The sequence below is a fragment of the Candidatus Aegiribacteria sp. genome (genome assembly GCA_021108005.1).
Taxonomy (GTDB): Bacteria; Fermentibacterota; Fermentibacteria; order Fermentibacterales; family JCC-6; genus Aegiribacteria.
Genome location: JAIORS010000218.1, coordinates 1 through 57,508 on the forward strand (window position 1 = coordinate 1; position 57,508 = coordinate 57,508).

Sequence of the window (57,508 nt, forward strand, 5' to 3'; positions counted from 1 at the left end):
AGAAATAGGATATAAAAGGACAAAATGTTTAGTTGTTAGGCCCGGCACCTAAAGGTTTTCTGAAAGGATTATAAGAAGGGGGTCGAGCTGTTTGCGGTTGGTCCAGGAATCCGCGAACGGGTGCTTTGTTATTTCATTGTCTATCTCACCAACCATGCAGGGCCATGCGCCGTCAAGAAGCGCGTCTACCGCTGCCCAACCCAGTTTGGAAGCCAATACACGATCCGCAGTGGTTGGCGACCCTCCCCGCTGAACGTGTCCCAGTACCGTAACTCTGCTTTTGAGGCCTGATATATCTTCAATCTTCCGGGCTATTTCGAAGGCGTTTCCAGCCTCATCTCCTTCAGCCACTACAAGAATGTTGGAGGTTCTATCCCTGTTTATCCGATCCTTTACCTTGGCGCATATTGCATCAAGATCGGTTGGAGTTTCTGGGATGAGAACGGCCTCAGCGCCTGCTCCAACGCCAACTTCAAGGGCTATGAATCCCGCGGATCTTCCCATAACCTCAATTATGAAGAGGCGGTCGTGGGCAGCGGCGGTATCTCTTACCTTGTCGATGGCTTCAAGAGCGGTATTCACCGCGGTATCGTATCCGATTGTAAGATCGGTACCCCACAGATCGTTGTCGATTGTGGCGGGAACTCCAACTACGGGTATTCCATGCTCGACAGTGAGCGCATCAGACCCCCTGAAGCTGCCGTCTCCACCTATTACTACAAGGCCGTCAATTCGGTGATTTTTTAAATTCGACGCGGCTTTTGCTCGACCTTCCTCTGTGAAGAACCTCTCACTTCTTGCCGAATGGAGTATGGTTCCTCCGCGTTGAATGATATTACTTACATCGGACGATTTCATTTCAACAAAATCGTTGTCTATCAAACCCTCGAAACCTTTCTCGATTCCGGATATGGAAAGGCCACGGTTAAGCGCTCGTCTTACCGTGGCCCTTATACAGGCGTTCATTCCAGGGGCATCGCCCCCGCTGGTCAGAACGGCTATTTTCTTCAAGTCCTACCGTACCGCTATTTGCTGTCTGAGGATTTTTTAACCGACGAATCAACCAGCTCAAGGATACATGCTTCGGCAGCATCTCCCCTTCTCGGGCCGAGCTTGAGTATACGTGTGTATCCGCCGTTGCGGTCTACATACCTGGGGCCCAGTTCATTGAAAAGCTTCTGGACTGCTTTGCTTCCGTAAACGAATCTGGCTACATGCCTTCTGGCATGAACAGTGTCGATTCTGCCCTTTGTTATAATTCTCTCAGCTGCACTTCTTGCGGCTTTTGCCCTTGCCAGACTGGTTGTAATCCTCTCCTCAAGTATCAGAGAAGTAACAAGGCTGCGAAGCATTCTTTTTCTTGCTGCAGGCTTCCTGCCCAGCTTGGCTATTTTTTTTCTGTGACGCATATCAGTTCTCCCGATGACTTTATGTCAGTCGTCTATTGATAATTTCAACTTCTTGAGAGCATCCTCGACCGTTTCCAGTGAAGAGGGGCCGAACCCGCTGATTTCCAGTATTTCTTCGGACTTCTTCTCAAGTAGATCACTTACATTTTTAATTCCCGCTGATTTCAGAACATTGGCAATTCGTGTAGGGATATCCGTGTCTTCAATGGGAGTGGACATGATATCATTCTTGTTATCCTTCTCCTTGGTAATTATATCCGGTTTTTCCTCTGGTTCCAGTCCACCGGGTATCATCTGCAGATGCTCAGTGAGTATCTCACAGGCCTCGTTCAAAGCTTCTTTCGGGCCAATGCTTCCATCGGTCGAAATATCCATGATCAGATGATCGTAATCAGTTCTGTCACCAACTCTTGCGCTCTGCACCTCGTAGTTGACTTTCCTGACCGGACAGAACCATGAATCCAAAAGGATAGTCCCGGCCTTCTCTTCCTTTCCGTGAATGCTCCATTCATCGGCAGGTATGAAGCCTTTTCCCTTTTCAACAGCTATTTCAATGGATAGTTTTCCCGTACCGTCAAGCTGGGCTAATTCCTGATCCTTGTTAATAACCTTCAGATAACTGTCTCCCTTAAGGTCTTTTCCGGTATATGCTCCCTTTTTAGAAACATCAAGCCTGAGTGTACCTTTTTCATTTTCGCCGAGATCGATTATCAGAGATTTTATGTTAAGGACTAATTCCGGCACATCCTGAACAACACCGGAAACTGTGGAAAATTCATGCTCAACACCTTCGATTGAAATAGAGACCGGCGCAAAGCCCTCAAGTGAAGATAGGAGAACTCTTCGCAGGGCATTTCCCAGTGTCCGTCCAAATCCTCTTTCCAGAGGGATAATCTCGAGCCTGCCGAATTCATCGGAGAGAGATTCTTCCTCCCATTTGATCATATCCGGAAGATATAGACTCTTAAATACCATCTGACCCTCCTCCCAGGTTGGCAACCCGGATGTTTCTTAGCCCCACAGGGCTTTCATTTCCTGTTAGCCGCGTCGGCGACGTTTCGATGGACGACACCCGTTATGCGGTATTCTGGTTTGATCCTTTATTGCTGTTACTTCAAGATTTGTTGACTGGAGAGCCCTGACCGCAGCTTCCCGTCCCGACCCTGGTCCTCTGACCCAGATTTCTACTTTCTTTAATCCAGCTTCAATTGCCTTCTCAGCAGCTTGAACAGCTGCCTGTCCCGAGGCAAAAGCGGTTCCTTTTCTTGTACCCTTAACTCCAGTGGTTCCTCCGCTTGCCCAGGTAATTACATTACCGTTTCGGTCGGTTACTGTTATCATCGTGTTATTGAACGAAGATTTCACATGTATTATTCCATTAACATCCGTTACTTTTAAGGTCTTCTTCTTTTTTGTCGCCTTTGCGCGACTCTTTACCTTGGCTCCTTTTGGCACTACAGCCTCCTAATGAATTCTCTTACGCCCGAATTTCGGTCCCTTGCGGGTACGAGCGTTCGTTCGTGTCCTCTGGCCTCGGACCGGGAGTCCTCTGCGATGCCTGATCCCGCGATAGCACCGGATATCCATCAGCCTCTTCTTGTTCATATTCACTTCCGCCCTCAATGCACCTTCAACTTTGTAGTCCGAATCGATGACTTTTCTGAGAGCGGCGACTTCTGTTTCTGTAAGATCGTCTGTCTTTACATCGAACTTAATTCCCGCCTTCTCAAGAATAATTCTTGAAGAAGCCAGCCCTATTCCATGGATATATGGCAGCGCATAAAGAATGTGCTTGTTAGGCGGAAGATCAATTCCTGAGATTCTTGCCACTAATTACCTCCGTACTTGCCTTTAACTCGATTTATCCCTGTCTCTGTTTGTGCTTGGGATTACGCGAACAGATTACAAGAACCTTTCCGCGCCTGCGCACTATTCTGCAGTATTCGCAGATCTTTTTGACTGAGCTACGTACTTTCATTGTCCGATCCTTACTTGTACCTGTAAGTAATACGGCCGCGGTTCAGATCGTATGGAGAGATCTCAACCGTTACCCTGTCACCTACCAGTATCCGTATGTTGTTCATTCGCATCTTACCTGATATGTAACAAAGTGTTATGTGTCCATTCATTCCATCAAGCTCAACACGGCACTGATAATTTGGCAGCGTCTCAATTACGGTTCCATCCTTGGGAACATTCTTTGCCACTATTAATCCTCTCTAATTTGTAACAGAACGCATATCATTGGTAATTATCATCATGCCGTCAATATCAGCGGTTCATTACCACATACAACAATCGAGTGTTCAGCATGGGCAGAAAAGCTTCCATCAGCAGTAACGATGGTCCAGTTGTCCTGCAGTGTTCTGACTCTGTATCCGCCGATATTTATCATTGGTTCAATTGCGATAGCAAGGCCCTCTGAAAGCTTCATGCCTTTTCCGGCTCTTCCGAAGTTAGGTACCTGCGGTGGCTCGTGCAGCTTCCTTCCGATTCCATGGCCAACAAGTGCCCTGACAACACTGAAGCCCTGAGCTTCTACATGGTCCTGAATCACTGAACCAACATCACCAAGGGTATTCCCTGGTCTTGCTGTTTCGATACCCTTGTCCCGAGCTTCATATACTGTTCTCACCAGCAGCATTGCCCTTGGGTCAGCCAGTCCGACGATAACTGTGTCCGCGGCATCTCCGTGGAACCCGTTCTTGAAAGCTCCCGCGTCTATGCTGACAAGATCTCCGTCCATAACTTCTCTGTTCACGGAGGGAATGCCATGCACAACCTCATTATTTATCGAAACACAAATTGCGGCAGGATATCCGTTGTAACCCAGGAATGAGGGAATCGCCCCCTCAGCTTCGATAACTCCCCTGCCCACCGAATCGATCTCCTTTGTAGTAACCCCCGGTTCAATGAATGCTCTCATCTCGTCGAGAGCGCGTCTGACAATCCTGCCGGATTCCTTCATGAGATCCAGATCACTACCGGTGATTATTCCCATGCCAGTAAATCTTTTCTGATTCGTTCGTTAACCTGATCAATGGATCCGAGCCCATCGATCACAAGAAGCCTGTTTTCGTAATATTTCTCAAGATGCCTGGTCAGCGTGTGAAAATGATGAAGCCTGTTCTTCACAACTTCCGAGATGTCATCACTACGCTTAACGAATTTTTGACCACAAACGGGACAGATATCCCCCTCTTTACTGTGGTCGCCGGCTGTATTACTTCTTCCGTCTGAACAGTCGCATACCAGCCTTTCGCTAAGCCTTCTCATAACCTCTTCGTCGGGAACGTGAATGAAAACTGCACCCGAAAGGAGTTTACCAATCTTTTCAAGGAACTCGTCAAGGCTTCTCGCCTGTGATAAATTCCTCGGGTAGCCATCAAGAAGAAAACCCTCGAGGCTTTCTATACTTTTGAAAACCTCTTCATTCATGATCTCATCGCTTACAAGATGTCCCGATTCTACTATTTCGCGAATGCGTTTTCCCAACTCCGAGCCACTTTTGATCTCTTCTCTGCAAAGAATACCCGTTGAGATATGCTTCAGGCCGAAGTAGTCGGATATTCTATCCGCCTGCGTGCCCTTTCCGGATCCTGGTGGCCCAAAGAAGGTTATCCGCATGTTTATCTTCTTCCTCTTATCTTACCTTTACTCAGGAAGCCATCGTAGTGCCTCATAAGAAGATGTGTCTCAATCTGCCTGAGAGTCTCAAGGGCCACTCCCACCACAATAAGCAGGCTTGTTCCGCCGAACATGAAGTTAACATTGGCGTGCCTGCTCATGAGCATGGGCATCACCGCTATGGCGGCAAGGAAGATAGATCCGGGAAGTGTAACCCTGACAAGTACTTTCTCAATGTACTTCGCGGTACTTTTGCCTGGCTTTCTTCCGGGTATGAATCCACCGTACTTCTTCATGTTGTCAGCAAGATCCTGGGGATTAAAGGTTATTGCCGTATAAACATATGCGAAAAGAATAATCAGGAGGGTATATATGGTTATATATACTGCGCCTCCCGGCGCAAGATGAGTATTCACCCATGTATCTACCCCTGAATTGGGGAAAAACATCGCTATGCTGCTTGGAAACATCATAAACGCCTGGGCGAAAATAACCGGAATAACACCGGCGGTATTCAGCCTGAGGGGAATGTGAGTACTCTGGCCTCCGTAGACTTTCCGGCCCCTTACCTGTTTTGCGTAAGTCACCGGAATCCTCCGCTGAGATTCAGTCATCAGTACAACGAATGCCACAACGGCAAACATGAAAACGCCAAGGAAGATCGCTGTTATGAAACCTGTCTGCTGAAGCACAAAGACATCCTGATAAATGGACATTATCGCACCGGGAAGCCTGCCCACGATACCCGCGAATATGATAAGGCTTATCCCGTTGCCTATACCGCGCTCAGTTATCCGTTCACCAAGCCACATGACGAATATCGTACCGGTTATCATTGTAACCACTGTCTGTATTGTAAAACCTATTCCCGGATGAGGAACTATCATCATTCCCTGGCCGTTCAAGCCTATCAAATATTGAGATATTCCAAGCCCCTGGATAAAAGCCAGAACGACTGTTCCGTACCTGGTGATTTCCGTCATTTTCTGTCGCCCGGCTTCACCCTCCTTTTTGAGCCTTTCAAAATAGGGAAAGACCGAGGTGAGAAGCTGTATGATAATCGACGCTGAAATGTACGGCATTATGCCAAGAGCAAAAACGGAAGCCCGCCGGAGAGCTCCTCCTACAAACAGGTCGTACATTCCCATTAATCCGCCACCCTGGCTGAATGCCTGGTTGAGGGCATCACCGTCAATTCCAGGAACCGGTATGTGCCCCCCTACTCTGTAAACCGCAAGCAGAAGAAACGTATAGAATATTTTCTTCCGGAGCTCCGGAATCTTCAGTATGTTTTCAAAACCGCGCATTACGGAAGCACCTCCACCGTACCTCCGGTGGATTTAATCATCTCTGTGGCGGTTGAACTGAATGAATGCGCACATACAGTGAGTGTTTTCTTCAGTTCTCCTTTTCCGAGAATCTTTACCGGACGGAATCTGGATGAGATCAGTCCTGCTTCTTTCATCATGTCCGGAGTTACCACGCTGTCCGAAGCGAACCTTCCCAGTTTCTCCACATTAACTATCTGAAATCTCCTGGCGAATCGGGTGTTATTGAACCCCTTATGGCTCATACGCCTCTGTATGGGCATTTGACCACCTTCGAACCATGGCTGAATACTACTTCTGGCCCTCTGGCCCTTGTTGCCTTTACCGCTGGTTCCTCCGGTGCCGGTACCCCGTCCGCGGCCTAGCCTGGAAGAGTTTTTTGTGGCTCCTCTAGCAGGCTTCAGATGCTGTAAGCGTCTCATTATTCAACCTCCTCGACCTCTAGCAGATGCACAACTCTATTTATCATTCCGCGTATTTCCGGCCTGTCCGGATGAACGACAGTATGATTCAATTTCCTCAGCCCAAGGGCTTTCAGCGTACGCTTCTGCACTTCTTTTCGGCCGATTGCGCTTTTTACCTGAGTTATTCTGAGTTTCCTGTCAGCCATCGTTACCCCTTCTGGCGATCGCTGCCTGTCGGTATCCACCGACTCTGTCTATGAGAACAAGATCCTTCAGACCTTTCATAGTAGCTTTAACAACATTGTGAGGGTTATTGGAACCCTGGGATTTTGTAAGTACATCCTTTATCCCTGCGCATTCCATAACTGCCCTTACAGCGGCTCCTGCTATAACTCCTGTTCCCGAACTGGCAGGTCGAAGCATGACCTTGCCGGCACCGTGCCTGCCAAGTATCCTGTGTGGAATTGTCCTGTTTTCTATCAGCGGGATGCTGATCATGCTATTCCGCGCGGAATCCTGCGCCTTTCTTATAGCCTCGGGCAGTTCCGTAGCCTTGCCGAGCCCAACTCCGACTTTTCCTTTTGCGTCACCTACTGCGACAATTGCGTTGAATCCGAAGTTTCTTCCGCCCTTGGTAACCTTCGAGACTCTGTTAATAGTAATGAGCCTGTCGACGAGACCAGCTTCTTCGAGTTTTGAAACCTTCTTCTTCCGCTTCGATCTGTCTTTATTATCATTTCTTTTTTCCAATGTACAGCCTGTCCCTTCTACAACCTGAGGCCGGCTTCACGGGCATTTTCCGCGAACGCCTTGACTCTGCCGTGATAGGGATGCCCTCCACGGTCAAAGACAGCTTCATTTATACCCTTTTCTTTTGCTTTCTCAGCAAGAAGCTTGCCCAGTCTGGATGCCTGTTCGCTTTTATTTTCTTTTTTAACGGTTGAAAAACTGCCTGATTTGGTAGTCAGTGTAAGCAAAGTCTCTCCCGTCAAATCATTTATAAGACTGGCTTCCAAATGCTTCAGGGATCTTCTAACGAGCAGCCTCGGTTTATCGTCTGTTCCATACAGTCTCTTCCTGATATGGAAATGCCGACGTCGGAGGCGCTGCTTTCTGGTCAATTTAGCCATTTCTCAGTCTCCTCCTGACACTATGTTATTGTTTTGACAGCTTTACGCTTGACATGCTGGTCCGAATAGCGGAATCCGATAAGATTGTACGGTTCAACCTTTTTGATCTTGTAGAGTTCCGCGCTGAATGCGCCAACCAGATGTTTGTCAATACCACTGACTGTAAGCGTAAATTCGTTCTGCCCAGGCTTAATATTGATCGAAAGTCCACTGGGTATCTCAAACAGTACTTTATGGGAAAAACCAAGCTGCATTTCGAGTATCCGTCCCTTTACCTCTGCCTGATATCCTTTCCCGTGAACTATGAGTACCTTGTTATGCCCTTCAGAAACACCTTGAATACGGTTGGCAAGAAGAGCCCTTGCCGTACCATGAAGCTTGCTCAACTCCCTCGTGTCTTCTTTCCGCGACAGCACTATCTCGGAATCACCTATCTTAACCTTGATTCCGGAGGGAACTGTCAAATCCGTTTCGCCCTTCGGTCCCTTTACGCTGATTACGTTCTTCCTGGCGGTTACTGTTACCTTTTCAGGTAAAGGAATTGGTAATTTGCCTATTCTCGACATACTTTTACCCCTCCTTACCAGATATGGAGCAGCACTTCGCCACCCACGTGCTGTTTTCTTGCTTCAGTATCGGTTAAAATACCTCTTGGAGTTGTAAGAACGGCGATACCGCGGCCCCCCATTACCCTGGGGATATTATCGGCATCGATATACACCCTGCAGCCGGGCTTCGATATTCTCTTAAGTCCGACTATCAGAGGCTGATCGTTCCTGTATGCAAGGTATACTCTCAGCATGCCCTGCTTGTTATCCTCCATTTTTCTGAAACCCCTTATGAACCCTTTGTTATAAAGAGTTCTTGCTATCGAAGTCTTCAACTTCGAAGCGGGGATATCAACCATCTTGTGTTCTGCCCGGGAAGCATTTCGAATCCGGGTAAGCATATCAGCTATTGGATCTGTCATTGACATTATTCTGCCTCCCTACCAGCTAGCTTTGCGTACGCCGGGAACAAGGCCCCTGTTGACCATATCCCGAAAACAGATACGACAAATGCCATATTTTCTTATATATGCCCTTGGACGTCCACAGATAGAGCATCTATTGTACTTCCTGACCTGGAACCTGGGGGTTCTCTTCTGTTTTTCTACTAAAGCTTTTCTAGCCAATTTCTCATCACCCCGCTAACGCGCGGTTCCGCGGAAAGGCATGCCTATGAGCTTCAAAAGCTCAAGGCCTTCCTCATCCGTGGGTGCACTTGTTACTATTGTTATGTTCATTCCCCTGAATTTATCAATACGGTCTACACTGATCTCAGGAAATATTGCCTGTTCTTCTACACCGAAATTGTAGTTGCCATGCCCATCGAATCCTTTGGGAGAAAGGCCTCTGAAATCCCTAACCTGAGGTATGGAAAACGTAATCAGCCTATCCAGAAACTCCCACATTCTGTCATTTCTGAGAGTAACGAAGGTTCCAATTGGAGTTCCCTCTCTGAGGCGAAATCCCGCAACTGACTTCTTGGCCTTTGAAATCACCGGCAACTGACCAGTAATTGTAGCCAGCTGTTCGGTTGCGTTCTTCATGTTGTTCGCGTTGTCCATGGCTTCTTTTCCGAGACCCATGTTCAAGACAACTTTCTTGATTCGCGGAATTTTATTTACGTTCTCGTATTCAAAACGTTCTTTTATCTTATCCCGCAACTCTTCTATGTAAAGTTTCTCAAGCCTTGGCATTTTTCTCACTGGTCACCTCCTAACCGGTTGATATTGTTTCATTGCACGCTTTACAATGACGTTGAAGTCTTCCTTCTTCATCTCTCATGCGCGAAATTCCTGCCGCTTTTCCGCAACCTGGACATACCACGCTGAGATTGGATAGATGTATCGAAGCCTCCTTCTCGATTATCCCGCCCTGCTGATTACGGGAAGATGGTTTGGTATGTCTCTTTATAAGATTCAATCCCTCGACAATCGCGCGATGTTTCCCGCGGAATACCTTGAGGACCTTACCTTCCTTCCCGCTATCTTCTCCTGTCAGGACACGAACTTTATCTCCCTTTCTGATATGCATCAGATCACCTCCGGAGCAAGGGAAACAATTTTCATAAAATGCTCTCTGAGCTCGCGTCCAACAGGCCCGAAAATTCTTGTGGCGACCGGTTGGTAGTTTTCATCAAGTATAACCGCTGCATTGTCTCCGAATCGGACGGATGTTCCATCCGGCCTGTTCAACTCTTTCCTAACCCGGACAATAACTGCTCTTCGCACTTCTTTTGCCTTAACTGCTCCATCGGGCAGGGCATCTTTCACCGAAACCACTATAATGTCTCCTATGGTCGCGTACCTGCGTCTGGTGCCTCCAAGAACCTTTATGCACTGTACAGTACGGGCGCCAGAATTGTCCGCAACTTTCAGTTTTGTTTCCTGCTGAATCATCGCCAATTCCTCCTATCGAGCCCGCTGTACAATATCGAGAACACGCCAGCGTTTTGTTTTCGAAAGAGGTCGGGTTTCCGATATGGTAACCTTATCCCCCTGGTTGCACTGGTTATCTTCATCGTGTGCATAATATTTCTTTGTTGTACGGTATCGCTTCTTGTAAACCGGGTGTGCCTTGAGGGACACGACCTCCACGACAACCGTTTTGTCCATGGCGCTGGAAATCACGGTTCCCGTGAGAACCCTTCTGTTTCCTGCCTTTACTACTGCCATTCTAACTTCCTTCCCCAGCCCTGGATTCAAGCCCCAGATCAAGTTCTCTGATTACAGTAAGTGTTCTTGCGAGATCCTTCCGGGCAGTCCGCAACCGCAGGGGATTATCAAGCTGCTGTGTAGTTCTTCTGAATCTAAGGTTGAATAGCTCCTGCCTGAGTTCCCGAACATGTTCTTCAAGTTCTTCAGGGCTCATCGATCGAAGCTCATGGGTTTTCATCTACAGCTCCTCCCTGTCACGAACAATGAATCTGGTCTTAATGGGAAGCTTGTGTCCCGCCAGCCTCATAGCGGATTTTGCCATCTCAACCGGGACTCCTTCAAGCTCGAACATCACTCTTCCCGGTTTGATAACAGCAACCCAGTGATCTACTGCACCCTTGCCTTTACCCATACGGGTTTCGGCAGGAGTAGAGGTAACAGGTTTATCAGGAAATACTCTGATCCAAACCTTCCCTCCCCTTTTAACATGCCTTGTCATGGCAACTCTGGCAGACTCAATCTGAGCACTGGTAATCCATCCGGGTTCCAATGCCTGTAATCCATACTCTCCAAAGGATACGGTACCACCACCCTTGGTTTTACCCCTCATTCGACCACGATGCTGTTTTCTGTACTTCGTTCTTTTTGGCATTAACATCGTTGATCACCTGCTATCCACTGTGCCGGATATCGGTGGTTCATGTATCTCACCATGGTATATCCAAACCTTGACGCCGATGGCTCCGTAGGTGGTTAATGCCGTTTCACGACAGAAATCGATATCGGCCCTCAGTGTATGGAGTGGAACTCTGCCTTCATGATAGGTATTAACCCGGGACATCTCCGCACCGCCAAGTCTACCGGCACATGACACCTTGATTCCCTCGGCACCATCTGTTATCGCGTCTCTGATTGCCATCCTCATTGCTCTTCTGACTGAAACTCTACCTTCAATCTGGCGGGCAATTTTGTCCGCCACAAGCGTAGCGTCACATCTGTCTTTTCTTATTTCCTGAACCTTGGTTCTGACTGTTTTACCGCCGACCAGGACTTTCAGCTCATTGGTAATCCTGTCAATGTTGGAACCTTTACTTCCGATTACCTGGCCTGGTCGTGCGCTCCAAATCACTACTTCTACTTCCTGTGGCTTCCTTAGAATTTCAATCTTTGAAACCCTGGCTTTTTCCAGCCTTGAACCCAGGTATCGGCGGATGTCGGCATCTTCTTTCAGATACTCGGCATACTTCCTGCCCCTGGCAAACCATGTGGAATCCCAGCCACGGCTGATACCAAGACGGAGGCCAACAGGATTGGTTTTCTGACCCATACTATTCCTCTCGTCCCTGTTCGGCTGCCTGATCAGTATTGACAACCGTAACTGCTATATGACTTGTTCTATGTCTAATTTTGGTCGCTCTGCCCCGAGCCCTGGGTCTCCATCTCATTGTGGTCGGGCCTTCGTCGACAATAACGTTCTGTATAACCAGCTCATCAACATCAAGCCGTTCCCCCTGCGCCTTCTGAATGGCGTTGGCCACTGCAGAATCCAGAGTTTTCTCGATTATTCTCGATGAGTTCCTCGGAACAGTCATGAGAATAGACAAAGCCTGGTTAACAGTTTTTCCACGGATAAGATCCGCAATGTACCTGGCCTTGCGGGGAGGAACCTTAACGAATCTTGCTCTGGCAATTGCCTTCATGCTTTCCCTCCCTAAACCTTAGCCTGTTTCTGTTTTCCTGAGGAACCGGATTCCCGGTGTCCGCGGAATGTCCTTGTGGGAGCGAATTCTCCCAGCTTATGACCAACCATATTCTCCACCACGTAAACCGGTAAGAATTTTCTTCCGTTGTAAACGGCAAAAGTATGTCCCACAAATTCAGGAGGGATGGTAGATCTTCTGGACCATGTTCGTATTATTTTCTTCTCTCCAGAAGCTTCCATCTTTGTGACCTTTAAGGCCAGCTTCTCTTGGATATAGGGACCCTTCTTCAGTGAACGGGCCATAGCCTACTTCCTCCTTTTTCCAGTGGGTCTCCGCCTGGTAATAAGTTTATCAGACGCTTTATTTTTTCGTGTTCTCAAGCCCTTGGCAAGCTGTCCCCATGGAGAGCATGGGTGACGTCCACCGCTGGATTTGCCCTCACCGCCACCCATCGGGTGATCGACCGGGTTCATCGCGACTCCTCTTACATGAGGTCTGCGGCCCTTCCACCGGCTGCTTCCGGCTTTACCCGGCACAACGAGAAAATGCTCAGCATTTCCAACTGTTCCGATTGTAGCCATGCAGTTTACCGGAACCATGCGGGTTTCTCTTGAAGGCATCTTAAGTGTTGCGTACCTTCCATCGCGGGCCATAAGCTGTATTGATGCTCCAGCGCTGCGGGCTATCTGTCCGCCTTTGCCGGGTTTCATCTCAACATTGTGTATTGTTGATCCGAGGGGAATTCTTGTCAGTGGAAGGTGATTGCCGTTCTCCGGCGGGGAATCGGGACCTGATACAACCGTGAGTCCAACCTTCAGTCCTTCGGGAGCAATGATATAGCGTTTTTCACCATCGATGTAATGAACCAGCGCGATTCTTGACGAGCGGTTTGGATCGTATTCTATCGATACGATTTTTCCCGGTACACCGAATTTGTCGCGCTTAAAATCGATTCTTCTGTACCGTCTCTTATGACCGCCACCTCTGTGTCTTGCGGTGACACGTCCTTTGCTGTTTCTGCCGGCTTTGCTTTTCATGGGTGCCATGAGAGATTTTTCACCGTGATCTCTCGTGATTTCGTCGAATCCCGGGGAAACTTTAAATCGAGTCCCGGGAGTGCACGGTTTCCAGCGCTTCATAGTCATTTAATTACACCCCCTCAAAGAAATCGACCGTATCGCCTTCAGCGAGGGTAACGATGGCTTTCTTCCATGATGGTTTTCGACCAAGATTCCGGCCCAGTCGCTTTTTCTTTCCCTGCATTCTCATTGTCCGAACGTCCATGACATTCACTTCGAACAACTCCTCAATGGCAGCCGCGATCTGTCTTTTACTTGCGCGGGGGACCACACGGAATGCGTACTGATTCGATTCTTCTCTTAAAACCGTAGTTTTCTCTGTGATAATTGGTCGGATAACTATCTGTCTTGCGTCCTTCATATCAGTCTCTCCTTAAGCAGATCGATAGCTTCTTCAGAAAGGAGAACCACTTCAGAATTGACCAGATCGTGAATGGAAACGTTCGCAGCGTTCATCACCTTAAGACCTGAAATATTCCTGGAAGCTCGTATCACAAGATCGTTTCCATCTGAAACAAGGATAACCGTATTTCTGCCTTCGCAGTCATGATTTGACAACATTTCAGCCATTTCACGAGTCTTACCGCTGGACGTGAGATCCTTGACTACTCTCAGATTTCCCTCTGCAAGTCTTTCACTTAGAATACCGGCAAGGGCTTTTCTTCTTACTTTCCGGTTCAGCCGGATATTCCATTTTCTCGGTTTGGGCCCGAATGTGACCCCGCCGCCTCGCCATATGGGAGAGGTAACCGTTCCAGCTCTTGCGTTACCGGTACCTTTCTGGCGCCATGGTCTTCTGCCGGACGCCTTCACCTCGCTTCTTCCAAGTGTGGATACGGTTCCCTGGCGGGAATTCAGTGATTCTGCTCTAACAACTTCCCAGAGGACGTGAGTGGAAACATTCATACCGAACATCTCCTCGGGAAGATCGGTCTTGCCGACCTCTTCACCATTCATGGTATATACTCTTACGTCAGCCATACTAATTTCCTCCCGAATTCTGTTTCTTGATCAGGAGGTATCCGTTTCTGGATCCTGGAACCGCACCCTTTAATACCAGAAGGTTTTTCTCCGAGTCTACCTGAACAACTTCCAGGTTGCGGACCGTTATCTTTTTTCCACCATCTCTTCCGGGCATTTTTTTATTCTTCCAAACCCTTGACGGGGTAGCACACTGGCCTATTGACCCGGGAACTCTGTGAGATTTATTTCCGTGTGTACTGTCACCGCCGGAAAAACCGTGCCGTTTAACAACACCCTGAAAACCTTTACCCTTGGTCAACCCGGTAACGTTAACCTTCTCGCCGGGAATGAACATGGATACATCCAGGAAATCCCCCGCCTTTGTGCTTTCGTCCGTCACCGATACTTCGCAGAACCTTGATACCGGTGGAGCCCCGCTCTTATCAAGATGTCCAAGTGTAGGTTTGTTCAGACGTTGCTTCTTCTGAGTTTTATAACCAATCTGCAGGGCATCATACCCGTCCGTCTCCATGGTTTTAACCTGGGTAACCGGATTCGGCTGAGCTTCAAGTACTGTAACAGGAACAGCTTTCCCGTCATCTTTAAAGATGCGGGTCATTCCTATCTTACGAGCCATTATTCCGCTCATAGATCACTTCCCATCGCTGAAGTCCCTTTGGAGGCGGAGGGACGAGCGTTTTTTTTCTTCGCTCACCGGGCAACCGCCATTGTCCGGTAATGCGGTATTTCTCTTAATCCGGACCTGCCGGATCAGTTAGAAAGAAACCAGTTTACTAGATTTCGTTCATCTCCACATCCACTCCTGCAGGCACATCCTGTGACCTGAGAGCGGCTGCGGTCTCTTCATTCGGGTCCCCGATATCAATCAGTCGCGAATGTACTTTCATCTCGAATTGCTCCCGCGATTTCTTGTTCACATGCGGACTTCTCAATACCGTTACGATTGACCTCTTTGTAGGGAGAGGAATCGGCCCGGAAACACTGGCTCCGGTTTTTACCACGCTTCTGACAATTGCGGAAGCGGAGCGATCAAGAAGCCTGTGATCGTAAGCTCTGAGCTTTATCCTCAGCCTGTTCGATTTCAATACTATCTCCTGTTCAATTTGTCATGGGTTTCCTGGCGAAACCAACAATTCCCATTTGCTCCAACAGACCCCGTGTGATATTCTCCGCAATTCGGGCATAATCACTGAACTGCATTGAAAACCCCGCACGACCCTGCGTTAGAGAACGTAGGGCGCTACTATAACCAAATAGTTCCGCAAGAGGAACCCTTGCTTTTATCGACTGTACCTCACCTCTGGGTTCCAAGCTCAGAACATTACCTCTGCGCGAGTTCACATCACCTATTACTTCGCCTACATAATCTGAGGGACATATTATATCCAGTCGCATAACCGGTTCTCTTAAAACAGGTTTGCCCTTTCTCATACATTCTCTGAAAGCCATTGCGCCCGCATAGGCATATCCTATATCAGATGAATCCGTTTCGTGGAGTTCAGCATCAAGAAGTTCAATTCTGATTCCATCAACCGAATAACCGGCAAGAGGACCTGCTCCCACTGAACCCATAACGCCCCTTTTTATAGCTTCGGTAAAATGCCCCGGAAATGCCTTTTCCTTCAACAGGTTTACAAATTCTATACCCGAATCAGCCGGTTCCACCCTGATTATAGCATTTCCGAAATGACCTCTGCCCTGGATTGACTTTCTGAATTCGCCTCTACCCTCCACTCTGCAGGAAATACTTTCCCTGTACGAAACCTGAGGCTTCCCGGTTCTTACCGCAACACCTTTTTCCCTTTTAATTCTGCCAGCGATTACCTCCAGATGGAGTTCTCCCATTCCCTTGATGAGTGTCTGTCCTGATTCCTCGTCAATGCCAACCCTGAAACTCGGATCTTCACTTGCCAGTGAAGCCAGTGCTTCATCCAATGTTTTTTCATCGGAAGTACTCATGGGTTCTATTGCCATCTGCATCACAGGCTCTGGAAATTCTATGGATTCCAGTGTCAGCGGCGCTCCGGGTAATGTCAGCGTATCTCCCGTTGCTACATCTTTCAGTCCGGCAGCCGCAATATCTCCCGCCATCACAAAATCAAGATGAGTTCGTTTATTGGCATGCATCCTCACAAGCCTGGTGAGTCTGTCTTTGTTACCGGTTCTATTGTTGAATACATGCTGGCCATCCTTTACCTTTCCCGAATAAACTCTTATGAAAGCCAGTCTGCCAAGATGCGGGTCGCATTGAACCTTGAAAACCAGGGCTGAAAACGGCTCCTCAACACTGCGCTTGACTTCAACGGTTGAACCGTCGTTCGATTTTGCGATTACAGACGGGAGCTCAGATGGCGAGGGCAGCCAGTCTACTATTGCATCCATAAGCTGCTGAATTCCTATGTTTTTCAGTGCGGCTCCGCACAGAACCGGAACGAAATTACCCTCCATTGTTCCTTTTCGAATAAGCTTCCTGACTCGCTCGGGGGAAAGACTGCCGCTGAAGTATTCCTCCATGGCAGACTCATCAAGTATAGCCGCTGATTCCCAAAGCGCATCTTTTATGGTACTGTACTCATCCATGTACTTCTCGGGGATTTCCTCGAGTGTAAACTCAGAACCGTAGGAGGTTTCATCGAAGTAGACCGCATGCCCTCCGATAACATCAATTATCCCCTGGAAATTGTTTCCACTCCCTATGGGAAACATAACGGGCAGGGGCTTGGCTCCAAGCATATCACGCATCATATCCAAGACCCTTGAGTAATCCGCTCCCTGGCGGTCCATCTTATTCACGAAAGCAATTCTGGGAACGCTGTACTTGTCGGCCTGATGCCATACAGTCTCGGATTGCGGTTCTACTCCGCCCACAGCGCAGAATATCGCTACAGCTCCATCTAGAACCCTCAGGCTTCTTTCCACCTCAGCGGTAAAATCAACATGACCAGGAGTATCTATTATGTTAATCTGACATGATTTCCACATACAGGTCGTGGCAGCTGACTGAATTGTAATGCCCCTTTCCCTTTCCTGGGGCATCCAATCCATTGCTGCTGTGCCATGATCAACATCGCCAAGACGGTGTACACTCCCGGAATAGTAGAGTATCCGCTCTGTCGCAGTTGTTTTTCCGGCGTCAATATGCGCCATAATGCCAATATTTCGAATATTGTCTACTCGGGAAGTGCCCATGATACGCGATTTCCTCCAGTTGTACAATCAAGTTATTTCGGTCGCTGGAGGATTGTTAAGGAAAGTAGTTAGCCTACCAGCGATAATGAGCGAAGGCTTTGTTAGCTTCCGCCATTTTATGTGTATCTTCTTTCTTCTTCACGCTTCCGGCGTTTTCACCCTTGGCCGCATCCATTATCTCGGCTGCCAGCCTGTCAGACATCCCCCTGCCGCTGCGAGCATTTGCGTACTGAATTATCCAGCGCATTGCAAGAGAATCCTTTTCCTGGGGTTTTACTTCAATAGGAATCTGGTAGGTGGATCCACCCACCCGCCGTGCTTTCACCTTGAGCTGCGGGCGAACATTCCCCATTGCTCTGTTGAAAACGGTTACAGCATCCTGTCCGGTCTTTTCGGTAATCGTATCCATCGCATCGTAAAAAATCTTTTCAGCTGTAGATTTTTTTCCCTGATGCATGATTTTATTGATGAATTTCGCCATAAGCAGATTGCCGTACTTTCTATCCGGCACAGCTTCCCGCTTCTTTGGCCTTGAACGTCTAGCCATTCGTCCTCCCCGTCTGCACCACTGGTGCAGAGCGCATTGTTCTATGTTTTTCTTGTGCCGTACTTTGAACGGCTCTGTTTTCTTCCTTCAACACCGGATGTATCTTCAACACCGCGGATAATATGATACCTTACTCCTGGCAGATCCTTCACTCTTCCGCCTCTTATGAACACAACCGAGTGTTCGTTAAGATTGTGATCGATCCCCGGGATGTAAGCCGTTACTTCAAAACCGTTCCGCAAACGGACTCTTGCTACTTTACGCAGAGCCGAATTCGGTTTTTTTGGTGTTGAAGTATAAACCCTTGTACAAATACCCCTTTTTTGCGGACATCCGGTCAGGGCAGGTGCCTTGGTTTTTACTTTCTTCTTCTTGCGCCCGTTACGCACAAGCTGGTTAATTGTGGGCAAACCATCTCCTTTCAAGGTTCATTTCATGCAATCCTTGATGATACAAGGGCATTAAGTCTATACATCAAAATCGGTTTCGTCAATATCACGTTCTTCCATATCGTCCGGGAATGCCGGTTCTGGCAAACCTTCCCCGTCCGGTAGAGTGAGCCTGATATTCTGGTATTTCTTCACGCCTGTTCCCGCCGGAATAAGATGTCCGACAATAACATTTTCCTTAAGGCCGTGAAGATAATCAACCTTGCCGGCAGTGGCGGCATCGGCAAGCACCCTGTTGGTTTCCTGGAAAGACGCTGCCGACAGAAAACTGTCGGTAGCAAGGGATGCCTTGGTTACTCCAAGAAGAAGAACAGCGGAAGTCGCCGGCTTTTTGCCTTCCATCATCATGTCTTTGTTATCTCTCTGGAGAACAAGCCTGTCTATCTGGGATCCCTCCAGGAACTGCGTATCTCCCGGATCGTCTATCTTTGCCTTGGAAAGCATCTGGCGAACAACGATACTTATATGCTTGTCGTTGATATTGACGCCCTGAAGACGGTAGACCTCCTGGATCTCGTTGAGAAGGTACTTTTCCGCAGCTTCAGTTCCCATTATTCTGAGAATATCGTGCGGAGACAGTGGGCCTTCGGTCAAACGATCTCCCGCTTTCACCCTGTCCCCCTCACGCACACGGATATGTTTGGAAGCCTGAATCTTGACAGCAGATTCCTGGCCATGATCTCCCCGAATGGTAACCGTTCTTATTCCGGCTTTGATAGGACTAAGAGCTACAATACCATCGATTTCGGCAATGCTTGCGGCGTCTTTTGGAATTCTGGCTTCGAATAGTTCATCAACCCTCGGAAGTCCTCCGGTAATGTCCCTTTGCTGACCGAGCTTACGCTCTATTCTGGCAATATGGACGCCCGACTTGATAAGGCTTCCATCGTTAACCCTGAGGTGCGCTCCGCTGGGAATTGGATACTTGCCCCTGACAGAATCAGCTATGAACTCTTCAACCGGGTCACTTGCAATTTTCTTTCTTCCCCGCTGCTCGATATGACTTCGCGCGCCTCTCGTAGTGAAGTCGGAAATTACCATCATTGCGCTTTCAGTCACTATATCCTGAACACACATCACAAGGTTTTTTGTCCCCTGATGCCCTCTGTCCAAGGATTCTATAACGACAATGAAGGAACCCTTCAGGCTAAGGTCAGCCAGTGCACTTGCGAACTTCTCTTCAAGCTCTGTATTCTTGCGCTTGCTGGTGTTCTCAAGATCATCGATAGCGCTTTCAAGCGCAGCGACCTCTTTTTTCGCCTTTTTACCGAAAGCCTTGATTATCTCCCTCGAAGCTATAATCAGAGCTGCGTAACTTCCAGTTCCCGCCTTCCTGCAGTTGACGGAGACAACAGGAATCTTCTGATCTTTCATCCTCTCGATGAAATCTTCAGCGATGGTCTCAGTCCTGTAGGTACTGACCTCCTGGTACGTATAAATAATACGACCGTGTCCCTCGATCATTTCCTTTTCCAGCTCTCCGAGAGTATAAAGCTCCTCTTCCCTTCGCCGGGGGTGTCCGCCGAGGACAACCATTTGTTCGGGAAGTATAAAAATGTGCGGATGAAGGGTTTTACTTCTGTCCTCTACAATGACCATCTGCTTACGCTGCTCGCTGTCGATTTCTTCCTTCAGCGTAGTGTCTTCCTCAATATCGACATAGTGCACACTTCCTTCCTGTTCCGCTACTATTGGGATTATGAAGGGATCGCTTTTGCAGATTACATCATTTTTCTTGATCTTCTTGCCATCTTCAGTCTTCATCTGCGACCCGACCACAATGTCGTAGGTGGACAGGATTTCTCCCGAATCATCAAGAATGTCCAGCTGTGTGTTTCTGGTGCTGATCATCATCTTACTATTATTCTGATTGGTACTCTTCACGATACAGGGAATACGCAAGCTTACGTAACCGGAATGCTTCGCGGTAACTTCCGATTCCCTCGTCTCTCTGCCCGCGACTCCACCTGTATGGAAAGTACGGAGGGTCAGCTGTGTTCCAGGTTCTCCGATACTCTGCGCTGCGATAACGCCGACAGCTTCTCCAACTGTGACCATTCTATTCCTTGAAAGGTCCCAGCCGTAACATTTTGCGCACAGACCTCTCTTGGCCTCGCACGCCAGAACACTCCTTATCCGAACGGATTCAACTCCGATTCTGTCTATTTCGGTAGCAAACTCCGCCGTTATTTCCTGGCCTGCTTCGCATACTACATCATCGGTCCCGGGTTTGTAGATGGTTTCTGCTGTAACCCGACCGAGAATACGGTCACGGAGGGGTTCAATTACTTCTTCACCCTCCTTAAGAGCGGTAATTACTCTTCCTCTTATGGTTCCGCAGTCTTCCCCGATGATTATGACATCCTGGCAAACATCAACAAGCCTCCTGGTAAGGTAGCCCGCATCTGCTGTTTTAAGAGCGGTGTCAGCGAGTCCCTTCCTGGATCCGTGGGTTGAAATCGAGTATTCGATTACCGAAAGGCCTTCTTTCAAAGAAGAGATTATAGGGGTTTCAATTGTCTCTCCAAGTTCACCGGTAAGTTTTTTCCTGGGTTTGGCCATGAGGCCACGCATGCCGGAAAGCTGCTTCATCTGATCAACGCTTCCCCTTGCGCCTGAATTGGCCATCATATAGACGGGGTTGAAACCGTGATTATCATGTCTCAGCCCTTCCATCATGGCGTTTTTCACTTCCTCTGTCGTTTTTGCCCAGTTATCTATTACCCTGTTGTAGCGCTCCGCCTCGGTAAGTTCTCCGCGTCTAGAACTCTTTTCAATAAGCTCTATCTCGTGAACAGTTTTTTCAATGATATCCTTTTTGCTTGCCGGGATCAGCATATCGCATATTCCGACAGTTAAACCGGCTACGGTTGAGTAATGGAAACCCAGTTCCTTGAGGTTATCAAGGAAAACCGCAGTCCTTACGGAACCCTGTTCATTGAAGCATCTTCCTACTAACTGGTTAAGCCCTTTCTTGCTGAAGATCTTTTCGTGCGGGATTCTGGCATTGGACATAATGTAACCAAGTTCTTCAGGTACTATCTCGTTGAAAATCACTTGACCAACCGTCGTGTAGTCCTTCCAGAAAGGAGGTGTGATGCGCACTTTATCCCCGTTCTCCTCAACGATCTTGTTGACACCTTTTATTTTGATCTTCGCGTGAAGATCAATTTTCCCGGCATCATAAGCACCCCTTACCTCTTCCGTTGACGCGAAGATCATTCCTTCCCCCTTTGCTCCGGGGAGAGGTTTTGTAAGGTAATAAATACCTATGACCATATCGTGACTGGGAGTCGCAACGGGTTCCCCACTCGCGGGTCTCAGTATATTCTTGCTGCCAAGCATCAGCATACGTGCTTCAACCTGAGCCTCAGCGGAGATGGGAACGTGGACTGCCATCTGGTCTCCGTCGAAATCAGCATTGAACGCCGAACATGCCAGGGGATGCAGCTGGATAGCTTTTCCCTCAACAAGAACGGGCTCGAACGCCTGTATTCCGAGTCGATGAAGAGTGGGAGCCCTGTTAAGAAGTACAGGATGATTCTGAATAACTTCCTCAAGAACCGGCCATACTATCTCATCAGCTTCTTCCCATCTCTTGGTTGCCTTTTTCACGCTTTCATCAAGCAGCTCGCAAATCCTGGCAACTACGAAGGGTTTGAAAAGCTCAAGTGCCATGGTCTTGGGCAGGCCGCACTGATGCATCTTCAGGTCAGGGCCTACAACGATCACGCTTCTTCCTGAATAATCAACTCTTTTTCCGAGAAGGTTCTGTCTGAACCTTCCCCTTTTACCCTTTAAAAGGTCCGAAAGGGATCGAAGCGGCCTCATTCCGGCGCCCTTCACAGGCTTACGTCTTGAACTGTTATCGAGTACAGCGTCAACCGCTTCCTGCAGCATCCTTTTTTCGTTCCGAAGTATTACATCCGGAGCTTGAAGGTCAAGAAGCCTCTTCAGCCTGTTGTTCCTGTTTATTACCCGGCGATAAAGATCGTTCAGATCACTGGAGGCAAATCTTCCACCGTCCAGGGGAACCAGGGGTCTCAGGTCCGGAGGCAGCACCGGCAATATCTGAAGGATCATCCATTCCGGTCTATTGTCTTCAGATGATAATCTGAACGCCTCTACTTCCTTCAGCCTCTTGATATTCTTCTTCCTGCGGGAATAGGTCGTTTCGTTGGCAATACTGGTTCGCAGTTCGGTTGCCATTTCCTCGAGGTCGAGATCAGCAAGCATAACGCGTATGGCTTCCGCTCCCATACCCACCTTAAAGACATCACCGTACTCTTTCTTAGCCTCTCTGTATTCCTCATCGGTTAGTATTAAACCGATTTCAAGGTCAGGATGATCAGATTTGATGACGATATAGGATTCGTAATAGATCACCCGTTCCAGCTTAAGATTCGTGATGTTGAGAAGCTTGGATATTTTTCGTGATTTAAAGTACCAGATGTGCAGTACAGGTACTGCAAGGTCTATATGACCCATGCGTTCTCTGCGTACTCTGGAATGTGTAACTTCAACACCGCATCTGTCACATACTATTCCCTTATTACGTATCCTTTTGTACTTTCCACAACTACATTCCCAATCCCGGATGGGACCAAAAATACGTTCGCAGAAAAGCCCTTCTGATTCCGGTTTGTAACTTCTGTAGTTAATGGTTTCGGCCTGATTAACCTCTCCGTGAGACCATTTTCTGATGGTTTCGGGGGAAGCAAGACTTATTTTCATGCCCCCAAAATCGGAGAGCAATACCCTGGCATCACGTCGGGAAATGTTTTCTAACATCTTTACTCCTCCCCTTCTTCGGGCAGCAATTCAACATCCAGAGCAAGGCTCCTCATCTCATTCTGAAGCACATTGAACGATTCGGGAGTCAGGGAATGCGGGATGTTTTCTCCGTTCACCATAGCGCTGTAGGCTCGAGCTCTTCCATCCACATCATCCGATTTTATTGTGAGCATTTCTTTAAGGCAGTATGCCGCTCCGTACGCTTCAAGAGCCCAAACTTCCATTTCTCCAAGCCTCTGTCCACCATTCTGAGCTTTTCCTCCGAGTGGCTGCTGAGTAACCATGGCGTATGGTCCGGTAGCTCTTGCGTGAAGTTTGTCTTCTACCTGATGTGCCAGTTTCATCATATACATACATCCCACCGTAACCCTCTGGTCGAATGGTTCACCTGTTCTTCCATCGTAGAGAATCGTTTTCCCGTCTCTGTCCAGGCCGGCTTCTACGAGTGCATCCCCAATCTCCGCATTGGTCGCGGAGTCGAACACCGGAGTAATTACATCGTAACCCTTTTTCTTCGCAGCCCAGCCTATATTCGTTTCCATCAGCTGGCCTACGTTCATCCTGCTTGGTACTCCAAGGGGGTTAAGGCAGATATCAACGGGAGTTCCATCGGGCAGATAGGGCATATCTTCCTGCGGGACTATTATGCTGACAACACCTTTGTTTCCATGTCTTCCGGCCATTTTATCACCAACCTGCAGCTTGCGTCGCTTGGCCATATAGACTTTTACGGTTTTAATAACTCCGGGGGGAAGATCGTCTCCTCGCATGAGCTTTTCCTCAGCGGTTTCCAGCTCATTCTCCAGCCTTCTATGTTCTTTGTAGGCATTCTGAAGTATCTGACGGGTTTCGTCATCATCCTTTAGATCCTCAACAAGCTGCTGACCGGAATCAATATCGGAAAAATTCACTTTGTTCAGGAAAGACGCTAGAAGCTTCCTGCCGGAGGGAACCAGAATCTCACCGGTAAGCCGGTCAACAATACTGACAGCCTTTTTCCCTTTGAGGATCTCCTTGAGAAGAGCATCTCTTTCAGCGAAAAGCCGATTCTCGTTCTCCTCGAATTCCTCTCGTAATCTGTCCCGCTTTTCATCTATTTCACGGCGCGTTCTCTCAGTCTTATCCTTCCTGGAGAAGACTTTAACATCAATGACCACGCCGTCCATCCCTGTTGGAGCCCTGAGTGACGCATCCTTCACATCTCCAGCCTTCTGACCGAATATAGCTCTGATCAGCCTTTCGGATGGTGAAAGATCCTGTTCTCCCTTGGGCGTAATCTTGCCCACAAGGATGTCCCTTTCCCTGACTCTTGAACCGACCTTGATAATACCGTCTTCATCAAGGTTGGCTATCTCCTCGAGATTGTCAACACTCGGAAGCTCTCTTGTCAGCTCTTCCGGACCAAGTTTTGTCTCTCTGAACTGTGTTTCCATTTCAACTACATGAACGGAAATAAATACATCGTTTCGGATAAGCCTTTCGCTGACCACGATTGCGTCCTCAAAATTGTATCCATTCCAGGGTACAAATGCCACCGTTGTATTAACACCAAGAGCGAGTTTACCGTTATCCGAAGCCATTCCGTCTGCCAGCATCTGACCTTTTTCAACTCTATCACCAGTATGCACGCGGGGTCTCTGATTCAAGCAGGTGTCCTGGTTCGTTCTCTTGAATTTCTGCAGCTGATAAGTATCGAACTTATGGAAGTCATATACCTCACAGTCAGCCTTTACGATTATAGTATTTGCATCAACTTCCTCAACCGTTCCCGCTCTTATTGCCGTAACGAGGGTTCCTGAATCAAGAGCAGCTCTTCCTTCCATTCCGGTTCCCACTATTGGTGCCTGAGGATGCAGCAGGGGTACGGCCTGACGCTGCATATTCGAGCCCATAAGCGCTCTGTTCGCGTCATCATGTTCAAGAAAAGGTATAAGGGCAGCGGATACACCTATAAGCTGTCTCGGACTGACATCGATGAATTCAACTTCGTCTGGCTCCACCATAGGAAACGTTCCCGCTCGGCGGGTTCTTACAAGGTTTCCTGTGAGATTTCCGTTTTTATCAATTGGAGCATCGGCCTCAGCAATTGTTGTACGGTCTTCCCGATCGGCGGAAAGGTATACGACTTCGTCAGTTACCCTTCCATCGATTACGCGGCGGTAAGGTGTTTCCAGAAAACCGAACCGGTTAATGGAGGCAAAAACAGCCAGAGTTGTAATAAGCCCGATATTGGGACCTTCGGGGGTTTCTACAGGACACATTCGTCCGTAATGGGTATGATGAACATCCCTGACATCGAAACCTGCCCTTTCTCTTGTCAGTCCACCCTGACCAAGAGCGCTTGTCCTTCTCTTATGAGTCAATTCGGCAAGGGGGTTCGTCTGCTCCATGAACTGTGAAAGCTGACTGGAACCAAAAAAGGTGTTGATCACACTTGAAAGGGTTCTCGAATTCACCAGATCATGAGGTGTAAGCTTTTCACGGTCCTGATGTCCCATCCTGTCACGGATGGTTCTCGCCATTCTGCTCAAACCTTTGGAGAATTCCTGTCCGAGAAGCTCCCCAACTGTCCTGACCCTTCTGTTACCGAGATGATCAATATCGTCCGAGGTGTTTCTGCCTTCACGAAGCTTTATAAGATTCTCTACAATGGCCACCATATCAGGTACGGTAAGGGTGAGTTTCTCCATTGAAGTGGAAATGTTAAGCCTTTCGTTCAGCTTGTACCTTCCAACCTCGCTGAGGCTGTAGCGCTTCGAATCAAAGAACATCGATCTGAGGTAACTTCTGGCGTGATCAAGATTCGGCGCTTCCGTACCTCTAAGCGCCTCGTAGATCCACATTGTGGCTGAATCTTCGTTCTTCTCAATTCCCGCTCCCAGACTTGTTGCTTCCTTGGCAAGTGTTTTTCTGATTCCGTCAAAGTCGTTGGTATCAATACGGGGAGCCAGAAAATCGGCCTTCTTTATACCATGCTCAACCAGCTTCTCTATTTTTTCAATACCCTCTACAGGTTCATCACAACGAACAAGAAGTTCCCCGGTTTCAGGATCAACGATATCCTCAGCGAATGATTTGAGAACAAGTTCGATAGCCTTTGAACGGCTCTTGAGAGCTGATTCAAGGTCTCTTGTGACTCTTGGGTAGAAACTCGAAAGTATATCCGAGTCCGAACCCAATCCCAGAGCGCGAAGCAGCATTGTTACGGGTATTCTCTTGGGACGTCTGTCAATGTTAACGTAAATAATGTCGTTGTGATCAAGTTTCAGGTCCAGCCATGATCCCCTCAGGGGAATTACCCTGGCTTTGTAAATCCTATTGCCCCGCTGCATTGTCGTTTCCTCGAAGAAAACTCCGGGACTTCTATGCAGCTGGTTGACTATTACCCTTTCGGCTCCGTTTATTACAAAGGAACCTGTGCTCGTCATCAGGGGAAGTTCGCCCAGGAAAACCGACTGGTCGATTATTCTGGATACTTTCCAGGAATCCGGGGAAGGTTTGCCGTTCTTCGTATCTATTATGTTTCTGAATACGAGCCTCAACATGGCAGTCAGCGGTACCGAGTAGCTGAGTCCCTTGTCCATGGCCTCCTGTACCGTGTACTTAGGTATACCAAGTTCGTAAGAAACGTACTCCAGCGAAAATTCACGGTTGCCGCTCTCAATGGGAAAAGTATCCTGGAAAATCTTGTGCAGTCCCTGGGGAAGACGTTCATCCGGGGGAACATCGTCCTGCAAAAATCTGCTGAAAGATTCTCTCTGTATCTTCAGAAGATCCGGAATATTAATAACCGGCTCTACTTCGGAATAATTCTTTACAGGTTTGTTAACCTTCACCTGATCACTCCTCACGCCTGTTAGGAAGTGAAATAACGTAAACGATTTAAATCAATACGGGGCAAACGGCGAGAAATGCTTCTGCAATCTCCCGCCGCGCGTACAATTAGATGTTACTGAAGTTTGACAGTTGCTCCAGCTTCCTCAAGCTGCTTCTTGAAAGCTTCAGCTTCCTCTTTGTCCATTTCCTCGCGGAGTTTCGAGGGAACGTTGTCAACAAGTTCCTTGGCTTCCTTCAGGTTCAGTTCAAGAACATCCTTGACTATCTTGATAACAGGGATCTTCTTAGCGCCGAAGTCCTCGAGAATCAAATCAAACTCGGTTTTCTCTTCAGCCTGGCCGCCCGCCGCAACGGGGGCTGCTGTGGCTGCTGCTGCCGGTGCTGCTGCGGATACTCCAAACTTCTCTTCCATTTCTTCAACGAGCTCTGCAAGCTCCAGAACTGTCATGCTTGAAATAGCCTCTATAATATCAGCCTTTTTGAGATCACTCATTTTCTTCCTCCATTTGCTGCGGTACCCTCCGGGGATTCCGCCACTTTATTTAGTTCTCCCTGCTCTCCTTTATTGCATTAACTGCATAGAAGAATTTTCTGATTATTCCACTGCTGACTGAAACGAATCCCTGTAAAGGTGATTTGGCTGAGCCCAGAAGCTTTGCCAGAAGTACATCTTTCGAGGGGATATCGGCAAGCTTCATGAGTTTACCGGTTTCGTAAGTCACGCCGGATACAAATCCTCCCTTTACCTGCGGAAGTCCTTTGTGATCCTCTGCGAATTTCTTGATTATCTTTATGGGAAGTACCTCATCGGCTGCATATGCCAGCGCGGTGGGACCTTCCATCATTGCATAGATACCCTCATCTTTTTCAACTTCAATCTCTTTGAAGATTCTTCGAAGAAGGGTGTTCTTGACAACGGTGAAGCCAACATTGTTCTCTCGCATCTGGACCCTGAGATCTGTTATATCCTCAACATTGACCCCGGTGAAATCAGCCAGAACTATCGATCCTGCTTCGCCCAGATCTTCTATAAGGGTGGCTACAACATTCTCCTTCTGCTTTCTTGAAACAGCCATCTGTTTATCACCACCTATCGAATACGGGCCCGAAGATCGTTAAGATCGATCTTTATTCCGGGTCCCATCGTGGACGAAACTGATATATTTTTCATGTATTGGCCTTTAACGGCTGACGGCCTGAGATGCAGCACCTTCTCAAAAAAGGTTATAACATTCTCGGCCAGGGCAGCCTGTTCAAAACTCGCTCTGCCTACAGGAACATGAAGGTTGCCGGTTTTATCAACCCTGAAGGTTATCTTGCCTGCTTTTGCTTCCTTCACAGCCTCCGCGACTTCATCAGTAACGGTTCCAGTCTTCGGATTGGGCATCAGACCCCTCGGTCCGAGAACTCGTCCGAGTTTACCTACCGTTCTCATCATATCTGGACTGGCAATGGCTACATCGAACTCAAGCCATCCGTCCTGGATTTTAGTTGCGAGGTCTTCATCTCCTACAAAATCGGCTCCGGCTTCCTTAGCCTGATCCGCCTTCTCCCCCGAAGCGAAAACTACTACCCTTGCGATCTTCCCTGTACCGTTGGGCAGAATACATGTTCCCCTGACCATCTGGTCCGCGTGCTTGGGATTGACGTTAAGTGAAATGGCTATTTCAACCGTTTCATCAAAACCGGCGGTTGCATGTTCCTTGACGAGCTCACAGCTTTCATCAAGTGTATATTTCTTATCCTTATTGACACTCTCCCGGGCCTGGCGGAATCTTTTGCTCATTTTTGCCATTAATCCACCACTTCCAGACCCATGCTCCTGGCAGTACCCGCAATCATTGAAACAGCAGTCTCCATCGACGCGGCATTGAGATCCTTCTCCTTCAGTTTCACGATCTCGCGGCACTGCTCTCTGGTTACCGTACCAACTTTTTCACGGTTGGATTCCGGAGATCCCTTAGCAAGCCCGGCAGCCCGTTTCAACAGAACTGCGGCGGGAGGGGATTTCAGTATAAAAGTAAAGCTTCTGTCTTTATAGATAGTTATGACCGCAGGAATAATAAGTCCTTCGCTCCCCCGGGTTCGGGCATTGAATTCCTTACAGAAACCGGCCAGGTTTATCCCGTACTGTCCCAGAGCGGGACCTACGGGAGGAGCCGGCGTCGCCTGCCCTGCGGGCAGCTGAAGCTTTACCACACCCAAAACCTTCTTGGCCATGGTAAGTACTCCTTTCCTTCTGCAGCAACCTCCCCTTATTGGTTACGGCAGCTTACTGAAAATGAGACGGACTTATCCGCCTCAGGTTATATTCGGTCTGTTGTCAGACCGGTCGAACCTGTGAAAAATCGATCTCCACAGGCGCTTTGCGGCCGAATATGGTGAAAATAACTCTCACTCTGCCGCGTTCAGGGTTGATAGATTCCACAACCCCTGTAAAATTGTTAAATGGCCCTTCCGTAACTCTGACAGTCTGTCCTACCGAGTATGGAACTCTTACGATTTTTACCTTGTCCGAACCTTCAGCCTGTCCCTTCAGCCGACCTATTTCAGCATCGGTTAAAGGTTCCGGAGAGCCCTGATTCATGGGTGGAAAGCCACTCACGTTGCTCATGGCTCGAACGTCCATGATTATTTCCGGGTTCAGATCAAGCTGAACGAAAACGTAGCCGGGATACAGTTTTTTCTTCCTTGATGTCTTTTTTCCCCTGACATTCGAAGTTACTTCCTGCGTAGGGATAAGAACCTCTCCCACCTTTTCGGGATATTTCCTTTTGAGCTGACCCTCCAGGAATATCTTTACCCGCTTCTCGTAACCGGAGAATGAATTGACAACGTACCATGAAAACCTGTTGTTGTCTTCTTCTACTGTTTCTTCTTCAACTGCCCCTTGTTCGCTGGTCTCTTCTTCTACCATAATCCTGTCCTTATTGGAACTGAAGCTGTCAGCTTTTAGTGAATCAGCCTGATGAGCCCATTAATTAGAATGGCGGAGAACTGGTCAGCGGCAAATATCCATACTGACGTTATTGCTACCGCGAAAATAACGACCCACGTTGAAGAAATCACTTCTTCCTTTGTCGGCCAGGCAACTTTTATCAGTTCTGCCTTCACTTCTCCTAAAAACCTGATGGCAGTCTTTATACCCCTTACAATGAAGTTGCCGTCCTGAGTATTCCTACTACGAGCCATAATCCTTCCTCTTCCTCTGATCCGTATTGCACTCATAGATTATGGCAGGGCCGGAAGGACTTGAACCCTCAACCCCCGGATTTGGAGTCCGGTGCACTACCAATTGTGCTACGACCCTGCGCAAATTCTTAAGAATAACTACTTCGTTTCCCTGTGAAGGGTGTGCTTATTACAGAATCTGCAATACTTCTTCATTTCCATTCTGTCAGTGTTCGTCCGGCGGTTTTTCGTGGTGCTGTAATTGCGCCGTCTGCATTCCTGGCAGGCAAGTGTGATTATTACCCTCACTTTGTATCCTGTCTATTGTTCGATTCTATCAACAACTCCATGACCCACGGTGCGTCCTCCTTCGCGAATGGCGAAACGGAGTCCTTCCTCGAGGGCTATGGGTGTGATAAGTGTTATTTTTACACCATCAATATTGTCACCCGGAAGGGCCATTTCGCGCCCTTCAGGAAGTTCAATCGCGCCGGTCACATCGGTTGTACGGAAATAGAACTGTGGGCGATATCCCGAAATGAAGTGCTTCTTCCTTCCACCCTCTTTTTCCCTGAGTATGATTATGTTGGCGTAGAATTCGGTATGTGGAGTAACGGAACCAGGCTTCGCGAGAACCATTCCTCTTTCAAGCTCGTCCTTCTTCATTCCTCTCAGAAGGAGACCTACGTTGTCTCCCGCCTGACCTTCATCGAGAATCTTCCGGAACATTTCAACACCGGTACATGTGGTTTGAACAGTTTCATGGATTCCGATACGCTCAAGTTTATCACCGGTATGGACTATTCCCCTTTCGATCCTTCCGGTACCAACAGTACCACGTCCCTCTATTGAGAAAACGTCTTCTACCGGCATCAGGAAGGGCTTTTCTATATCGCGTTCAGGTGTGGGGATCCATTCATCAACGGCTTCCATCAGTTCGTAGATACATTTTGCGTCCTCATCATCCGGATCTCCATTGGAGCTGAGAGCCTTAAGAGCGCTTCCCCTGATAATCGGGGATTCCGGATCGAATCCGTACTTATCGAGAAGTTCGCCAACTTCCATTTCAACAAGCTCAAGAAGCTCATCATCATCAACCATATCGACCTTGTTAAGGAAAACGACCATTCGGGGAACGTTAACCTGGCGGGCAAGAAGCACATGCTCTTTTGTCTGCTCCATTACACCATCATTGGCAGCGATAACAACGATAGCGCCGTCCATCTGTGCGGCACCGGTTATCATGTTCTTGATGTAGTCCGCATGACCAGGACAGTCTACGTGGGCGTAGTGCCTGTTCGCCGTTTCATACTCCTGGTGAGAAGTGGCAATTGTAATGCCGCGCTTCTTTTCTTCAGGTGCGTTGTCGATCATATCGAACTCAACGTAACTGACATTATTGAACTGTGTTGCCAGGCACTTTGTAATGGCAGCCGTTAAGGTGGTTTTGCCGTGATCAATATGACCTATTGTACCCACATTAACGTGAGGCTTGGTCCTTTCAAACTTCTCCTTAGCCATGATTTCTCCTTTTCTTTTTATCTCTCATGAGACGCCGATCTTATTCAGTATCCTGCTTATTTTCAATTCACCCGTATGCATATATGGAGCCCACGAGCGGGATTGAACCGCTGACCTCGTCCTTACCAAGGACGCGCTCTACCGACTGAGCTACGTGGGCTCCGGCAGTAAATCTCGCAGACATAATCTACGATCCAAGCGGTTATCCTACCGCGTTCCAAATATTTACAATGCTCCCGGCTGGAGCGGGAGACGGGGGTCGAACCCGCGACCCTCAGCTTGGAAGGCTGATGCTCTGCCAACTGAGCTACTCCCGCACACCGGTGACGACAAAAATCCGCCACATTCACAAGGATGGTGGCGAGGGGTGGATTCGGACCACCGAAGGCAATTGCCAACAGATTTACAGTCTGCCCCCTTTGACCGCTCGGGAACCTCGCCAGCTCCTGTCATTTATCTAATCAGCACTTATCCCTCATGGAGCTGGCGAAGGGACTTGAACCCATAACCTGCTGATTACAAATCAGCTGCTCTCCCAATTGAGCTACGCCAGCAAAAAGCGAACCTGAAGCATATAGAAACCCCTCTGTACTGTCAAGATTCCTGTTACGCTCCCAACGGATTAGTAACAGAGAACATTGACGAAGACAAAAGGTTATCTGTAGCTTTAGCGGAGACGTGAAGTTACATTCAAACTGGGAGCATGTCAATGAACAGGATTATCGTATTGTTATCAGGTGTATTTCTGTTTCTATCTGCATTTATTACAGGCTGCGGCGAGGAAGTATCCATTCAGTATGAGCTTGAAATGGTTCCGGGTCTATGTTTTCTTCACGTTCACATTGGTGACGAAATGAATATTGGTCTTATACCGGATGAAATAAACGAGTTTGTTCCAATGTGGCTGTGTGATTCTCTTCATACTCGCGGAAGCTTCGGTGTAAGCCTTCTTGGAATAAATCTTACTGATTTTTCCCCACAGCTGCTTTTCCTCTCAAGGGAAATAACAACAGACGAAATGCTGCAACTGGGAACGAGTGGTTTTAATTGCAGGTTCGAGGAAAACCCCGAGGCCTGCAACCTGATCGATGACAGGGGCAGTATGATTGGTTCTATTGCCTGCAGGGATGGATGGACATGTCTTGTAACGGGAAGCGGCGCTGACAGAACGGCCGGACGATGGCTTGAGCTTGAATTGGAGGAATCCCTCGCGTCGGATATTGATCTTGTTTCCATATCCGAATCCGATGCCGATCTCACCGTTTTAATTTCTCACAACTCTATAGCCTTCGTATCCGTAATTCCCACAGGGATGCTTTCAAGAGCAGAAATCAGTATGCTCAGCAACGTGAAAAGCCTTATTCAAACCATTGACCCCCGTGCCCTGCGAATCAGCCTTGATATCAGCAGCGAAGATCCTCAGGTAACTCATCTTGAATTACAGCTTGTACGAGACAAAGATAACGTTACCACTTTTTCAGCAGACTTCAGCGATACGGAACTGACCCCTGAAGATCTCCTTCAAATAATCAGGGACGGAGGCATTTTATACTAAGAACACAAATAATACGACCATATCACCCGTATCATGCGCAGATTAATCGCGAAATAAATTTAAAATGCCTCCGTCCCTATTTATTTACGAGAATGTATTTCAGACTATATTAGTACTGTGGCTCCAAACTGGAAAGAGAGTATTCATGAATATCCGGATACCCGGAAAGTATTTTGTTACGCTGGCACTTCTTCTGCTCATCTCGCTTTCCTATGCCGATCCTCCTCCAGGATATTACGATGACGCCGCCGGCCTAACGGGCCCTGCGCTGCAGCAGGCCCTTCATGATATTATTGATAGCCATACCAATATCAGCTATGCCGCTATCTGGCTCGCATTTTTCACGACGGATGACAGGTATGGAGACAAGGTCTGGGACATGTACTCCGACACTCCGGGTGAAACTCCTCCATACGAATACACATTGGGCGATGACCAAAACCAGGGAGGTTCTGCGGGAGGAGAAGGCGAATCCTACAACCGGGAACACTCCTGGCCCAAGAGCTGGTTCAATGATGCCTCGCCCATGAACACCGATCTGTTTCATATTGTTCCAACGGATACCTACGTGAACAGCCAAAGGGACAGCTACCCCTACGGTGAGGTCAGCAACCCGACCTGGATATCAGAAAACGGCAGCCGCCTTGGGCCCTGCTCCTATTCGGGATATTCGGGAATCGTCTTCGAACCTATCGATGATTACAAAGGGGATTTCGCTCGGAATTACTTCTACATGGCCACACGATATCTGAACGAGGACAGCGGGTGGCCGGGCAGTGACATGGTCAACGGCGCGGTACTGAAGCCATGGGCGGAAGCGATGCTTATCGAGTGGCATTCAAATGATCAGGTGAGTGCAAAGGAACTCGATCGTAACGAAGCTGTATACGTTATTCAACATAACCGGAATCCATTCATAGACCACCCTGAATTCGTTTTTCTAATCTACGATCCCACTTCGGTGGAAAGCGGGGGATTCCAGGCAGCTTCAGCTGCCCTGTACCAGAACATTCCCAATCCGTTCTCCGTTTCAACAGCAATCGGATTCATGCTGCCTGAAACAGCTGTGGTCAGTATTACAGTGTACGATATTTCCGGAAAAGTGGTAAACAGCATATTTGAAAACAGCCAGCTTCCCAGGGGATATCATGAGGTTGTATGGAATGGCGAAACGAGTTCGGGCTATCCTGCAGCGTCTGGAATCTACTTCTGCAGGCTCAGCACTCCCGAAGGAGTCACAACTATACGAATGATGATGATTGGCGGCTGAATGAGCATCATCGAAGCCAGGGATATAAAGCGCAGTTTCGATGACATGAAGGTGTTATCAGGCCTGGATATTGATGTGGAAAAGGGCGAATTTCTGGCGATAACAGGAAAAAGCGGAGTTGGTAAAAGCACTCTGCTCGCAATTCTTGGTACACATGATCTCAATCACGGCGGAGAACTCAGGATAGCCGATAAGGATACAGGAAAACTCACTTCATCGGAACTGGCAGCTCTCCGAAGAGAATATCTGGGTTTTGTCTTTCAGGATTTTCATCTGCTGCCCTCGCTGACAGCGATGGAAAACGTGATACTACCGGTTGTGTTTTCCGGTGGCAATCTTGAATATGCGCGCAATCAGGCAGGAGAAGTTCTTGCAAAGCTGTCGGTAAGAACCGATGATACTCCAACATCACTACTTTCAAGGGGTGAAAGGCAGAGGGTCGCGGTGGCCAGGGGGCTTGTGAACAAACCCTCTGTTCTACTGGCGGATGAACCCAGCGCAAGCCTTGACGAGGAGAGCGAACAAACCCTTTTCGATCTTCTGGATAACCTCCGTAGACAGCAGAATTTCGCTCTGATAGCTGTAGTTCATTCGACCGCTGTTCTCCATCGTGCCGACAGAATTCTCGAACTGAAGGATGGTATTCTTCATGAAACCGTCTGAAGTTAAGCTGGCCCTTCACCTGTGGAATCGCGGTCACTGGAAGGATTACATTTTCAGCCAGGGAATGCTCTTCACCGCATCTCTGTTACTTGTTTTTTTCATAACAATCGGCCTTGGCGTACAGAACCTTCTTGACAGGTTCCTTTCCAACGATCTGCCGGCGGAACAGGTGCGTGTCACTCCTTCGGGAATGCAGGCGGGGTTCTTTCAGACCGAAACGGGCGGGATGGAGATTACCGAAGAAATCAAAAATGAACTGGAGAGTTCTCCCCTTGTCGAGCGCGTTGACCCTCAGATATATGCCCATGTTCCAGCCCTTCTTCGAGGGCAGCTGGGAGGACAGCCCTACTACACGGACATCACTCTGGAGGGGGTAACGGGGGAATTCCTTGGGGATTCGCTTCTGCGGGATATCGACTGGGCATACACGATTGAGGATTCCTCCAGCCGTTTTCTTCCGATAATCCTCAGCGAGAATCTCCTGCTTCTGTACAATGCCGGCTTCGCTGAATCCAACGATCTTCTCGGCCTGACTCCCGATGGTGTACTCGGAACGGAATGCGTCATTACACTGGGAAGAAGTTCAATAGCGAACCTAGACCATCCCCCTGTTACAGTGAGGGCGAGAATTGAAGCAACTTCCCGCAACATGAACCTCTTCGCCATAGGCGTTCCATTCGAATTCGTGGACGAGATGAACTCCATGTTCCTACCTGACGATACAAGAAGGTACAGCGCTCTTGTATTAACGGCGAAGACTGCGGAAGATGTACCGGAAATCGTAAGGACTGTCGAGGCAACCGGCCTGCGGGCCGAAACCAGAAGGGGCATAGCTCAGAAAGCCGAGATACTTGTGGGAGCGGTAACAGCAGCGCTCGCCGCTCTTGCCGCGGCAATACTTCTGTCCGCTTTATCCAGCGCCATTCATACACTGGTTGCAGATCTGAAGAACAGGCGCTTCGCTCTGGGAGTATTGATGGCTCTTGGCACTCCCCACAACAGGCTTGCCATGATCTTCGCTTTTCAGATATTTTTCATGTCGTTCGTAACAATGGTCCTCGGAGCCGCTCTGGGGTGCCTTCTCTCATGGGCGGCAAGCAGCGCGCTTCTTTCGCTGAGCCCGGTACTGAGAGCGGCAGTTGACAGCCTTGCTGTATTCCCCGCGGTATGGCTTTCAGCCGGGATAGGCGTTATGCTGGCCACTTCAACCGGCGCGGCGTACATTTTCTTCGGCCGCATACTGAAAACCCCGGTAACAAGACTGCTCCGCCCCTGACTTCACCGCTGTAAGTATCCATCTCAAATGCTCTGAGATAGTGATTCTCTTTAGAAGATGCCGGGATTTGGCTTACCGTGTTCATCAACCCTTCAAAGTATTGACAGGGCAACAGTATCCTCGGTATGCTTTTGTAGTGTTGACAATACTAAACGAAAATAGGCCTTGGATATGCTGTATGTTGTTATTTCAATGCTGATTGGCGTTCCCATGTCTCTGGATATGCCGGATTACGATTACAAGTTCGATATCGACATTCCGCACTTCGAGACGAGAGGGCCACACTCCTTCGATGTTCTTAACTACGATATCGCATTCGAGCTGTTCGAGGCTGATTCTTCAATTCAGGGAATTACAGCCATTCACTTCGAAGCTGTTGAAGCAAGTCTCGACCAGATACAACTTGATCTCATTGCGCTGGAAGTGGATTCCGTCTGGGACGGGTCAGGGGTTCTCGCATGGGTTCAGGCTGGTGATTCGGTGGTGATAGATCTGAGCAGCCCGCTCGAATCAGGAGATACCTTAACCGTTTTCGTTGCCTATGGAGGTTTCCCTACAAATTATTTTTTCGCAGGCTTTTACGCAAACTCGGAACTGCCGCCCCATGTTACGTTCTTCTCTATTGGGATGGGACCCAAATCAGGAAGGTACATCTACCCCTGCTGGGACGATATCTACGACAAGGCTTCCTTTGAATTCCACGCAACTGTAAACGACTCCCTCTACGCAGTATCATGTGGTGAACTCACAGGTATCGACTATTCAGGGGGGAAAGCAACATTCAACTGGAGCAATCCCGAGGACATGTCAACATATATCTGGGCTTTTGCCATATCCGACTATATCGTTGTCAAGGATACAACCTATCCCTGGATTGAGTATTACACATTTCCCGACTATTTGTATTGTATAGAGCAAATATTCGGCAATGTCGATCAGATGATCGACTGCTTTGAAGATCTGTTTTGCCCCTACCCCTGGAGTACAAAACTGGGCTTCCCATTTGTCCGTGCGTCCAACATCTATTGCGAACACAATACCATTCCGTACACACTTGCCCCCGAAACAATTGTCGCCCACGAAATATCACACATGTGGTGGGGAAACATGGTCACCGAGGAAGACTGGCCTGAGATATGGCTGGCCGAGGGCTTCGCAACCTACTGCCAATGTCTTTGGGAAGGTTACAGCGTTGGTTCCGAAGCCTATGACGAGATGATACTGAGCACTATGAACAGTTACCTGAACAGCGGAGAACTTTTTCCAATTGTACCGGCTGACGACTACTGGTGCTTTACAACCTATAATAAGGGTGCCAGCGTATTACATATGCTCAGATTTGTCATAGGCGATACGATTTTCTTCGATGCCCTTAAACTCTACCTCTCAGACAATGCTTACGGCTCTACAACTACAGAGGATCTCATAGCCAGTTTTGAAACAGTATACGGGTCCGACTTGAACTGGTTCTTCGATACCTGGGTCTACGACTGGGCATACCCCGACTACAACTACTCCTGGAACACATTCCAGACAGGTTCCAACTGGGATATTACAATTTATCTCGACCAGGAACAGGTGGTTGGACCAGTATTCGTAATGCCGGTGGATTTCCTGATTTCCGGCAGCGACACTGACACACTGGTGACAATGTGGAACGAACTGCAGAACGATTCCGAGACCTTCACGCTACCTTTCCAACCCACCGGGGTTATCCTGGATCCCTTAAACCACATTCTTCATGCGGATCTTCCGGGAGTCGGCATTGAGGAGGAACCGGAAAACACTATCACCGGGATGAGAATCATCCCCAATCCCGCTGTTTCCCTGATCGGTTTCGAATGTGCAACTGAAGCTGGTTCTACAGCAAGTGTATACGATCTCAGTGGCCGTTGCGTACTCCGTATGCAGTTACAGGAAAACCAGAATATGCTCAATGTGGCTGATCTGCCATCGGGCAGCTACACCCTGAGGATTGAATCTGATGGAATTATCAACACAGGATCCTTCGTTATTCTAATGGACTGATACGCAACAACCTTGCGGTATTCCCCGAACAACAGGTATCTTAATTTCAAGCCGATCCGGGAATTTTCCCGAAACAGCATCTTCGTTCTAATAAACTTCCAGTTCCTGCCTGAAGAAGTGTGCTCTGATTGTGACCGGCAGCTTCAGGATGGATACTTTCCTGCAGGCAGGAGAGTCCCTTGTGGACGCTACCTTCAGGGCATACAGTGGCCTCTTTCGGTTGCAGAGCTGAAAAACACATTTTAACCACAGAAGACGTTCAGATTTCTGTAAATAGCTACAGGTAATGGAACATGCAACGGTGTGAAATCCAGTTTCCTTAATAGATATTTGGAATTCAGCAGTGAAACCGCTACATTATCAGCATTAAACTAAAACAATCTGAAAAGGGAGTGAATGTATGAAAAAACCGGATTCCGGGATGCTTGTGATTACGATTTGCCTGTTATTACTTCCATTCCAGGTGTTTGCGCAGATTACTTTCGAGCGCTGGTATGGCGGCAGCCAGCGTGAAGAAGGGCAATCTGTCTCACAGACTTCGGATGGTGGTTATGTAATGTGTGGGTATACAAAATCGTTTGGAGATCCTGATGGTGATGTTTACATGGTGAGAACCGACGAATACGGTGACACATTATGGACAAGAACGTTTGGCGGGTCATCCTATGAACAGAGCTTCCGTATTGAACAGACAAATGATGATGGATTTATAATCGCAGGATTAACACATTCTTTCGGTGATTTAAGTCAGATGTACCTTGTTAAAACCGATAGCTCCGGAAATCTGGACTGGCAGGGAACGTACGGTGGTGGATATGTTGAATACGGCTATTCTGCACAGCAGACATCGGATAACGGATATATAATTTGCGGATCGACCAATACATATGGTGCCGGTAGTTATGATATGTACCTGGTTAAGACTGACTCACTTGGTGTTATGAACTGGCAAAATGCCTTCGGTGGAACCGGTAACGACAGAGGACATACAGTGGAACAGACCGATGATGGTGGTTATATCCTTGCCGGATATACACACTCATTTGGCGCGGGCGGAGCGGACGTGTACCTTGTTCGAACAGATGAAAACGGCGATACACTCTGGACAGGAACCTACGGAGGGTCCGATGATGATCTCCCTCATTACGGCAGATGTGTAAGACAAACTTATGATGGCGGATTTGTTGTTGCCGGCTACACGAAATCTTATGGTGCCGGGTTGTATGACATGTATCTTCTAAAAACAGATTCTCTGGGAAACATGGAATGGGAGGAAACCTACGGCGGTTCCGACATGGATATCGGTCGATCGGTTGAGCAACTGGCCGATGGTGGATTCATAATTGCCGGATCAACGAAGAACTTCGGTGCAGTTCTTTATGATGTATATCTGGTTAGGACCGACGCTGATGGAGGTGTTATCTGGACTGATACCTTCGGTGGTTCGGATTATGATTATGGCGAATCCGTGCAGCGAACTATCGACGGTGGCTTCATCATCGGAGGATATACGAAGTCATACGGTTCGGGAGAGTTCGACTTCTACCTTGTTAAAACCGAACCCGACATAACCGGCATAGAAGAAACCGGTTCTCAGGAAATAATCACATTTTTCGGGAATGAACCTAACCCATTCGACAACTTCACTACAGTAGAGTACAATCTGGCTCAGAGCTGCATTGTGAATATTTCTGTTTATGATGTCAACGGAAGACTGATCAGAGAGCTGGAAACACAGAACAGGGAAGCAGGAGTTCATAACGCAACCTGGGACGGAATGGATAATTCCGGTATGGAAGTCACCAGCGGAATTTATTTTTGCCTGTTCAGAACGAACGGTGTTTTCACAGCCAGAAAAATGTGCCTGATCAGATGACCGGAACAATACCGCAAGTTTCGGATAGACTCGAATCGGATTTAGTTTGTATAAATTAGAAGAGGTAATACAAGCTGGAATGTTGTTGATTTGTGAAATTACCGGTCATATCATTCTATGTAATTGAATCAGAGTTGCAGTTTGTCCTATCCTAGATGTTGTTTTACAGGGAAAATATATTCCTGAAGCTAAAAGAAATATTATCGAAGCACTTAGTCTATTCTTCATGATCAGCAGAACTCTGGCTTTGCGGTTAATGCATGCATGAGAAAATAACTGTTATCTGCTTGAAACTGAAAGATACTGCCAAAACATCTGTATGTTTATCATGAACCGGCCAGAGCTCTCCTGATCATGAATATGACGTTTTCTGCAGTATTCCTGTGAATGATCGCTATTCCCGGGTATTTCCCTTGCCAGGCACTTCGATGTTTCTGAAATAGAGGTTGGGTAACAATTCACAGCTCCGACTTCACGGGAAACGTACATTCTGATACCGAGTATCCAGCGTATATTTACTGACAACGATGTTTAACTGCGGGTATTTCATATCGTATGGTCAGTTTCAGGCAGGGAAATGGTGACATCTGCAAACGGATGAGCTGTTTTGGGGGTAGCTAATAAGATTGCGGAAAATCCACTTTCCTACTATTTATTATTATTCTGATATGAGATTTTTTCTACTATTGCACTCCAGCTGAATGAATTCGCCACCTTCGTCGTTGTCTTCAGCCGCTGAAATTCTCGTTCGACAGGAGAGATCATTAAAAGAATCATGCATCTTGTTTTGCTTATAAATGTGTGCATTGCCATGGGCAGCACAAACGATACAATATCTTTAGCAAATCGAATGCAAGATTCTCTACCTGACGGCTGGGAATGCACAATAGTTGATCAGGATGGTCATAAGGGGCACCCCCAAGGCCTTGACGAACCACTGTTCAGGGTTGATTTCATTAACCCCGATGTTTTGTTCGATGCTGATAGAAGAATAGGATTGAATCCTACCATTCAATTGTATTTCTATGATATCAACTCAAAGCCTGATGTTATGAAAGTTATTGGAGAGCAGTCGCTTTATTCGTGGGACATCCCAATCTACTTTGGTGAAACTGAAGAATATATTGTTGTCACATCCCCCGCGTATGTAAACCATGGTGTGTTTACGGAAGAGGCGAAGAATACAATTCGTCCTATTTGGAATGCCTTACGAATACATATCGAATGTAAGGAAGATGAGTTAATCGAACAATTGGTTCAACCGGTCAACGAATAACCATGCCTGATTTGATACACTATGGTGATCGCGCACGAACATAATCATATCCTGGAGGATAACGTGATTCGTATTGTTGAGATGGAGAACTTACGCTTCAATCAGTATCTGTCAGCGGTGGGTGTTGTCGGCGTGTTTTCAAGGTGGGTCGTTGCACATCGACCCCACGCAAAGTCACTCTGTGTATTATCGGGATCCCAGATTGTTGCAGTTGCGATTCTCGGTCCCAGTATAGGACTTCCTCAGGCGGCGAGCTGCTGGGTATTCAGTGACTCTACTGAGGCGTTTGCCTGTCTTCTTGAACAGTTACGCCAAATGAGAGTTGGTCCTCTGAGCTTCCCGCTTCGTTTTCTGGATTATGTAGCAAGAGGTAGTGACGTTTCTGTAGATCATTTCTATGTGATGCTGCAATCAAGAGCTGGAAAAAGAATCGGCGTCTCGGGGGTCGAGTATCTATCGCGCGAGAGGTTCGCGAACCTTACCATTCCCGACGAAATGACCCGTCTTCTCGGCACCATCGAAAGCATTCCTGAGGGATTCCCGTACTACGGAGTGGTCAGGAGTAACACGCTGGTTGCTCTTGCAGAGTCATGTGTTAGAGATTCCGAATTGGCTGCGATCCAGCAGGTGTTTACGATATCCTCGGCTCGGGGTCAAGGTTTTGGGCATGCAGTGGTGGAGTATGCAGCTCTGGATCTTCTCAAAGATGGAATTATACCCACCTACTTCACCGATGAAAGCAACCGAGAATCTGTCTTTCTGGCTGAGTCAGTTGGATTTGAACTCGACTCCAGGTGGGGATACACTGATCTTGATTAGGTGCACTGGTTAATGCCTGCATGATGCCCTACCTCCTGGCTATGTGTGTAAAAGAGAATGAAGATAAGAGGTTTACTTGAAAGCAGCCCGATTATACGATCAACTTGAAAAGGATTTCATTACTCCGGAAATGAGTGACGAATGGGCACAGTACATGGATTCTGTCGCTGATTTTCTTAGTGATAACTTTAAGAAGAGATCAATGGGTTTAGTTTGTGATTTTACCACAGAAATAAGTAAAGTTTATACAGCTGTTTTCCCATCAGGAAACATTATGCAAAGAATTCTAGATGATGGAACTGAAGATGCGATGCTTTTTGTTCATCATCCATCGATTTGGGATATCAGAAAAGCACCGGATGTGTTTCAGCAGATTGACAGAGAATTGTTACAGCAATTCGAAAATAGAAAAATCTCAATTTACAATCTTCATGTACCTCTGGATAATTTTGGTGAATACTCAACAAGTGTAACTTTAGCAAAAGCATTAGGTATAAAACCTGAAAAAGCCTTTGCAGCATATTTTGGTGCAATGGCAGGAGTATTTGGAAAAACCGACTGTGCAACAGTTCAAGACCTGAAAAACAAATTTCAGGAAACAGTCAACCATGAAGTCAGTCTGTATAAGTATGGAGATGATGAAATCAAAGACGCAACTGTCGCTGTTATAGCAGGTGGCGGGAATGATATTGATATACTACAGGAAGTTTTCAAAGCTGGAGTCAATACTTTTGTAACAGGTATTGCTGTTATAAATAAACATTCCAGCAAGGCACATGAATATGCTGAAAAACAAGGAATAAATATACTGGGTGGCACCCATTATTCTACTGAAAAATTTGCTTGTATATCGATGGTTGACTATTTTACTGAAACTGGATTGCCCTCCGAATTTATTGAAGATGAACCTGTTATGGAGGACATGTAAAAAAAGCCCTGTGCGGCATTTCTGTAATCGTTTGAACCATGCTTCAAATCGCAGGAGTAAAAGAAGTAATCTTCTCCAGAGCCTCTGGAAATGGTGTGTGATCCCAACGTGGATTACGTTCCATGGCAAGACGATGTTCCTGAAATATAGGTTGGGTAAGTTGTCAGTGATCCGGCTTCAGGGGGAACGTACATTCTGATACCGAGTATCCAGCGTATATTTACTGACAACGATGTTTGACTGCGGGTATTTCATATCGTATGGTCAGTTTCAGGCAGGGAAATGGTGACATCTGCAAACGGATGAGCTGTTTTGGGGGTAGCTAATAAGATTGCGGAAAATCCACTTTCCTATTGTTCGCCATCCTCAATATCCTTTTCTGTCAGACGAGAACCAAGGTTGATTATCCCCTCGATTCCACACATTCGAAACCTCCGCTGATGAAGATGTTTCCGAAGGTAATCAATCTTTGCTATGTTATCCACCCCAGGAGAGCTGCCTGCTGACATCAAAACGTCTGGACAGCGTTTGAAGCCCTCTGTATTATCATCTGATTGCAGCTGTTAATCGTGAAGGAGTAGAATAAGTGCTTTCCATAATAGCCGCGAATTACAACAAGGAAGACGTACTTATCGATTATTTCGATTCCATCTATTCAAATGGATTTGACGATTTCGAACTTATCTTCGTCGATGACTGCTCCACGGATTCATCGGTAAGTATTGCGGAGAGGTTTCCATGCGAGATTATCCGCAACGACAGTAATCTCGGGCCGGCGGTCAGCAGGAACCTTGCAGCGGAACGGGCAAACGGGGATGTACTTGTCTTCACTGATACGGATATTACCATTGATCCAGGTGGACTCGAACTCATAAACCGCAGGTTTACGCGGGACGGAATTAAGGTGATGTTCGGAAAACTCGCGTTTCCTCCTCTGCGCAACACTGGAATCGGAAGGTACTGGCTTTACGAGGAAGAAGAAGCGTGTCGTTACGGTGGAGTGAGAACTGGAATGGTCAACTGCTGGAGTTCCACTCTTGGCGCAATAGAAAGGGTACTTTTCCAGAGCATCGGCGGTTTTAACGAATCTTTCAAAGGTGCTGATATCGAGGATCATGAACTTGCCGCGAAAATACTGCAGTATCATCAAGTGTTCTACGATGAGGAACTTACATTTCATCACTACTATCCAGGCACATGGCTTGTTCTGAAAAAAATGTTCATTCGATCAAAAATGTTTGCCAGGTCAACAAGCATAAAAGTGTACAAAGAACATTCCTGGGTGAGCAGACACAGAAACTCCGGTTACCTGTTTTCCGCGCTGATAACAGTTCTATTGGCAGCTTTACCTTTGAGTATTCTATTCTTTTCTTCCGCTGCCGGGTGGATTTCATGTTCCCTCCTGATATTACTCCTTATTAAAGTAACGCATCACAGATTGCTGCTTAAGGCGGCATTTCAAAAAGACTCACCGTTTTTCAGCATATATTGTTTTCTGTTGCTTTACCTGACATCTTTGTTTGCCATGACTGGATTCGCAGTCGGTTTATTAAAAGGGAAGGATACTGCCAATGAGTAACCTGACGGGAATGGCAGGCAGGTTCTGGCGTAAGAACTTTAACTATCTGGTATTCCAGATAACCAGCAGGTGCAACGCGGCATGCGAGCATTGCTTCAACTGGCGGAATGTACGGAATGCTGCGGGGCAGAAGAACATTGAATTATCACTGGATGAGATTGAGGAACTTACTGAGAAACTTCCGCCCATGCTCCTTGTGAACCTTTGCGGAGGAGAGCCGACAATGAGAAGCGACCTGCCGGAAATTGTATCTCTCTTCAGCCGGAACACCGGAGCCAGATACATAACAATTCCAACCAACGGATTTCTTCCCGACAGCACGGAAGAGGTATTCGGTAGAATTTTCAGCGAAAATCCTGATACATTCTTCAGGCTGGGAATTTCACTGGATGGCTGGGAAGAGGAGCACGACAGGATTCGCAGGCATCCAAGTGGTTTTCAGAAAGTACTGAAGACAGCAGGAACACTCCAGGAAATGAAAAGCCGATACTCCAACTATTTTGTGGAAGCAAACATAGTTTTCAGCAAGAATACACAGGACAGTATAGATGATCTTGTTACCCGTATTCATTCTACAAAACTCTTCGATTCCATTGCGGTGCTATATATCCGCGGGAACCCTGAAGATCCTGAGCTGCTTAAGCCGGACCTTGAGAAATACAGAAAAATCAATCGCAGGATAATCGAAACATTCAGAGTAAAGCGTCATCCTTCCGCTCGGATACTTGAAGCGCTTACAGACATGGTGGTGGAAACGGTCATTAAAGCTGAGAAAACCAGTAAGAACTGTTTCAGGTGTTTTGCGGCAGATCGTTTTGCTGTACTGAACTCAAAGGGGGATCTTTATCCCTGCGAAATTATGGAGGACCGTCTCATTGGAAATGTCAGGAACTGGAAATACGATATTCCGGCCATGCTGGAATCCCCGGTCGCTAAGGAAATTCGCGAGTTTGCTAAAACGTGCGTTTGCACATGGGAGTGTGCCATTAACATGTCTTTCATCTATCAGCCACTCCAGTCGCTCCGTGTAGCTGCGCGAGCACTCTCCAGTATCATTCACCAAAGGTAGCACATCTCTGGTCTTTCCAAATATAGCGCTTCATATTAAACGCTGTGACTGGAGGACTATGCAGACGAAAACAGAGCTCTGAAAGCTGGATTGATGTCCGTAAGCATTAATAAAATATTGCTTATTGTGTTTTTGCTGGCTTTTCTGCCAAGAATTGGCGCTGTACTTCTGGCTCCTCACCCTCCTTCCGCGCACTGGGATGTAGCTCACGATGTTATCATTGCGAGAAACCTTGCCGGGGGGCATGGTTTTGCAAATGAACCAGACACACGACTGCTTACAGATACCCGCTCATACCCTTTATTCTCTCTCTGTTTTTCCGTGTTTTCGGGGAGAGATATATTCCCTTCCTTCTTTTTCAGTCTTTCTTTGGGGCGCTGGTAGCGTCGATCATGGCCTGGATCGGATACAAGATAGGCGGTAGATCTTTAGCTCTTCTCACGGGAATACTTATTGCCGTTAACACCGAACTGATATCGTATTCCCGTATGATGCTTCCGAAAACGATTTTCTCTTTTTTGTTGAGCCTGATCGCCCTTGCAAGCATGTATCTTATTTCCCACAGGAACAATATTCAGTTCTTTCTTACAGGTGTTCTTCTGGGGCTTGCTGCCCTTTGCAGACCGGTTGCGATCAGCTGGGGAATACTTCTTGCTGCAATACTGCTTGTACAGAAGAAGTATCGATTAAGAGTAAGACTGAACGTAGTTCTGGCTCTGTCAATCGGCTATCTGCTTACTATGGCGCCGTGGCTGATCAGAAATTAGATCGTTATGGGTTCACCTGCTTTAACTACTTCGAGCGGAATCACATTCTGGCTCTTTGGCCATAATGACGCTCAGCATTCCGATGAAACAAAAAACATTCCCGAAGAGTACGAAAGAGTCAACAGAGAGGTAAATCCCAAAGAGTATTTTACTGTATCCGGTGGTGATCCCGCCCGAATGATTCCAATCTACAATATGGAACCAAGATATCAGGCATACTCATTCGAGCAGTCCGTTGTTGACAGAGTAGCCGGGCTGGATGAGTGGAAGCTAATCGGGAATTAAATAGAATGGCTCTGGAGTATTCACATGTTTACAATGCCTTCAGACCTTAATAAGCATGCTTACATAGAGAATCTGCAGCCAAAAGGAGCCGGATTTGAGTGAATAGTACAACTGAAATCCCCACTGACATGTACTGAGGACCCGTTTCCAAGCTCACTTCCAATTGTGGCATTGATTGTAAAGGAAACTCTGATCGGCGGACCACAGTCAAATGTAGTAATGGTGATGTTTCCTGACGAGGCAGTTGTGTTACTTGAGAGCTCATTTGAATTACTGATATCTATAAGGAACATTTTGAAAGGAGATTCATTGGTAGGGAATGAATAGGTGGTATCAACAAAAATGTTTTCTACTATAAAAAACAGTTTCCAGAATGATGCTTGACTGGAAAGATCATAGAAGAATATCTTCAGCGAATATTCATCAATATAACCGGGTTCCCAAATATCACTGCATATTGCATAGTCAGTTCCCATCTGTATTTCATGACCGTTCTCATTCATGAATATCAGATTATTACTGATTCTGTTACTCTCCGTTTGTGTTGATGACTTCTCACTGATAGATACACCTTGAGATGCCAAGAGGACAGAGAGAAGCGGTATAAGTACGCCTAAGTACATAACATACCCCCATTTATGACCATTAAGAGTAAACCAGCGCTAGGAAAGGAATAAAGCAGCTGGCGATATTGGCCACTGACAGATACTTGTCACAACTCTGGATGATCCAGGTCCGTTCCTCGGCAGCCCTGACCTGCTCAACGACTGATCATTACCACCCTTGTCTGTGCGGTATCACCTGACGAGTCGGTAATGCCTACAATATAGATACTCGACGGGAGAGGAACCCCGAATGCGTCGGTTCCCGCCCACAGGTAACTTGATGTCTCACCGGCCTGCACGTATTCGATTCCAGTGTAAATGGTTCTACCGGAGATATCGCGTGCACTGATGGTAACGATCCCGGTCACGGGGCTCGTGAAGACAAGGTTCACTGCTCCGCAAATCGGATTGACGGCAGGTCTGATAGTCAGCGGGGCTTCAGGGTCTGATCCACCCTCTATCCCGGTCTCCTGCCAATCGTAGAATGCAATGAGGAACTCGTCCCAGCCTGTGTTACTCGCAAAATCCAGGTCCATAGACACATAAGACTCGATCTGCGAACCATACTCGAGTTCCGGAAAGTTGATGGAAAGACCGTTGGTGCGCGGTTCAGACGATCCATGGCACTCGTTGATAATGACAAACTCGTAAAGGTCCATGACCTCCTGTAGCTTTGCCGTGACGAATGGATCGTCCTCGAGAGCGAGATAGGTTACCAGGAAATCGTAGAAGTCGATCTCGTCCATGTTGTAGGTTCCTCCCATACCCATCTCCCAGACCTGGTTCCTTGCATCCTGAACCGTAGGTGCTATGTCATCGATGTTCGTGGTCATGTAGACGCAGAGCTCATCAAAAACGTCTATCATGGCCTGGAGTTGTGACTGCTCCACCGCGCACATGGTAGCCCATTGGCCGTAAGGGGGTTCAAGGTTCGACTCGATGAGATCGATTACCATGTTTCCTATCTCGGTGTTCGAAAGCGCGGCGGAGTCGTCCAGAATGGCTGCGATATCATCCATGATACCCCTCCAGAAGATGTACCCGCTGAGATCCTCGCTGCCCATATAAACACCCACACAGCTCCTGAGCTCGTAAGCCGATTCCAGGGCACCCATCAGGCACGGAGCGGTGAAGGCAAGCATGTCTACTCCGTTCACAGCCTGGATGGCAATCTGGATCTCGTTCATATAAAGCATGTCATCTGACGTTTCGTCGACGCAGGCACCCCACCAGCCGGCGCCATGGTCGTACATGGTCAGGAAGTACCTGTCAGCCGGGAAATTAGTCTTTCCATAGGAGAGGAAGTCCTGAAGGGTCTCCCAATCTCCCATATTTACTTCCCCCAGCTCCTCCAGCAGTGAGAGACTGCCGTCAGGACGAACGTAGTAGATAAATGCAGGATATGCCATGTCGTCCTGCAGAACGATTACATTTACGTTGGCGGAAGATCTGCACTCGTTCGCGAAATCGAAGAGGGGATCGTAACCAGAGAACTCGGCGTCGTCATAGAAGAGGAAGGTCCAGGCTACGCTGTCTGCAAGGCCAGGCAAATTGCCAGGGGTCATATACTCGACCACTGCCTGAGTGCCGCAATGTCCATCGGGCGGGCTGAACCCTTCCCCGGCGATTACCGGATGTCCTGGAATCAGACCCTCTTCATCTGATCTATCGATTGAGTCGAATCCTACGCTGACAGACGCTAGAAAAACTAAGAACAATGCAACTGTTATGCCGGCCATGCTGGCCACCTTCCTGATTTGAAGCCCAAGATACTGTAAGTAAGGAATGGCGCTGTCATGGTAACGTATCCCCCGGAACAGCTCATCCGTTAGATAATGCTCCCCCTTTTCTATCTTAAATCAATAATAAGTACTATTAGTTTCCCAGTCAATGAAGTAATCGCCAAATAATCGAAGGTTATTTTATAAAAGAGATTGACTTTATCTCACCACCGCACTTAAGGTACTTCAATACATCAATATCCCAGACATTTTTCAGAAGCACAGCCCACAGCTGTCTTCCCCATCTGGAATATGATGAACAGTCTCTAATGGAAGAGGCGGAATCGATGGAAACATCACACCAGAATTTGCTGGAAAGATAAAACGGATCATGACCGGACGTAAAGTTTTCCGCATCCGATTCCTCAACTGCACTCGTAATTTATCCTGCGGAAACTCTCATCCCGTGCGATCACCGGCAATTATCAAAGATGGTATAGAGACTTTTAATATCAGGATGAGAGTGGTTGTATCTGCTGTAGAGTTCATACAGTCTTTTTCGGATTACTGTGAACTCATCCTTTTCATGGGTTTCTTCAAAGAAAGACATCAGTGTGAAATCCGCAAGCATACCGTAGTGTATCCAGTATGAGACATACTGATCATTGCACCAGATGGCATGTGTAAGAACCTCCGGTTTTTCAAAAAATGCTATCAGGTGCTGAATGCCGTCCATATCCATTACTATCCAGTGACCCGGCCATGGGCCGTTCTTTCCTGGTGTCAGTTTGAGGAACTCGCAACCCTCCAGTTTAATGTCTTCGTATCCTAGAATAAGAACTCTTATATCTCTCTCTGCTGCTTCCTCCAGACGCGGCTGCAAGTGTTTAATGAAACAATGATCTGCAGTTAGAAGAACAGTTGACTGTGCTTGCTCTAAAAGAGTTTCGATCTTATTGAAAAGCTGTTCCTGGTTGTCGATTCTGTAAATGCTGGTTTCTACCGCAGGAGCTTCAAGTTCCTTCAGCTCTCTTTCCAGTTTGGCTGTTTTTTTCTCCAGATCAGATTTGAATCGGGAGATAATCTCCTTTACAGGTACAGGCGAGTACCGTCTGTCTTTCCCCTCGCAGTGGAGTATGACCATGCCCTTCATTGTAAGTGACTCCAGAGCCTGATATACATTGGATACAGCTTTGCCTATGTTCTTTCCCACCCTGTATCCTGTTATGCCCGGTTCCTTCAGAAGAGCAAGATATACATTTGCCTCCAGGTTATTCAACCCAAAGTCTGTCAATGCTTTAATACTATTCTCACTGAAATTCACAGCTGCCCCCAATCGAACCAGAAGCATACGAATTTGCCAAATCAAAGTCATTAGTATATGTTTATACTAATGTATTGAATCCAAAAAAGAAAGGAGCTGTTATGAAATCAATAATGTTCATGTTTGCCTGCTGTGCTGTCATATCAGCCGGAGAGGCTGTTCAGACAGACTGGTCCGGTGGTGTCAGTCTTGAATCGGTGGTGACAGAATGGGGAAATGTATTTTCTGAATCCCAGGGGATATCCAGTACTGCCGTACCGGGTATAATATGCCTGACTTCAACTCCGTTCTCCTCTCCCATTGAGAGTGTAGTGAATGGTGCAATGCCTCTGTCGGGAATGGATGCAGGAGATCTGGACGGAGACGGATTCGTTGATCTGGTCGGAGCATCTCTGGTTACTGATCATGTAACATGGTTCAAAAACTTGAATGGAAGCAGCTGGTTATCCGTTCCACTGGCCGGTTCCTTTGACGGTGCTCTGGGCTGCAGTATCAGCGATGTTGACGGGGACGGTCATCCTGATGTACTTGGCGGGATGGACGGGCCGGACATGGTTGTGCTGTGGAAGAACACCGATGGTTCAGGCCCTGCCGGTGAACCTCTGGTGATTGATCCGCTGTTTCCCGGAGTACACTGTGTAATCGGATGTTACGTTGATGATGACGGAATGATGGATATCATGGGCGCGGCTAATCAGTGTGATCAGATCGCAGTGTGGTATAACCTGGGAAATGATACCTGGGAGAAAGTTGTGATCGATTCAACCTTTACAGGAACTCAATCAGTATCACCCGGTGATTTTGATGGAGATGGTGATCTTGATGCGGTGGGTGCTGCCCTGGGCCTTGATGAATTCGCATGGTGGGAGAATCCCGGTAACAGGACAGATCCGTGGGAAAAACATCTGGTGGCTGATGGCATGACATATGCTCACCATGTAACCGCCGTGGACATGAATGAAGATGGGCTGATGGATGTGCTGGGAGCAGTCTACGGAGCGGCGAAAATAATATGGTGGGAGAACGACGGATCGACTCCTATTGCCTGGGAGGCTCATACTATAGCTCCCAATCTTACTGGCACTCTTACAGCGATACCTGCTGATTTTGACGGTGATGGAGATCTGGATGTTGCCGGTACCAGCTGGTTACTGGACAGGGTGATGTGGTATGAGAATATCGATGGTTCAGGTGAGAACTGGCAAAATAGAATTGTTGAATATTCATTCAACGGTGCCTGGCCGCTTGCCTGTGGAGACTTCACTAACAACGGCAGATTACAGCTTGCAGCAGGAGCGGATGTGCTTACCAGTCCCGGCACTTCCCACGGTGTGAGCGTGTTTGACCTGTGTGGTTTCAACTGTCAGGGTACTCTTATCAGTGCAATTCTTGACACTGAAGAAACCCCCCATTGGGCCAGTTTTCAGTTCCAGAATGAGGTGCCGTCCGGTACACTCATGCAGTTCTACTGGAGAAGTTCCAATGATTACGAAAACATGGGTGACTGGATAGGACCGTACACCGACTGCGCAAACCTCAGTGGAGAGTTGTTCCGATATGCTCAGTACAAGATAAAGATAAGCGCCACCGGAGCCCTGTACTCACCAATCCTGTATGATATAAGCCTGTACTGGGACCCGACCGGCCTGACGGAGAATTCCGGTGATTCAGAAAACCTTGTGCTTTTAACTCATAATCCTTCCTGCTCAGGGAGTGTGCAGCTTGTGACAGCAGAAGGTTGCGGCCAGGTTCTGATCACACTAATGGATCTATCAGGCAGATTAATTGATTCCCGACATGTCTATGAAACCGGAAAATCCATCTCTTTCGGACCGGTGCCCGCAGGTACATATCTGGTGCGAGCTGCCTCCGGAAACAGAGAATCAGCGTTCAAGGTACTGGTTCTGAATTAGTCTTTATCCGGGCGGGATTCCATATCCCGCCCCGCCCAGCCCCGAAGTAACAAAGTTCCCGGAATTCATCAAGCTCTTTGTCGAAGCAGGATTGTTTCAATATTGTCGTTTCGGAAAAAATAAATATTTGCTCTTTCCTATGCCTGGAAAATCTGTAGGACTTTTGAAGGAACACAAGAATGCAATCGACACTCTTACGGAATTGGGTCTTACTAACCTTGAAGCCAGGATTTACATTCTTTCTTCCTGTTACGGAAAGAACCTCTGTTGACTATCCCTCCGCATTAAGATGGATTGATGTTGTTGAAAGCTTGCGAAGTTGTTACACCACAAAGAAAAAGTATATAATTTCCGAGTATGCAGTACAGTTAAGATATTTCGCAGAATACGGAGGTTTCGATTATGAGAAGAAGTACAGCAGCTTTTGTTTTACTTGCTGTTATCATCCCGATAATGGCCTGCGCAGAGCAGAGCAGTTTGATGTCGGAGATGCCTGATGGTTACGATATCTATATAACATACAATCCGAAGAACGCGAATCTCAAGGAAACTCTTGCTGCGGTTGAGGATATTCTTCCAGATGAGACGATGGATGACATAAGTTCGTCCGGTCTGCGCTTTAACCCGCTTAACTGGGATGCCTGGGAAGATGAGCTGGGCCTGGATTATTCAAGTGATATCGGTGTAGTAACCAATTTACCCGGGGATGAGAGGCTTACAGCCTTTTATCTTCCAACTGATAATATTCAGGCAATTGAACGTTTACTCGATGAGCTTGACGCCGACGATCATAAGCTCATTGACCATGGCTCCTACACGGTAGCTCTCACGGGTGAAGAGGATGCAATGGATAGCTTTGAACGGAGCCTCGATAATCGTTCGATTTCCGAATTGAACGATTATGAACAACTTGCCGGAGCTGTTAACGTTCGTGAGCCGGGCTTCAGTATTTATATGCGGATAGAGCAGGAGGTTTCATTATCATATCTTCTGGAAATCGGGAATGACGGGAATCAATCGGTCACCGAAATTGCAGTTATGCTGCGCGATGAGTTGAGCATACCTGTCATATTCGAGTGCTTTTCCAATGGTATTGCGTATGAGAACATCCTTGTACCAGAGAATACTATCGGAGCCGCTCGATTCGGTTTTGATCATGATCACCTTGCTGACAGCTGGCGGAGTATCGAACGCAGATTCGATCTTGAGGATAATTGGGAGTACCAGAATTTTAATCAGGGATTGGTTGCTTTAGGGCTGCCTTCACTTACGGATCTGATGGGGATTCTGGGAGGAGATATCTTCTTTGCCCTTGCCGACATTGAATTCGATGATCATGGCTGCCTGAAGAATCTTGAAGGAGTAATAGCGATATCTCTTGCAGACGTTGAAGGCATGAAGGACATACTGAGGTCTATTGCCACGTTGGCCGATTTCAAGAGTGACCTTATTGATCAGACAGAACTGTACTCCTTTGAAGATCGTCACAATGAGTATTCCTTGTTCATTTGTAATAACGCGTTGTACATAGCCGTAAACACAAGCCCGGGAAGCATTACGGGTGGCATTCCCATGGAAGATGTACTTATGGGAAACGTTGCTGGCATAGCCGTAGAGGGATTTCTGGGGGCTTCTATGGACCCGGAGATTCTATTGAGGAAGCTCGACGTACCATCCGAAATTATGGATGCTTTAGACGAAATCTTCCGCCAGCCTGTCGAGATTTCCATTGCTTACGATAACGGCGTGTTCCATGGAACATTAAGGAGCGGAAAATTCCTCGGCGGGGTTGGAGCAGAAGCGCTGATATTCGCTATGACTGTGCCGAAGTACTCCTCCGCTGGGCAGGATCATCAGATGGAAGAGGTTACCTGCCGGTGTAATATGCGTAGCCTGGCCTCCGGTGAGAGCATGTTCTATGGAATGGAAAACAGATACGGCACATTGGAAGAAATTGCGGTTTCTGATGTCATGGAAAACGCGCCAGAGTTGATCTACCCGACATGCGGAGAAAATTACATAGTTACTCTCAAGCATGAAAGTTACAGGATAGACTGTCCCTGCGGCCTTCATGGATATGTTGAAGATGGTCTTGTCAGCTGGCAATAGAAATATTCCACTGCTTCGTTTGTCCCTGGAATTGGTCAGACGATCTGCGGGCTAGAGAAGGTCGAAGTTGATCGAGGTTGTGAAGCTTGTGTTGAACTTTTTCCAGGTGGAGATTTCCGGTGTTCTGGTGTAGTCCACAATGTAACCGATACTGACATACAATGGGCTCCATGTTCTGAAGGCAAGTGATACGCTTCCCTCGGAGATAAAATTCGAAGGATTATCCGGCGGGAAGTATACGTTCCCCGATATCTCAGCCTCTCTGATGAACGTATGCGGTTTTCTGTACCGCAAACCGGCGGCGGCGTAAACCGAAAGATCATTTGTATACGCTTCCCCCGCTCCTGAGGTCCACCTCGAGTTAACTGATCCAAGCCCTATCTTCGGCGAGAACCAGAACCAGGACAGCATCCATTTTTGCCATCCAACCGCGGCGTACGAACTTATCTGCCATGGACGTTCGGTATACATCTGTCTGTCCCAGTTCGAAGCGGCTTCAACGTAATAACTGTCACTGAACCAGTAATCAATCCCAATACTGGCCCACCCCCTGTTAGTATTGAGTGTGTCTTTCTTTAAACCGCAGGTTTCCTCCCATGTGACAGATCTTCCGCCGAAGAAAGCGTTAACCGAAGTTCCCCTGCTGTCGAATCGGTAGGAAATACTGGCACTGCCGCCCCACTCAAGTAAAGCGCGGTTTCCCCTTTCGATGGAAAAGTCCGCCGCGGTAAACACGCTGAAACCTTCCAGGGACTCCGCATTGGACTCCGGATTGTAGGAATCCCCTGCGATTACTCTCAACCGGCTTCTTGCCTCTTCGTTGTTAGTATCCAGTTCAAGTGCACTGAGATAGTAGTTTACAGCCTCCTCAGTCCTGACCTCCTGTTCAGCGATATCACCAAGGTACACAAGCGCAGGGATAGACATGGGGTCAATTTCAAGGAGGATAAGAAATACTTCCTTCGCTTCGTTGATTTCATGATTTCCGAAATAAGCGGCACCAAGTATTTCCTGAGCTTCCACACTGTCAGCTGTTGCAGACTCAAGAAGGTTCCGCGAAGTAACGATGGCCCTCCGGTACTCTTTCAGTTCAAGGAAAAGCCTCGATATCTCAAGCTGTGCCGGTAGAAATTCCGGGTCCAGGGATACAACCTCGCTGAAGCAGTTCAGTGCAGCGGCTGCAGAGTCATCTTCCATCTTCAGAATACCCATGAAGTACCAGGCCATTACATTCTCCGGTTCAAGCCAGATGGATTTCGACAGCTGGTTTTCAGCATTCTCCAGAAGTGTATCGGTACCCGATATCAGAAGAGCCCCCAGTGCTGTTCTGGAAAGGGATGACAGGGAATCAGACACAGAGGATTCCTCCATTATATAATCAGTGCCGGTATTGAGATCGTTCTCCAGAACCGATGCTATTACAATGGCTGCCAGGGCTTCGGTATCAGTTGAATCAGAGGCGAAAATTTCCTCCGCCCTCTCCACCGCAGTTGCCCAGTCACCTTCCGAGCAGCTGGAATACCAGGACTGAAGGTTCTCGGGAATAAAGGCAAACAGTGTCAGCAGCATTACTGCATACATCAGAAAAGCCTCAGATTCAGCCTGGAATAGAATTCTGTATCGTATTTATCCCAGTAATCGTAAGCGGGAGTTCTTTCGTACCCTACGCTGTATCCAAGTGTAAGTGAAAAAGGATCCCAGAGTTCAGAACTGAGTTCAGCAAAAGCGTTCATAAGAGTATTTTCGGACTGTTCGGGAGGAATGTAGAAGTTTCCCCAGAGCCATAGTGACGGCCAGAGAGAATCTTCCTTCGTAAGCCATACTGATACGGAACCGTATAGAGTGGTTCTATCGGTCCTTTCGTTCTCAAGACCGGAAGCCCAGTGTGTGTTTACCTGTCCGATACCAGCGGAAGGGGATACCCAGAGCCAGCCGTTCAGCCATTTTGTATATGCAAAGGATAAGTATGAACTGATTTGCCAAGGCCTTACGGTTCCCGGCTGCCTGTCCCATGAACTGCTTGTACTTACTGTGAAATAGTCCGACAGAACACGCTCAAAGCTAAGAGAAACCGAAGTCCAGGTGTAATCGTTCTTGTAATCCTTCGAAGTTTCAATGAATCTGTAATCGGTTTCAAGGGATATTTCGCTTCCTCTTGCGTCGTACTCGAAGGAAACTTCCAGTCCTCCCGAGTAATTCCTTTCCCTTACGTTTCCGTTATCAACTCTGGTGTCAATGTACACGGTAGCGTTGAAGCGTCTGACCTGTCTCCTATTCCATTCAGGATCGAATCCGGTGTCGGTTATACCTCTTATTCTTGTTTCCGCATAATCGTAACCGGGCTGAATACTCAGAGACTGAAAATAGTAATCCATAGCCCTGTCCGAGTCACCCATCTGCTCGTATGTTAGTCCTATGTAGGCATATACCCATGGAGAACCGGGGTCCAGCTCAATAGATTTTTCAAGAGCGGCAAGAGCCTGATCGTACCGATCGGAGAACAGAAGGGCTTCTCCCAGAGCACTCCACGCACTGAAAGACAGGCTATCAATTTCAATGGCCTGTCTGTACT

The 57,508-nt window shown here is 47.6% G+C and carries 65 protein-coding genes and 5 tRNA genes (1 of these 70 cut by a window edge); 16 read left to right on the top strand and 54 right to left on the bottom strand.

Annotated features, from left to right (window positions below; genetic code table 11):
• Window positions 1-48 precede the first annotated feature (48 nt).
• The 49 genes from pfkA to K8S15_13760 form a co-directional block, all read right to left on the bottom strand.
• Window positions 49-1,011 carry a 6-phosphofructokinase gene (gene pfkA, locus K8S15_13520; GenBank protein ID MCD4777055.1) on the bottom strand — a complete coding sequence of 321 codons (963 nt, stop codon included), beginning with the start codon at window positions 1,009-1,011 and terminating at the stop codon, window positions 49-51.
• Window positions 1,012-1,025: 14 nt separating this feature from the next.
• On the bottom strand, window positions 1,026-1,409 hold the full coding sequence (gene rplQ, locus K8S15_13525) for a 50S ribosomal protein L17 (protein ID MCD4777056.1): 384 nt from the start codon (window positions 1,407-1,409) through the stop codon (window positions 1,026-1,028).
• Window positions 1,410-1,433: 24 nt separating this feature from the next.
• Entirely contained in the window at window positions 1,434-2,384 is a 951-nt protein-coding gene (locus K8S15_13530) for a DNA-directed RNA polymerase subunit alpha (protein MCD4777057.1), read from the bottom strand.
• Window positions 2,385-2,447: 63 nt separating this feature from the next.
• A complete protein-coding gene (rpsK, locus tag K8S15_13535) occupies window positions 2,448-2,864 on the bottom strand; it encodes a 30S ribosomal protein S11 (protein ID MCD4777058.1) in 417 nt (138 codons plus the stop codon).
• A 9-nt stretch (window positions 2,865-2,873) separates the two neighbouring features.
• A complete protein-coding gene (rpsM, locus tag K8S15_13540) occupies window positions 2,874-3,239 on the bottom strand; it encodes a 30S ribosomal protein S13 (GenBank protein MCD4777059.1) in 366 nt (121 codons plus the stop codon).
• A gap of 31 nt (window positions 3,240-3,270) precedes the next feature.
• Window positions 3,271-3,387 carry a 50S ribosomal protein L36 gene (gene rpmJ, locus K8S15_13545; GenBank protein ID MCD4777060.1) on the bottom strand — a complete coding sequence of 39 codons (117 nt, stop codon included), beginning with the start codon at window positions 3,385-3,387 and terminating at the stop codon, window positions 3,271-3,273.
• A 10-nt stretch (window positions 3,388-3,397) separates the two neighbouring features.
• Window positions 3,398-3,616 (bottom strand): translation initiation factor IF-1, encoded by a 219-nt coding sequence (infA, locus tag K8S15_13550; GenBank protein ID MCD4777061.1) that lies wholly within the window; start codon window positions 3,614-3,616, stop codon window positions 3,398-3,400.
• 50 nt (window positions 3,617-3,666) lie between these two features.
• Window positions 3,667-4,410, bottom strand: a complete 744-nt coding sequence (gene map / locus K8S15_13555; protein ID MCD4777062.1) for a type I methionyl aminopeptidase — start codon at window positions 4,408-4,410, stop codon at window positions 3,667-3,669.
• Window positions 4,401-5,036, bottom strand: coding sequence for a nucleoside monophosphate kinase (locus tag K8S15_13560; GenBank protein ID MCD4777063.1), 636 nt, complete (start codon window positions 5,034-5,036; stop codon window positions 4,401-4,403). Before K8S15_13560 ends, map begins: the two co-directional genes overlap by 10 nt.
• Window positions 5,037-5,038: 2 nt before the next feature.
• Window positions 5,039-6,343 carry a preprotein translocase subunit SecY gene (secY, locus tag K8S15_13565; protein ID MCD4777064.1) on the bottom strand — a complete coding sequence of 435 codons (1,305 nt, stop codon included), beginning with the start codon at window positions 6,341-6,343 and terminating at the stop codon, window positions 5,039-5,041.
• Entirely contained in the window at window positions 6,343-6,786 is a 444-nt protein-coding gene (rplO, locus tag K8S15_13570) for a 50S ribosomal protein L15 (protein ID MCD4777065.1), read from the bottom strand. The genes secY and rplO overlap by 1 nt, the downstream gene beginning before the upstream one ends.
• Entirely contained in the window at window positions 6,786-6,974 is a 189-nt protein-coding gene (rpmD, locus tag K8S15_13575) for a 50S ribosomal protein L30 (GenBank protein ID MCD4777066.1), read from the bottom strand. The genes rplO and rpmD overlap by 1 nt, the downstream gene beginning before the upstream one ends.
• Window positions 6,967-7,518, bottom strand: a complete 552-nt coding sequence (gene rpsE / locus K8S15_13580; protein ID MCD4777067.1) for a 30S ribosomal protein S5 — start codon at window positions 7,516-7,518, stop codon at window positions 6,967-6,969. Before rpsE ends, rpmD begins: the two co-directional genes overlap by 8 nt.
• Before the next feature lie 17 nt (window positions 7,519-7,535).
• Window positions 7,536-7,898 (bottom strand): 50S ribosomal protein L18, encoded by a 363-nt coding sequence (gene rplR, locus K8S15_13585; protein ID MCD4777068.1) that lies wholly within the window; start codon window positions 7,896-7,898, stop codon window positions 7,536-7,538.
• 20 nt (window positions 7,899-7,918) lie between these two features.
• Window positions 7,919-8,464 carry a 50S ribosomal protein L6 gene (gene rplF / locus K8S15_13590; GenBank protein MCD4777069.1) on the bottom strand — a complete coding sequence of 182 codons (546 nt, stop codon included), beginning with the start codon at window positions 8,462-8,464 and terminating at the stop codon, window positions 7,919-7,921.
• 14 nt (window positions 8,465-8,478) lie between these two features.
• Window positions 8,479-8,874 carry a 30S ribosomal protein S8 gene (gene rpsH / locus K8S15_13595; GenBank protein ID MCD4777070.1) on the bottom strand — a complete coding sequence of 132 codons (396 nt, stop codon included), beginning with the start codon at window positions 8,872-8,874 and terminating at the stop codon, window positions 8,479-8,481.
• A 12-nt stretch (window positions 8,875-8,886) separates the two neighbouring features.
• Complete coding sequence (locus K8S15_13600) at window positions 8,887-9,072, bottom strand: type Z 30S ribosomal protein S14 (GenBank protein ID MCD4777071.1); 186 nt, start codon at window positions 9,070-9,072, stop codon at window positions 8,887-8,889.
• 15 nt (window positions 9,073-9,087) lie between these two features.
• Window positions 9,088-9,639, bottom strand: a complete 552-nt coding sequence (rplE, locus tag K8S15_13605; GenBank protein ID MCD4777072.1) for a 50S ribosomal protein L5 — start codon at window positions 9,637-9,639, stop codon at window positions 9,088-9,090.
• 19 nt (window positions 9,640-9,658) lie between these two features.
• Window positions 9,659-9,976 carry a 50S ribosomal protein L24 gene (gene rplX / locus K8S15_13610; GenBank protein MCD4777073.1) on the bottom strand — a complete coding sequence of 106 codons (318 nt, stop codon included), beginning with the start codon at window positions 9,974-9,976 and terminating at the stop codon, window positions 9,659-9,661.
• Window positions 9,976-10,341 carry a 50S ribosomal protein L14 gene (gene rplN / locus K8S15_13615; GenBank protein ID MCD4777074.1) on the bottom strand — a complete coding sequence of 122 codons (366 nt, stop codon included), beginning with the start codon at window positions 10,339-10,341 and terminating at the stop codon, window positions 9,976-9,978. The genes rplX and rplN overlap by 1 nt, the downstream gene beginning before the upstream one ends.
• 12 nt (window positions 10,342-10,353) lie before the next feature.
• Window positions 10,354-10,617, bottom strand: coding sequence for a 30S ribosomal protein S17 (gene rpsQ, locus K8S15_13620; GenBank protein MCD4777075.1), 264 nt, complete (start codon window positions 10,615-10,617; stop codon window positions 10,354-10,356).
• A 1-nt stretch (window position 10,618) separates the two neighbouring features.
• Window positions 10,619-10,837: a 50S ribosomal protein L29 gene (gene rpmC / locus K8S15_13625; GenBank protein ID MCD4777076.1), complete on the bottom strand. Its 219-nt coding sequence runs from the start codon at window positions 10,835-10,837 to the stop codon at window positions 10,619-10,621.
• On the bottom strand, window positions 10,838-11,257 hold the full coding sequence (gene rplP / locus K8S15_13630; GenBank protein ID MCD4777077.1) for a 50S ribosomal protein L16: 420 nt from the start codon (window positions 11,255-11,257) through the stop codon (window positions 10,838-10,840).
• A 6-nt stretch (window positions 11,258-11,263) separates the two neighbouring features.
• Window positions 11,264-11,926, bottom strand: a complete 663-nt coding sequence (gene rpsC, locus K8S15_13635; GenBank protein MCD4777078.1) for a 30S ribosomal protein S3 — start codon at window positions 11,924-11,926, stop codon at window positions 11,264-11,266.
• A 1-nt stretch (window position 11,927) separates the two neighbouring features.
• Window positions 11,928-12,299 (bottom strand): 50S ribosomal protein L22, encoded by a 372-nt coding sequence (gene rplV / locus K8S15_13640; GenBank protein ID MCD4777079.1) that lies wholly within the window; start codon window positions 12,297-12,299, stop codon window positions 11,928-11,930.
• A gap of 11 nt (window positions 12,300-12,310) precedes the next feature.
• Window positions 12,311-12,604 (bottom strand): 30S ribosomal protein S19, encoded by a 294-nt coding sequence (gene rpsS / locus K8S15_13645; protein ID MCD4777080.1) that lies wholly within the window; start codon window positions 12,602-12,604, stop codon window positions 12,311-12,313.
• Window positions 12,605-12,607: 3 nt separating this feature from the next.
• Window positions 12,608-13,447 carry a 50S ribosomal protein L2 gene (gene rplB, locus K8S15_13650; protein MCD4777081.1) on the bottom strand — a complete coding sequence of 280 codons (840 nt, stop codon included), beginning with the start codon at window positions 13,445-13,447 and terminating at the stop codon, window positions 12,608-12,610.
• Window positions 13,448-13,451: 4 nt separating this feature from the next.
• Entirely contained in the window at window positions 13,452-13,742 is a 291-nt protein-coding gene (gene rplW / locus K8S15_13655; protein MCD4777082.1) for a 50S ribosomal protein L23, read from the bottom strand.
• On the bottom strand, window positions 13,739-14,362 hold the full coding sequence (gene rplD, locus K8S15_13660; GenBank protein MCD4777083.1) for a 50S ribosomal protein L4: 624 nt from the start codon (window positions 14,360-14,362) through the stop codon (window positions 13,739-13,741). Before rplD ends, rplW begins: the two co-directional genes overlap by 4 nt.
• A 1-nt stretch (window position 14,363) precedes the next feature.
• Complete coding sequence (gene rplC / locus K8S15_13665) at window positions 14,364-14,993, bottom strand: 50S ribosomal protein L3 (GenBank protein ID MCD4777084.1); 630 nt, start codon at window positions 14,991-14,993, stop codon at window positions 14,364-14,366.
• 145 nt (window positions 14,994-15,138) lie between these two features.
• Window positions 15,139-15,450, bottom strand: a complete 312-nt coding sequence (gene rpsJ, locus K8S15_13670; GenBank protein ID MCD4777085.1) for a 30S ribosomal protein S10 — start codon at window positions 15,448-15,450, stop codon at window positions 15,139-15,141.
• A 13-nt stretch (window positions 15,451-15,463) separates the two neighbouring features.
• Window positions 15,464-17,554 (bottom strand): elongation factor G, encoded by a 2,091-nt coding sequence (gene fusA / locus K8S15_13675; protein ID MCD4777086.1) that lies wholly within the window; start codon window positions 17,552-17,554, stop codon window positions 15,464-15,466.
• A gap of 73 nt (window positions 17,555-17,627) precedes the next feature.
• Window positions 17,628-18,101, bottom strand: a complete 474-nt coding sequence (gene rpsG / locus K8S15_13680) for a 30S ribosomal protein S7 (GenBank protein ID MCD4777087.1) — start codon at window positions 18,099-18,101, stop codon at window positions 17,628-17,630.
• 41 nt (window positions 18,102-18,142) lie between these two features.
• Window positions 18,143-18,511, bottom strand: a complete 369-nt coding sequence (gene rpsL, locus K8S15_13685; GenBank protein MCD4777088.1) for a 30S ribosomal protein S12 — start codon at window positions 18,509-18,511, stop codon at window positions 18,143-18,145.
• A 57-nt stretch (window positions 18,512-18,568) separates the two neighbouring features.
• Window positions 18,569-23,341, bottom strand: a complete 4,773-nt coding sequence (rpoC, locus tag K8S15_13690) for a DNA-directed RNA polymerase subunit beta' (GenBank protein ID MCD4777089.1) — start codon at window positions 23,339-23,341, stop codon at window positions 18,569-18,571.
• A 2-nt stretch (window positions 23,342-23,343) separates the two neighbouring features.
• Complete coding sequence (rpoB, locus tag K8S15_13695) at window positions 23,344-27,180, bottom strand: DNA-directed RNA polymerase subunit beta (protein ID MCD4777090.1); 3,837 nt, start codon at window positions 27,178-27,180, stop codon at window positions 23,344-23,346.
• Between the two features lie 113 nt (window positions 27,181-27,293).
• Window positions 27,294-27,674 carry a 50S ribosomal protein L7/L12 gene (gene rplL / locus K8S15_13700; GenBank protein ID MCD4777091.1) on the bottom strand — a complete coding sequence of 127 codons (381 nt, stop codon included), beginning with the start codon at window positions 27,672-27,674 and terminating at the stop codon, window positions 27,294-27,296.
• A 49-nt stretch (window positions 27,675-27,723) separates the two neighbouring features.
• Window positions 27,724-28,257: a 50S ribosomal protein L10 gene (rplJ, locus tag K8S15_13705; protein MCD4777092.1), complete on the bottom strand. Its 534-nt coding sequence runs from the start codon at window positions 28,255-28,257 to the stop codon at window positions 27,724-27,726.
• A gap of 14 nt (window positions 28,258-28,271) precedes the next feature.
• A complete protein-coding gene (rplA, locus tag K8S15_13710; protein MCD4777093.1) occupies window positions 28,272-28,976 on the bottom strand; it encodes a 50S ribosomal protein L1 in 705 nt (234 codons plus the stop codon).
• Window positions 28,976-29,401, bottom strand: a complete 426-nt coding sequence (gene rplK / locus K8S15_13715; GenBank protein MCD4777094.1) for a 50S ribosomal protein L11 — start codon at window positions 29,399-29,401, stop codon at window positions 28,976-28,978. Before rplK ends, rplA begins: the two co-directional genes overlap by 1 nt.
• 103 nt (window positions 29,402-29,504) lie before the next feature.
• The gene (gene nusG / locus K8S15_13720; protein MCD4777095.1) at window positions 29,505-30,098 is read right to left on the bottom strand and encodes a transcription termination/antitermination protein NusG; all 594 of its coding nucleotides are present in this window, start codon (window positions 30,096-30,098) and stop codon (window positions 29,505-29,507) included.
• A gap of 35 nt (window positions 30,099-30,133) precedes the next feature.
• On the bottom strand, window positions 30,134-30,373 hold the full coding sequence (secE, locus tag K8S15_13725) for a preprotein translocase subunit SecE (protein MCD4777096.1): 240 nt from the start codon (window positions 30,371-30,373) through the stop codon (window positions 30,134-30,136).
• Window positions 30,374-30,415: 42 nt separating this feature from the next.
• A tRNA-Trp gene (locus K8S15_13730) sits at window positions 30,416-30,491 on the bottom strand.
• A 20-nt stretch (window positions 30,492-30,511) separates the two neighbouring features.
• Window positions 30,512-30,661 carry a 50S ribosomal protein L33 gene (rpmG, locus tag K8S15_13735; GenBank protein ID MCD4777097.1) on the bottom strand — a complete coding sequence of 50 codons (150 nt, stop codon included), beginning with the start codon at window positions 30,659-30,661 and terminating at the stop codon, window positions 30,512-30,514.
• Window positions 30,662-30,673: 12 nt separating this feature from the next.
• Entirely contained in the window at window positions 30,674-31,873 is a 1,200-nt protein-coding gene (tuf, locus tag K8S15_13740) for an elongation factor Tu (GenBank protein ID MCD4777098.1), read from the bottom strand.
• 84 nt (window positions 31,874-31,957) lie between these two features.
• A tRNA-Thr gene (locus K8S15_13745) sits at window positions 31,958-32,033 on the bottom strand.
• Between the two features lie 81 nt (window positions 32,034-32,114).
• Window positions 32,115-32,190, bottom strand: a tRNA-Gly gene (locus K8S15_13750).
• Between the two features lie 38 nt (window positions 32,191-32,228).
• A tRNA-Tyr gene (locus tag K8S15_13755) sits at window positions 32,229-32,314 on the bottom strand.
• A 37-nt stretch (window positions 32,315-32,351) separates the two neighbouring features.
• Window positions 32,352-32,427 (bottom strand) — tRNA-Thr (locus tag K8S15_13760).
• A gap of 155 nt (window positions 32,428-32,582) precedes the next feature.
• On the opposite strand from K8S15_13760, the gene K8S15_13765 reads away from it, so the two are divergent.
• The 14 genes from K8S15_13765 to K8S15_13830 all read left to right on the top strand — a co-directional run bounded on the left by K8S15_13765 (window position 32,583) and on the right by K8S15_13830 (window position 47,264).
• Window positions 32,583-33,428 (top strand): hypothetical protein, encoded by an 846-nt coding sequence (locus K8S15_13765; GenBank protein ID MCD4777099.1) that lies wholly within the window; start codon window positions 32,583-32,585, stop codon window positions 33,426-33,428.
• Window positions 33,429-33,573: 145 nt separating this feature from the next.
• Window positions 33,574-34,698 carry an endonuclease gene (locus K8S15_13770; protein MCD4777100.1) on the top strand — a complete coding sequence of 375 codons (1,125 nt, stop codon included), beginning with the start codon at window positions 33,574-33,576 and terminating at the stop codon, window positions 34,696-34,698.
• Window positions 34,699-35,361, top strand: a complete 663-nt coding sequence (locus K8S15_13775) for an ABC transporter ATP-binding protein (GenBank protein MCD4777101.1) — start codon at window positions 34,699-34,701, stop codon at window positions 35,359-35,361.
• Window positions 35,348-36,637 carry a hypothetical protein gene (locus tag K8S15_13780; GenBank protein MCD4777102.1) on the top strand — a complete coding sequence of 430 codons (1,290 nt, stop codon included), beginning with the start codon at window positions 35,348-35,350 and terminating at the stop codon, window positions 36,635-36,637. Before K8S15_13775 ends, K8S15_13780 begins: the two co-directional genes overlap by 14 nt.
• A 165-nt stretch (window positions 36,638-36,802) precedes the next feature.
• A complete protein-coding gene (locus K8S15_13785) occupies window positions 36,803-38,665 on the top strand; it encodes a T9SS type A sorting domain-containing protein (GenBank protein ID MCD4777103.1) in 1,863 nt (620 codons plus the stop codon).
• Between the two features lie 400 nt (window positions 38,666-39,065).
• Window positions 39,066-40,541: a T9SS type A sorting domain-containing protein gene (locus K8S15_13790; protein ID MCD4777104.1), complete on the top strand. Its 1,476-nt coding sequence runs from the start codon at window positions 39,066-39,068 to the stop codon at window positions 40,539-40,541.
• Between the two features lie 775 nt (window positions 40,542-41,316).
• The gene (locus K8S15_13795; protein ID MCD4777105.1) at window positions 41,317-41,817 is read left to right on the top strand and encodes a hypothetical protein; all 501 of its coding nucleotides are present in this window, start codon (window positions 41,317-41,319) and stop codon (window positions 41,815-41,817) included.
• A 63-nt stretch (window positions 41,818-41,880) separates the two neighbouring features.
• Window positions 41,881-42,636, top strand: a complete 756-nt coding sequence (locus K8S15_13800; GenBank protein ID MCD4777106.1) for a GNAT family N-acetyltransferase — start codon at window positions 41,881-41,883, stop codon at window positions 42,634-42,636.
• Between the two features lie 76 nt (window positions 42,637-42,712).
• A complete protein-coding gene (locus tag K8S15_13805) occupies window positions 42,713-43,564 on the top strand; it encodes a Nif3-like dinuclear metal center hexameric protein (GenBank protein MCD4777107.1) in 852 nt (283 codons plus the stop codon).
• Window positions 43,565-44,150: 586 nt separating this feature from the next.
• Window positions 44,151-45,143 carry a glycosyltransferase gene (locus K8S15_13810; protein MCD4777108.1) on the top strand — a complete coding sequence of 331 codons (993 nt, stop codon included), beginning with the start codon at window positions 44,151-44,153 and terminating at the stop codon, window positions 45,141-45,143.
• A complete protein-coding gene (locus K8S15_13815; protein ID MCD4777109.1) occupies window positions 45,136-46,212 on the top strand; it encodes a radical SAM protein in 1,077 nt (358 codons plus the stop codon). Before K8S15_13810 ends, K8S15_13815 begins: the two co-directional genes overlap by 8 nt.
• 93 nt (window positions 46,213-46,305) lie before the next feature.
• A complete protein-coding gene (locus K8S15_13820) occupies window positions 46,306-46,596 on the top strand; it encodes a hypothetical protein (GenBank protein MCD4777110.1) in 291 nt (96 codons plus the stop codon).
• Window positions 46,506-46,979: a glycosyltransferase family 39 protein gene (locus K8S15_13825; GenBank protein MCD4777111.1), complete on the top strand. Its 474-nt coding sequence runs from the start codon at window positions 46,506-46,508 to the stop codon at window positions 46,977-46,979. Before K8S15_13820 ends, K8S15_13825 begins: the two co-directional genes overlap by 91 nt.
• 6 nt (window positions 46,980-46,985) lie before the next feature.
• Window positions 46,986-47,264 (top strand): hypothetical protein, encoded by a 279-nt coding sequence (locus K8S15_13830; protein ID MCD4777112.1) that lies wholly within the window; start codon window positions 46,986-46,988, stop codon window positions 47,262-47,264.
• Window positions 47,265-47,323: 59 nt separating this feature from the next.
• Here the strand turns inward: K8S15_13830 and K8S15_13835 are convergent, their stop codons facing one another.
• The 3 genes from K8S15_13835 to K8S15_13845 all read right to left on the bottom strand — a co-directional run bounded on the left by K8S15_13835 (window position 47,324) and on the right by K8S15_13845 (window position 50,914).
• On the bottom strand, window positions 47,324-47,740 hold the full coding sequence (locus K8S15_13835) for a hypothetical protein (GenBank protein ID MCD4777113.1): 417 nt from the start codon (window positions 47,738-47,740) through the stop codon (window positions 47,324-47,326).
• 284 nt (window positions 47,741-48,024) lie between these two features.
• Window positions 48,025-49,608 (bottom strand): hypothetical protein, encoded by a 1,584-nt coding sequence (locus K8S15_13840; GenBank protein MCD4777114.1) that lies wholly within the window; start codon window positions 49,606-49,608, stop codon window positions 48,025-48,027.
• A 454-nt stretch (window positions 49,609-50,062) separates the two neighbouring features.
• Window positions 50,063-50,914, bottom strand: a complete 852-nt coding sequence (locus K8S15_13845) for a hypothetical protein (GenBank protein MCD4777115.1) — start codon at window positions 50,912-50,914, stop codon at window positions 50,063-50,065.
• Window positions 50,915-51,015: 101 nt separating this feature from the next.
• Between K8S15_13845 and K8S15_13850 the strand changes: the two genes are divergently transcribed.
• Both K8S15_13850 and K8S15_13855 read left to right on the top strand, forming a co-directional pair.
• Entirely contained in the window at window positions 51,016-52,827 is a 1,812-nt protein-coding gene (locus K8S15_13850) for a T9SS type A sorting domain-containing protein (protein ID MCD4777116.1), read from the top strand.
• A gap of 402 nt (window positions 52,828-53,229) precedes the next feature.
• The gene (locus K8S15_13855; protein MCD4777117.1) at window positions 53,230-54,936 is read left to right on the top strand and encodes a hypothetical protein; all 1,707 of its coding nucleotides are present in this window, start codon (window positions 53,230-53,232) and stop codon (window positions 54,934-54,936) included.
• A 51-nt stretch (window positions 54,937-54,987) separates the two neighbouring features.
• On the opposite strand, the gene K8S15_13860 is transcribed toward K8S15_13855, so the two are convergent.
• Both K8S15_13860 and K8S15_13865 read right to left on the bottom strand, forming a co-directional pair.
• Complete coding sequence (locus tag K8S15_13860) at window positions 54,988-56,517, bottom strand: hypothetical protein (GenBank protein ID MCD4777118.1); 1,530 nt, start codon at window positions 56,515-56,517, stop codon at window positions 54,988-54,990.
• Window positions 56,517-57,508, bottom strand: the final stretch of a protein-coding gene (locus K8S15_13865) for a tetratricopeptide repeat protein (protein MCD4777119.1). 1,816 nt of this gene lie beyond the right edge of the window; 992 of the gene's 2,808 nt are visible here — the last part of the coding sequence; the start codon falls outside the window, past its right edge; its stop codon occupies window positions 56,517-56,519. Before K8S15_13865 ends, K8S15_13860 begins: the two co-directional genes overlap by 1 nt.

Coding starts and splice junctions, on each gene's coding strand:
- rplV (MCD4777079.1), bottom strand. CDS start 12,299: ATGAAGGCAATTGCCAGAGCAAGATTCGTTAAGGTTCCTCCCCGCAAG.
- K8S15_13795 (MCD4777105.1), top strand. CDS start 41,317: ATGCATCTTGTTTTGCTTATAAATGTGTGCATTGCCATGGGCAGCACA.
- K8S15_13815 (MCD4777109.1), top strand. CDS start 45,136: ATGAGTAACCTGACGGGAATGGCAGGCAGGTTCTGGCGTAAGAACTTT.
- K8S15_13530 (MCD4777057.1), bottom strand. CDS start 2,384: ATGGTATTTAAGAGTCTATATCTTCCGGATATGATCAAATGGGAGGAA.
- secE (MCD4777096.1), bottom strand. CDS start 30,373: ATGGCTCGTAGTAGGAATACTCAGGACGGCAACTTCATTGTAAGGGGT.
- K8S15_13765 (MCD4777099.1), top strand. CDS start 32,583: ATGAACAGGATTATCGTATTGTTATCAGGTGTATTTCTGTTTCTATCT.
- rplA (MCD4777093.1), bottom strand. CDS start 28,976: ATGGCAAAAATGAGCAAAAGATTCCGCCAGGCCCGGGAGAGTGTCAAT.
- K8S15_13790 (MCD4777104.1), top strand. CDS start 39,066: ATGAAAAAACCGGATTCCGGGATGCTTGTGATTACGATTTGCCTGTTA.
- K8S15_13770 (MCD4777100.1), top strand. CDS start 33,574: ATGAATATCCGGATACCCGGAAAGTATTTTGTTACGCTGGCACTTCTT.
- rplL (MCD4777091.1), bottom strand. CDS start 27,674: ATGAGTGATCTCAAAAAGGCTGATATTATAGAGGCTATTTCAAGCATG.
- rplO (MCD4777065.1), bottom strand. CDS start 6,786: ATGAGACGCTTACAGCATCTGAAGCCTGCTAGAGGAGCCACAAAAAAC.
- fusA (MCD4777086.1), bottom strand. CDS start 17,554: ATGGGCACTTCCCGAGTAGACAATATTCGAAATATTGGCATTATGGCG.
- K8S15_13860 (MCD4777118.1), bottom strand. CDS start 56,517: ATGTATGCAGTAATGCTGCTGACACTGTTTGCCTTTATTCCCGAGAAC.
- rpmD (MCD4777066.1), bottom strand. CDS start 6,974: ATGGCTGACAGGAAACTCAGAATAACTCAGGTAAAAAGCGCAATCGGC.
- rplX (MCD4777073.1), bottom strand. CDS start 9,976: ATGCATATCAGAAAGGGAGATAAAGTTCGTGTCCTGACAGGAGAAGAT.
- K8S15_13830 (MCD4777112.1), top strand. CDS start 46,986: ATGGGTTCACCTGCTTTAACTACTTCGAGCGGAATCACATTCTGGCTC.
- rplQ (MCD4777056.1), bottom strand. CDS start 1,409: ATGCGTCACAGAAAAAAAATAGCCAAGCTGGGCAGGAAGCCTGCAGCA.
- rpsS (MCD4777080.1), bottom strand. CDS start 12,604: ATGGCCCGTTCACTGAAGAAGGGTCCCTATATCCAAGAGAAGCTGGCC.
- K8S15_13840 (MCD4777114.1), bottom strand. CDS start 49,608: ATGGCCGGCATAACAGTTGCATTGTTCTTAGTTTTTCTAGCGTCTGTC.
- rpmJ (MCD4777060.1), bottom strand. CDS start 3,387: ATGAAAGTACGTAGCTCAGTCAAAAAGATCTGCGAATACTGCAGAATA.
- K8S15_13835 (MCD4777113.1), bottom strand. CDS start 47,740: ATGGGAACTGACTATGCAATATGCAGTGATATTTGGGAACCCGGTTAT.
- rplW (MCD4777082.1), bottom strand. CDS start 13,742: ATGAAGGACGCAAGACAGATAGTTATCCGACCAATTATCACAGAGAAA.
- rplB (MCD4777081.1), bottom strand. CDS start 13,447: ATGACTATGAAGCGCTGGAAACCGTGCACTCCCGGGACTCGATTTAAA.
- rplF (MCD4777069.1), bottom strand. CDS start 8,464: ATGTCGAGAATAGGCAAATTACCAATTCCTTTACCTGAAAAGGTAACA.
- K8S15_13780 (MCD4777102.1), top strand. CDS start 35,348: ATGAAACCGTCTGAAGTTAAGCTGGCCCTTCACCTGTGGAATCGCGGT.
- K8S15_13850 (MCD4777116.1), top strand. CDS start 51,016: ATGAAATCAATAATGTTCATGTTTGCCTGCTGTGCTGTCATATCAGCC.
- tuf (MCD4777098.1), bottom strand. CDS start 31,873: ATGGCTAAGGAGAAGTTTGAAAGGACCAAGCCTCACGTTAATGTGGGT.
- secY (MCD4777064.1), bottom strand. CDS start 6,343: ATGCGCGGTTTTGAAAACATACTGAAGATTCCGGAGCTCCGGAAGAAA.
- K8S15_13560 (MCD4777063.1), bottom strand. CDS start 5,036: ATGCGGATAACCTTCTTTGGGCCACCAGGATCCGGAAAGGGCACGCAG.
- rplJ (MCD4777092.1), bottom strand. CDS start 28,257: ATGGCTGTTTCAAGAAAGCAGAAGGAGAATGTTGTAGCCACCCTTATA.
- rpsG (MCD4777087.1), bottom strand. CDS start 18,101: ATGGCTAGACGTTCAAGGCCAAAGAAGCGGGAAGCTGTGCCGGATAGA.
- rplN (MCD4777074.1), bottom strand. CDS start 10,341: ATGATTCAGCAGGAAACAAAACTGAAAGTTGCGGACAATTCTGGCGCC.
- K8S15_13775 (MCD4777101.1), top strand. CDS start 34,699: ATGAGCATCATCGAAGCCAGGGATATAAAGCGCAGTTTCGATGACATG.
- K8S15_13855 (MCD4777117.1), top strand. CDS start 53,230: ATGAGAAGAAGTACAGCAGCTTTTGTTTTACTTGCTGTTATCATCCCG.
- rpsH (MCD4777070.1), bottom strand. CDS start 8,874: ATGTCAATGACAGATCCAATAGCTGATATGCTTACCCGGATTCGAAAT.
- rplP (MCD4777077.1), bottom strand. CDS start 11,257: ATGTTAATGCCAAAAAGAACGAAGTACAGAAAACAGCATCGTGGTCGA.
- nusG (MCD4777095.1), bottom strand. CDS start 30,098: ATGGTAGAAGAAGAGACCAGCGAACAAGGGGCAGTTGAAGAAGAAACA.
- rpsC (MCD4777078.1), bottom strand. CDS start 11,926: ATGGGTCAGAAAACCAATCCTGTTGGCCTCCGTCTTGGTATCAGCCGT.
- map (MCD4777062.1), bottom strand. CDS start 4,410: ATGGGAATAATCACCGGTAGTGATCTGGATCTCATGAAGGAATCCGGC.
- rplC (MCD4777084.1), bottom strand. CDS start 14,993: ATGAGCGGAATAATGGCTCGTAAGATAGGAATGACCCGCATCTTTAAA.
- rplK (MCD4777094.1), bottom strand. CDS start 29,401: ATGGCCAAGAAGGTTTTGGGTGTGGTAAAGCTTCAGCTGCCCGCAGGG.
- K8S15_13820 (MCD4777110.1), top strand. CDS start 46,306: ATGTCCGTAAGCATTAATAAAATATTGCTTATTGTGTTTTTGCTGGCT.
- rpmC (MCD4777076.1), bottom strand. CDS start 10,837: ATGAAAACCCATGAGCTTCGATCGATGAGCCCTGAAGAACTTGAAGAA.
- rplR (MCD4777068.1), bottom strand. CDS start 7,898: ATGGCTAAATTGACCAGAAAGCAGCGCCTCCGACGTCGGCATTTCCAT.
- rpsQ (MCD4777075.1), bottom strand. CDS start 10,617: ATGGCAGTAGTAAAGGCAGGAAACAGAAGGGTTCTCACGGGAACCGTG.
- rplD (MCD4777083.1), bottom strand. CDS start 14,362: ATGGCTGACGTAAGAGTATATACCATGAATGGTGAAGAGGTCGGCAAG.
- rplE (MCD4777072.1), bottom strand. CDS start 9,639: ATGCCAAGGCTTGAGAAACTTTACATAGAAGAGTTGCGGGATAAGATA.
- rpoC (MCD4777089.1), bottom strand. CDS start 23,341: ATGTTAGAAAACATTTCCCGACGTGATGCCAGGGTATTGCTCTCCGAT.